Genomic DNA, 57671 nt, shown 5'->3' on the forward strand with positions numbered 1-57671 from the left:
CCTGCTCCTGCTCCTGCTCCTGCTCCTGCTCCTGCTCCTGCTCCTGCTCCTGCTCCTGCTCCTGCTCCTGCTCCTGCGGGTGGGGCCAGCGCCACGCAGGCACAAGTGCCGGTTACCACCCCTGCCCCGGCACGTCCCCTCCCTGACGCCACCATCCCCAATGCACCACCGGGCGTGCCGCAGCTTACTCCACCGCCATCCGATGTGGAGGTGCACCCTTTCCCCATTCCGCCGCAGCCTACCGTGCAGCTTCAGGCTACCGGCACCCTCACGCCCATTCCCGGTGGTATCCGGCTGACATTTGCCCCCGGCTCGGCCGACCTTAACCCCGAAACGCATCAGGCCATTCTGGCATTCGGGCAGAACCTTGCGTACAAGCCGCATGTGCGCGCGCTTGTGGATGCCTATAGTTCAGGCGCAGCGGATGATCCTTCGCTTCCACGGCGCATGGCTCTTGCCCGCGGTCTGGCCGCGCGGAGCGTACTGATGAACGGCGGAACGCCTTCGACCAGAATTTATGTACGGGTTATTGGTCAGCCCCAGAACGCCAAGCCGGATGCGCCACAGGACTATATTGATATTTATCAGTCTGACATGGAGCCATAACGCGGCATAAGCCGCAACGGCGCACTGGCCACCCCCGGCAGACCGGGGGTAATACACAAACCATCCAGATTGTCAGGTAAAGGGGACAAGCAGGCGGAATTACACGCCTGCTTTGAGCTCTTCCATGCGGATACGGGCCTGTGTGGCCAACTGGTCCACCAGTTCGTTCTCCGGCACGCCAGAGTGGCCCTTGACCCAGTGCCATGATACATCATGCGGTTTGGCCGCATCCAGCAGGCGCCGCCACAAATCCATGTTGGCAACCGGGTCCCCCGCCGCGTTGCGCCAGTTACGGCGGACCCAGCCCGTATGCCAGCGCGTAATGCCGTTCCGCACATATTCGCTATCGGTATGCAGGTTAACGGTGCAGGGCTTGGTCAGTGCTTCCAGCGCCTCGGCGGCGGCTGTCAGTTCCATGCGGTTATTGGTGGTTGCCAGTTCCCCGCCCGAGAGTTCGCGTTCAACGCCCCTGCAGCGCAGCAACACTCCCCAGCCGCCGGGGCCGGGGTTGGGCTTGCATCCGCCATCTGTCCAGATTTCAACCTGCATCCGGTTTTCCGCGGTTGGGGAAGAAAGGTCAGAGTCCATAACCACCCACCGTCTGCGTTGCCAGATGGAACCTGAGCCGCTTGAGGTAATCCAGCGGGTTTTTGGGTGTGACCAGCGCATCGGCCGGGGTGTTGATCCAGTCGTACAGCCGGGTCAGCAAAAAGCGCATGGCCGCACCCTGCGCCAGAACCGGCATGGCACGGCACTCGGCATCATCAAGCTTCCGCACCTCTTCATACCCTAGCAGCATCTGGCGGGCGAAGGTCACGTTAAACGCGCCATCGGGCTGGAAGCACCATGCGTTCAGGCAGATGGCCACGTCGTATGCAAGATAGTCCGTGCAGGCAAAATAGAAATCAATCAGTCCCGATACACCGTGGTTGAGGAAAAACACGTTATCGGGGAACAGGTCGGCATGAATTTGCCCACGCGGCAGGGTTGGGTTGCCATCGTGGCCCGGCCATGCGGGCACAATACGGGCAAGGGCCTGCTCCAGTTCCGCCTGCAAACCCGGCTGCACCGTGTTGGCCCCACCCGCGCAGCTTTGCAGCAGAGGCGCCCATGCGGTTGGCCCCAGCGCATTGGCGCGCTCAGGTGCATAGGACCGGCCTGCCGCATGCAGTTGCGCCAGCGCACGCCCGAGAGGGCGGCAATGCTCGCCCCGCACCGTACGCGGCCAGACACCGGGTAAAAACGTGGTAATGGCCGCAGGACGGCCCGCAAGGGTTTTTAGCGTTTCCCCCCTCCGGTCTGCTACCGGCTGCGGGCAGGTAACCCCTTCCCGCGCAAGGTGCTGCATCAGCCCCAGAAACCAGGGCAGTTCGCGCGCATTCACCCGCTTTTCGTACAGAGTGAGAATAAAATCCCCCTCGGTTGTACGCAGCTGGAAGTTGGTGTTTTCCACCCCCTCGGCAATGCCACGAAACGACACCAGATCCCCAATGGCAAAATCTGCCAGAAAGTCCTGTAGCGCCTCGTCGCTAACGTCCGTGTAAACGGCCATAAACCACCTTTAGCCCAAGGGTGCGGGAAGACGGAACGTTACGTTTTCTTCCTTCACGATCCGTTCTTCAATGCACAGGGTATAACGCTTGGCCATTTCTGCCAGCATTTCCTGCACCAGTGCTTCCGGTGCGGAGGCACCCGCCGTAATGCCCAGCGTACCCACGCCATCAAGCACGGACCAGTCCAGCGCATCCAGACGGGGTACCAGCAGGGCACGGGCAGCGCCGGAGCGTTCGGCCACTTCGCGCAGCCGCTGGGAGTTGGAGGAGTTGGGCGAACCAATCACAATAACCAGATCGCATTCGGGGGCTATGGTCTTGACCGCTTCCTGCCGGTTGGTGGTGGCGTAGCAGATATCCTCGCGCTTTGGCCCTTCGATCAGGGGGAAGCGCTCACGCAGGATGTCCACGATTTCTGCCGTATCATCAACCGAGAGGGTGGTCTGGGTAATAAACGCCAGCATGCTCGGGTCCGCAGGCTGCACGCTGCGGGCTTCGTCTGCATCGTTAATCAGGGTTACGGCCCCGGCGGGGAGCTGGCCCATAGTGCCCACAACCTCGGGGTGACCGGCATGACCGATCATGAGAATATGGCGGCTTTCCGGGCCACCTGCGGCATAATGGCGCTCGGCCTCGCGGTGGACCTTGGACACCAGCGGGCATGTGGCATCCAGATACAGAAGATTGCGGCGCTCGGCTTCGGCCGGTACGGTCTTGGGCACGCCATGGGCGGAAAAAACAACGTGACCATCTGCGGGAACTTCGTCCAGTTCCTCCACAAAGATGGCGCCCTGTGCCTCCAGCTCCTCTACGACGGTGCGGTTATGAACGATCTCGTGTCGGACATAGACCGGCGCGCCGTAACGGCGAATGGCTTCCTCCACCACACGGATGGCGCGGTCCACCCCGGCACAAAAGCCGCGCGGGCCAGCCAGAAGGACCTTGAGTGAGCGGCCATGCTGCGTATCCGCGGTCTGGGTGGTGGTCAGGGTGTCAGTTTGATCGGGCATGGTGTTCCCCAAAGTTGCAGCGGACTGTATAGAGAAGATAACTGGCTATGAAGACGCATACTGAAAACAGGCTACGCCCGAAACCCGGTAAAGGCCGTGGCAGTTGTGGCCTACGCAAAGGACGCATGTGATGCAACCCGTTTTGCAGCATTCAAGACGTGAAACACGCGCGCTGCCGAGCGTTGCGGGTTGGTGCGTCACCTATTTTTGTTCCTCCACCCCTTATAATGCCGGATCACTCCATGCCTTATGATCTTACCCGCCTGCGCCACCAGCTCCCCCGCGTAACCGCCTGTGGCGCACTGGCCATGGGCCTGCTGACAACTCTGGCGGCCTGCAGTGGCGGAGAAAGCGCCTCCATGGAGTTCGCGCCTGCCTGCCCCGTGACACATATCCCTTCCGAGGCCGCAGACTACTACCTGTATAACGGGAAAGGCACCGGTTTTGGTGATCTGGTGGCACGGGCCAGTATTGTCAAGCTGGAGGGCGAATGCTCCGCGGGTGGCCCCAAGGACCTGAAGACCCGAGTCGTACTGCACATTACCGTTGAACGCGGCCCAGCCTCCTCTACCGAGACACTGAACATACCGTGGTTTATTGCCGTGCTGCATGGGGACCGGATTGTGAACAAGCACATCTTCCGCCACACCGTGACGTTCCCGGCCAACCTTGCAACGTTTGACACCACCAGCAAGGTGGTCACGATCGACCTGCCGATCACCCCCCGCAATGTCGATTCCGACTACCGGTTCGAGGTGGGATTCCAGCTAAGCCCGCGCCAGCTTGAATATAACCAGACGCACCTCAAGCAGACGACCTATAAAGCGTACTGAACCCGTCAGGGTGTGCAGGGAAATATCTGCCCTTGTGCACCCCGCCCTTGTGCACCCGGCCTTTGCTACCTGTAACGCCCTGCCCGCCCGTTAGGTTGCTGGCGGCGCATCGGGGGGGAAGCGGGCCTCTTTTATGGCGGCGTTCTGCCGGTCGGTCAGGGCCTGCTCATCAAACCCTTCCACAATTTCGTGGAACAGTTCGCTCCAGTTCATTTTAACCTTGAGCCGCATGAATACCGACCCCAGCCCTATGGCCGAGCGGTCCACCAGCACAAATTCTCGCGGCAGGCGCACACCCCCTGTTTTCTGCAGCCCTTCATGCACGCGGCTCAGCACCTCGCGCCCGTGTTCAGGGGTGTTCTCCTCCTGAATGTAGCGCTCGCGGTTATCCATGAGCGGGGCATAAAGCAGGCTTGCCCATTCATTGAGCACACGCACCTTCTCGCGCGAGAGGTCCTTGAAGCCCCATGCCGCGTACGCATGGGCTGCCAGATCCTCGTCCTTCGTGCGCAGAGCGTTGTACAGGTCGATATTGCCCTTGATGAACGAAGGCCGGAAAATGCGGATAGCCCCAAAATCCAGCAGGTTCAGCCCGCCATCCTCACGCACGGTAAAGTTGCCCATATGCGGGTCGCCATGCACGACACCATACTGGTAGAGTGGCACGTACCAGCCCCGGAACAGGGCACGGGCAATTTTCTTTTTCTGCTCGTCTGAAAGCCCGGCCTTGATGGCGGCATTCAGGTTCTGGCCTGCCACCCATTCCATGGTCAGCAGGCGGCGGGTACTCAGCTCATCTACCGGCAGCGGCACGGTGACATCCGGACAGTCGCGCAAAATGGCGTGATAGAGGCGCATATTGGCAGCTTCACGCCGGTAATCCAGTTCTTCACGCAGGCGTTCGGCCAGTTCTTCCACCACATCATCCTGGCGGATGGCATTGTCGAGCTTGTGGTAAACGCCAATGGCCATGCGGAACTGCTTGAGGTCCGCCTCCACCGCCGAGTTCATGTCCGGGTACTGGAGTTTGCAGGCCACACGGCGGCCATCGGCCAGAATGGCCTGATGCACCTGCCCAAGGCTGGCCGCAGCGGCGGCCTCCTTGCCAAAGGCGCGAAAGTTTTTCTCCCACCCCGCTCCAAGTTCCGCCGTCATGCGACGACGCACAAAGTTCCAGCCCATTGGGGGCGCGTTGGACTGGAGCTGGGCCAGTTCCTCCGCATATTCTTCAGGCAATGCGCCGGGTATGGTGGCCAGAAGCTGTGCTGCCTTCATGAGCGGGCCTTTAAGCCCCCCCAGCACGGATTTAAGGTCTTCCGCGTGGGTCAGGCCCGTGGTGCGGATTCCCATTTTATGCCCGGCCATACGTGCGGCAATGCCCCCCACCGTGCCGGTGGTCTGCACCATACGCCGCAACTCCCCGAACATGCCGGAGTTATCAAGATCACGCGCCATGCTCTGCCTGCTCCAACTGGTCAATAAAGCCGGAAATCACATCCAGCCCCTTGCGCCAGAAACCGGGGTCCGAAGCATCCAGTCCGAAGGGAGCCAGCAGGTCCTTGTGGCGCAGCGTGCCACCGGCTTCCAGCATGGCGATGTATTTATCCTGAAAACCCGGAGCCCCTTCGCTGAACACCTTGTACAGCGCGTTTACCAGACAATCCCCGAACGCATAGGCATACACATAGAAGGGGGAATGGATAAAGTGCGGGATATACGCCCAGAACACATCGTAATCGGGGGTAAAGTTAAAGGCCGGACCAAGGCTTTCGGTCTGGACAGCGCGCCAGATTTCACCAATCCGTTCGGGCAGGAGTTCACCTTTTTTCCGCTCGTCATGCACGCGGGTTTCAAACTCGTAGAACGCAATCTGGCGCACCACCGTGTTCAGCATATCCTCCACCTTGCCAGCCAGCAGCAGGCGGCGGCGGGCGGGGTCCTTTTCCCCGTCCAGAAGGGACTGGAAGGTCAGCATCTCACCAAACACACTGGCGGTTTCGGCCAGCGTGAGCGGGGTGTCGGACATCAGATAACCCTGCTTTGTCGCCAGAACCTGATGCACGCCGTGCCCCAGTTCGTGCGCCAGCGTCATCACATCGCGAATGCGGCCGTGGTAGTTGAGCAGGATATACGGATGGGCCGACGGCACGGTGGGGTGGGCAAACGCGCCGGGGGACTTGCCCGGAGCGGGTGGCACATCAATCCACGGACTGGTCAGGAAGGTGTTGATCACCTTGCCCATGCGCGGGTCAAACCCGTCATACGCCTTCTGCACAATGGCTTTGGCCTCGGTCCACGGAATCTGGCGGTCCTCGCAGCCGGGCAGAGGAGCGTTGCGGTCCCAGTGCTCCAGCTTGTCCAGCCCCATCCATTTGGCCTTGAGCGCATAATAACGGTGGGACAGACGCGGATAATCCGTGCGTACGGCTGAAACCAGCGCATCCACCACGCCATCTTCCACCATATTGGACAGATTGCGCGAGGATGTGGGGCGGGCATAATGCCGCAACCCGTCGGATATGGATTTGTCCTTGGCCAGCGTGTTGGTAATGAGCGCAAACAGGCGGACATTCCCTTCAAACACGCCCCCCACGGCCTTGCCTGCGCGCTCACGCACCCCTCGGTCTGTATCGGACAGGCGGTTAAGCGCATCGCCCACCGTCATGGTCTGCCCGTCTACCGTAACCCGCAGGGCGGCTATGGTTTCATCAAACAGGCGGCACCATGCCTGCGCGCCGGTTACGGATTTTTCCAGCAGCACTTTTTCCACGTCATCGCCAAGCTGGTGGGGGCGGTACATGCGCACGTCGCGCAGGTAAGGCTGCCAGCGGGCAAGAGCGGGGTCATCCATTTTGGCCTGAAGGTCGGCCTCTTCCAGCCGGTTGAGTTCCAGCCCGAAGAACAGAAGGTCGGCGGAAATATCGGTCAGCCGTTCGTTAATGGACTGGCTGAAGCGGCTGATGGACGGGTTGGACGAATCCGCAGCAAACAGCAGCGAGGCATAGGAGCCAGCCCGGCCCAGTTTTTCCTCGATCTCTTCAAACTCGCTCATGGCCTGCGCCAGTTGCCCGCCGTCCAGGCTGTTCAGGCGACCCTGATACAGCTTGGCAAAGCTTTTGGCGGCCGCGGCAGCTCCCGCCAGATCGGCCTCCAGTTGCGGGTCGTCCATGCCCGCGTACAGGGCCGACAGGTCCCAGCGCGGCAGGGCAGCAGCGCTCTGGTCGGAGGAAGGGGCAGGTCCGGCTTCCGCCGCCATAAGCGGAAGTGACAGCGAACGGGAAAAATGCGCGGTATGTTCCATGCCCCCACTCTACCGCGCAAATCCACCAGAGGCGAGAGCCCTTGCATGCAAAGACAGGGCACCGGAACGACAAAACGGGCGGGAGCCATAAGCCCCCGCCCGTTTTGTGCCCGCATGCCCTGTAAAGGCTGGTTCAGGCCGATTTGGCCTGCTCTGCGCCCTCAACATCAAAGCCGATGATTCTGGCGTAGTCCCGGGGCACGATCTGCCAGAACTGGGGCAGAACCTCATCCCACTTATGCAGCAGCATGGAGGCATAGGCCGAGCCGGTCTCCTCCACATGGCGTTCCACCAGAGCGCGCAGGCTTTCGGCCCATCTGGGGTCGGTTACACGCGACCACAGCAGAGATTCGGGGTTGATGCGCTTGGTAAAGCCCCCGTTGCTGTCCAGCACAAAGGCCATGCCGCCGGTAAAGCCTGCGCCAAAGTTGTCGCCCACTTCACCCAGCACCACAACGGTACCGCCGGTCATGTATTCGCAGCAGTTGGAACCGCAGCCTTCAACAACCGCCGTAGCGCCAGAGTTCCGTACGGCAAAGCGTTCGCCCGCCTGCCCTGCGGCATACAGTTCGCCCGCCGTAGCCCCATACAGCACCGTGTTACCAATAATGGCGTTCTTGTTGGACACAAGCGTGGAGGACGGAGACGGACGAACCGTAATGGTCGCGCCCGAGAGGCCCTTACCCACATAGTCGTTTGCATCGCCCAGCACTTCCAGCTTGAGGCCCTGCACCGCAAACGCCCCAAGGGACTGCCCGGCCGAACCACGCAGGCGCACGGTCAGGTGGCCCGGAGCCAGCGTTTTCATGCCGAACTGGCGCACGATGAGAGAGGAAATGCGCGTGCCAATGGCGCGCTGGGTGTTCTGCACATTATAGTGCAGCTGCATTTTCTCACCATGGTCAAACAGCGGACGGGCATCGTTGATCATCTGCGCGTCCAGCGTGTCGGGCACCTCGTTACGGCCTTCAAGCGTGCAGTAACGGGCAAACGGCCCCGGATCTGCCTGCGAAAGCAGGGAGTTCAGGTCCAGATCGTCCAGATAATCCGCCCCGCGGGAAACCTGACGCAGCAGGTCCGTGCGGCCAATAATCTCGTTCAGCGTACGGAAGCCGAGAGAGGCCAGAATGTTCCGCACATCCTCCGCAATGAACGAGAACAGGTTGATCACCTTTTCCGGCGTGCCTTCAAACTTGGCGCGCATGGCCGGGTCCTGCGAGCACACGCCAACCGGGCAGGTGTTGGAGTGGCACTGGCGCACCATAATGCAGCCCATGGCCACAAGGCTGGCCGTGCCAATACCAAACTCTTCCGCACCCAGCATGGCGGCGATCACCACATCACGCCCGGTCTTGATGCCACCATCGGCACGCAGGCGCACGCGGTGGCGCAGACGGTTGAGCATGAGAACCTGATGCGTTTCCGCCAGCCCCAGCTCCCACGGCAGACCTGCGTATTTGATGGAGCTGACCGGGCTTGCCCCCGTGCCACCGGAATGGCCGGAAATAAGAATGGCGTCGGCCTTGGCCTTGGCCACACCTGCGGCAATGGTGCCAATACCCGAACGGGCTACCAGTTTAACGGTTACGCTGGCATCGGGGTTAATCTGCTTGAGGTCATAAATAAGCTGGGCCAGATCCTCGATGGAATAAATATCGTGGTGCGGCGGCGGGGAAATCAGCGTGACCCCCGGCGTTGCATGGCGCAGCTTGGCAATAAGCTCGGTCACCTTGAAGCCGGGCAACTGCCCGCCCTCACCCGGCTTGGCACCCTGAGCCACCTTGATTTCCAGTTCGCGGCAGTCGTTCAGATACTGCGCGGTCACCCCAAAGCGGCCAGACGCCACCTGTTTGATGGCGGAGGATGCGTTATCCCCATTCGGGCGTGGCCTGGCGCGTGCCGGGTCTTCCCCACCCTCACCGGAATCGGATTTCGCGCCAATCCGGTTCATGGCGATGGAGAGGGTCTCATGCGCTTCAGGGCTGAGTGCGCCGAGCGAGATGGCAGGCGAGATCAGGCGTTTACGCAGTTGCGTAATGCTTTCCACCTCTTCTACCGGAATGGGCGTACGCCCTTCGCGGAAGTCGAGCAGGTCACGCAGGGCCACGGGCGGCTGGGCACGCACGGCATCGGCATAACGCTGGTAGATGGTAAAGCTGTCTGTTGCCACGGCGGTCTGGAGCATATGGATCAGCCCGCCATCAAATGCGTGCTGCTCCCCACTGCGGCGCAGTTTGTACAGCCCGCCAACCGGCAGGGTCAGCGCGGAAGCAGACCCCCATGCCTGCTCGTGGAAGCTGAGCGCGTTGCGGGCAATACCCGACAGGCCAATACCGGAAATGCGCGAAGGCATACCGGGGAAGAACTCCGCCGTAAGCGCGCGGGACAGGCCCACGGCTTCAAAATTGCAGCCACCACGGTAGGACGCCACAATGGAAATACCCATTTTGGACATGATCTTGAGCAGACCCTTGTCCACTGCCTTGCGGTAGCGCTCCATGCATTCACGCAGGCTGCGGCTGCCAAACAGGCCACGGCGATGGCGATCAGCAATGCTTTCCTGCGCCAGATACGGGTTAACCGTTGTGGCCCCCACACCAATGGTCACGGCAATGGCATGCACATCCAGCGCTGTGGAGGTGCGCACGTTCAGCGACGTGAAGGTGCGCAGGGACGTCCGCACCAGATGCGTATGCACGGCTCCGGTGGCCAGAATCATGGGGATGGAAGCCCGGTCGGGGGACTGGCCTTCATCCGTCAGGAAGACATGGGTGCAGCCACCCCGCACGCTTTCCTCCGCTTCGCGGCGGATGCGGGCAATGGCCTCACGCAGACCGGCCTCACCATCCTTTGCGGGGAAGGTGCAGTCAATCACGCTGGCGGACGTGCCGCAGAAGCCGCGCAGGGCCTCATACTCACCCGAGGTCAGAACCGGGCTGGGCAGTTGCAGCATGTCGCACTGTTCGGCCGACTGGTCGAGAATGTTGCCAAGGTTGCCCAGACGCGTGGCAAGGCTCATCACTCCCGATTCACGCAGGCTGTCGATGGGCGGGTTGGTCACCTGACTGAACATCTGGCGGAAATAGTGCGACAGGCCGCGGTAACGGGGCGAAAGCACAGCCAGAGGTGTATCATCCCCCATGGAGCCAATGGCTTCGCTCGCGTCTTCCACCATCGGGTGGAGCAGGGTTTCCAGCTCTTCCAGCGTAGTGCCGACGGCCAGCTGGCGGCGGCGCAGCTCATCGCCCGTGTAGTAAACCGGCTCGGTCACTTCAGAGCGGACAAGATGGCCGATCTTCTGGGTGCGTTTGATCCAGTCAGAAAAATCCTGACGGGAGGACAGCACATCCAGCAGGGCGCTGTTACCGTAGAGTTTGGCGTCGTCCAGATCCACGCCAATCATCTCGCCCGGGCCAAGGCGGCCACGGCTGACAATGGCGTTTTCAGGCACGCGCACCATACCGGTTTCGGAGCCCACAATCAGCAGGTTATCCGTTGTCACCGTATAGCGCAGCGGGCGCAGGCCGGAGCGGTCCAGCCCGGCCACAACCCAGCGGCCATCGGTCGCACACAGGGCGGCGGGGCCGTCCCACGGTTCCATAACCGCGTTGCAGTAGGTGAACATGTCCCGGTGTTCGGGCTTCATGGTCGCATTGCCGCCCACGCTGGCGGGGATCATCAGCGCCTTGGCAGCGGGCGCATCCCGCCCGCCAAAGGTCAGCAGTTCAAACACGTTATCCAGCGTGGCCGTATCCGACCCACCAGCCTGCACCAGCGGCTTGATGTCCGCCATCCACGGGTCCAGATCCGGATGAGACAGCCGTGTTTCGTGGCTTTTCATCCAGTTGATGTTGCCCGAAATGGTGTTGATTTCACCATTATGGGCAAGACGGCGGAACGGCTGAGCCAGCTTCCATGTGGGGAATGTGTTGGTCGAATACCGCTGGTGGTAAATGGCAAAGCGGCTGACAAAACGCGCATCCAGCAGATCCGGGTAGAACTCGGTCAGATGCTCGGCAAGGAACATGCCCTTATAGATAAGGGAACGGCAGGAGAGCGAGCAGATATACAGGTCCACCTGCGCCGCAATGGCGGCCTTTTCTATCCGGCGGCGAATAACGTAGAGGTCGCGCTCAAACGCTTCCTCCGTTTTGCCCGGCAGGTTGCGGATAAGGATCTGCTCGATTTCGGGCCGGGTTGCATTGGCTTTTTCACCAATGCAGGAGGTGTCGATCGGCACCTGACGCCAGCCGTAAATGCCGTAGCCAAAGGCCAGAATCTGGGTTTCGATAATCTGGCGGCACTGTTCCTGCGCCACAAAATCGGTCTTGGGCAAAAACACCTGCCCCACGGCAATGGGGCCATCGCTCGGGCGGTCGCCCGTGCTGGTGATGGCGTCAGCAAAAAACTCCTGCGGGATTTCTACATGAATGCCCGCGCCGTCGCCCGTTTTGCCATCGGCATCAACCGCGCCACGGTGCCAGATGGCTTTAAGCGCGGCAATACCGGCTTCCACCACCTCACGCCGACGCTTGCCGTCCAGTGCCGCCACAAGGCCCACACCGCAGGAATCGCGCTCATCCGCCGGGTCATACAGCCCATCCAGCGCCTGCACGTTGGCGTCCCACGCCTTGAGAAACTCTTCACCGCTTTCAGCGGAAACAGTGTGCGAAAACTGTTCCATATCCATTATCCCTGCTCCGCCGTACGAGCCATTGCATCAGCCCTGATCCACTCATGGATGCTCTGGGCGGCTTCCCGCCCGTCCTTGATCGCCCACACGACCAGACTGGCCCCACGCACAATATCCCCTGCTGCAAACACACCGGGCAGCGAGGTCATGAAGCTTTTCTGGCCCACCTTGAGCGTACCCCAGCGCGATGCCGCCAGAGCGGGCTCATCCCACAACTGCGGCAGGGGTTCGGGGTCAAAGCCGAGGGCTGCGATCACCAGATCCGCTTCCAGCGTAAAGGAAGACCCTTCCAGCGGCTCCACCGACTGGCGGCCCGAGGCATCGGGCAGGCCCAGCTTCATGCGGGATGCGCGCACACCTGTTACGTGGGTGTCGCCCAGAAAAGCTTCGGGGGCGGCCAGCCATTCAAACTGCACGCCTTCTTCTTCCGCGTTCTTCACCTCACGCGTGGAGCCGGGCATGTTGGCGCGGTCGCGGCGGTAGAGGCAGCGCACCGATTTGGCACCCTGACGGATGGCCGTGCGCACGCAGTCCATGGCCGTGTCACCACCGCCCAGCACCACCACGTTTTTACCTGCGGCATCCAGCGCCTGCGCCTCATCGGGCAGGACATCCCCAAGGGAGCGACGGTTGGAGGCGGTCAGGTAATCCAGCGCCTTTTCAATCCCGGCCAGGCCCGCACCGGGGCCACCAATTGCGCGGGACTTGTACACGCCTGTTGCGATCAGCACCGCATTATGCCGCCCACGCAGTTCGGCAAAGGACAACTCGCCCGGACCGTTGCCAATACCCTGCCCCAGATGGAAGACAACACCGCCCTCCGCCAGCAGTTCATGCCTGCGGGCCACAATATGCTTTTCAAGCTTGAAGCCGGGAATACCATACACCAGCAGGCCGCCCACGCGGTCATACCGGTCATAGACATGGACCTGATAACCCTGCGCACGCAACTGGTCTGCCGCAGCCAGCCCCGCCGGGCCAGCCCCTACAATCCCTACGGATTCGGCGCGCTCACGCAGGGGGCTGACCGGCTTGACCCAGCCGTTTTCAAACGCCGTGTCCGTTACAAACCGCTCAACCGCGCCAATGGTCACGCTCTCGAACCCCGGTTCGATCACGCAGCTTCCTTCGCACAGGCGATCCTGCGGGCAGATACGGCCACAGATTTCGGGGAAGGTGTTGGTGGCGGAGGATACGCCATAAGCTTCCTCCAGCCGCCCCTGCGCCGTGAGCATCAGCCAGTCGGGAATGTTGTTCCCCAGCGGGCAGTGAACAGAGCAGAACGGAACACCACACTGCGAGCAGCGGCTAGCCTGTTCGGTGGCCTGCTCTGGCTTAAAGTCATCGTAAATTTCGTCAAAATCCGTCCGCCGCTCAGCCGCCGTGCGTTTTTGTGGCTGCTTTTGCGAAACGGAGACAAATTTCAGCATCTTGGTTGTCATACGCCATCCCCGGCTAACAAGGGCGCGGCAGACAGTCCTCGCCCCCCTAAAATCAAGCAGGAGGGAAAGTGCCTGTTATCCCTCCAGATAAAAAGACAGCATTGCTTACCTATTTTAATTTTAGGTCCGGAATAGCATTAAATGGCGTATTTTTTACAAAATAAATGGTTCCATTCCGGACCTTTATAAACCCAACCTACCGTTGTGGAACAAAAACCCCGGAACGACCGCCGCCAGCCCTGTACCGCTCCAGATAAAACGGCACACAGGCCGCCACGCTGCGCGGCACAATACCCAGAACCTCGAACCCCGATTCCGTTGGTGGCACAACATTATCCTGCGAGAGCATGAGCAACTGGTCGCGCGTGAGCAGCTTGCCGGGCAGACGCTCCAGCACCGCTGCCTGCAACCGTGCCAGCGCCAGAGGCACGCGCATAACGGGCTTGTCACGCTGCGTCTGCTGCAAGGCGAACTCGGCAATATCCTGCATGGTCATGACATCCGGCCCACCAAGCTGCCATTCCCGCCCGCCCAGTTCGGGCGTAGTCGCCAACTGCGCCACCGCCTGCGCCACGTCTCCCACGTAAACAGGCTGCACACGGGTGGTTGCACCATAGACCGGCATAAACGGCAGGTAGCGCGCCAGCATACCAAACAGATTGAAGAACCTGTCTTCCGGCCCAAAAATAACCGAAGGGCGAACAAGGGAGGCATCCGGGCGGAACTGCCTGACCAGCGCCTCCCCCGCGGCACGGCTCCGCCCGTAGGCAGAGGGCGCATCGGCCGAGGCACCAAGGGCGGACATGTGCACATAGCGCGCAACTCCGGCCTCCGCCGCAAGGCGGGCCACACGCCCCGCCCCTTCCACATTGACCGCCTGCAGGCTCTGCGCGGAGGAGGAGGACAGAACCGCTGCAAGGTTGACCACAACATCCGCCCCGCGCACGACACAGGCTACCGTGCTGTCATCCAGCACCGAGGCATAAAAGGGCGCAACCTGCCCCACCCGCCCCATGGGGCGCAGCAGGGCTCCCTGGTCCGGCCTTCGGCTGGCGACACGCACCGTATACCCGGCCTGCGCCAGACACTGCACAACATACTGGCCGACAAAGCCATTCCCGCCCAGCACGGCCGCAGTCTTGTTCCCACTCATGCCCGCATTCCCTTGCTTCAGTCTCTTGCGCTTCACGCAATCCATGCACTGTGTTGCATTCGCCCCCAACAGGCCAGAGGAGGGGCCGACACAAATTCGTCAAAAAAATCATTTTACCTGTTGACGGTAGCATATGTGCGGGGTAAATGCCTCTTCACCAGCCCGGAACACTCCGGGTTGCCATTTGAGCCCAGATGGCGGAATTGGTAGACGCGCAGGTTTCAGGTACCTGTGACCGAAAGGTTGTGGAAGTTCGAGTCTTCTTCTGGGCACCAAATTCTCCCCCGGGAATTTGTCAAGCTAAGCAGCCCCCGCAAGGGGGCTTCTGCTTTTCTGGCCTCCCGCTTTACTCTCCTCTTTTCCAAAAATACTGATGCTCCGAGCATGAGCTGCCAGCACTTTGGCCGCAGGCTCTTCCTGCCGTCCCCTGTGGCGGCACACGCCCAAAAATGCCCCTAGCCTGCCAGCCCTGCACCAGCGGAGGCAAAATACAGGTTAACGGCATGGCACATGGCCCCCGCCACCATGGCTCTGTGCCCTGCCTGCCGCAGCGCGGCCTCATCCAGCCGGTTGGACATAAAGCCCATTTCCACCAGAACCGAGGGAATCTGTGCGGATTTAAGCACCGCAAACGCGGCATGACGGTGCGGATGCGTTAAAAGCTGCACGCGGGACTGAAAAGCAGATACCACCGCCTGCGCCATATGCGAGGACCCCTTGCGGGTTTCCTCCGTCACCAGACTGGCCAGAATACGCTGCACCTCGGGCGAGGCCCCATGCACCATGGGACCACCAAACCTGTCCGCGCTGTTTTCCGTACGGGCCAGATCCGCCGTCTGGCTGTCCGATGCCCCGTGGGCGTGGGTGTACACGCTCGCCCCACGCACGCTGGCATCGTGCAGCGCATCGGCATGCATGGATACAAAGAGAGAAGCCCCATGCTGCTGGGCCATGTCCACCCGCCCGTCCAGCGGAATAAAATGGTCACTCGAGCGCGTAAGGGCCACACGGTAACGCCCCGTTGCCAGCAGCTGCCGTGCCAGTTCCTGCGCCGCGGCCTCTGCCACGTGCTTTTCGTAGGTGCCGGAAAAACCGATGGCTCCGGGGTCCTTGCCCCCATGCCCCGGGTCCAGCATGACCAGCGGTCTGGGCGGCTGGGCACGGCCGACCACGGCAGGCGCATGCACAGCAGCAGCGTGGGACGCCGTACGCGCGTACGCCGGAGCACTGAGCAGAACACCAACCACCCCGCCAGCCACATGGGTCAGGAAGGTTCTGCGTGGCACGGACAGGCTCTGGGGTGCGGGGAGCAGCAGGTGCGTGTCCGACCCAACAGGGTCCGGCCTGTGCGGTGCCATCAAGCGTGCCTTTATCCTTGAGTTGTCTGCTCAACACTGTGCCCGAAAAATGGCAAAAAAATAACCACCCATTTACACCCCAAAGCCTTTGTTACGAATAGCTTGCAGTCTTGCTGTATTTGGGTCATGCTTAATGTGCATGGCATCTGGGCATTAGTGTACCTGCCGTGCGCCCTGCCTGTAGCTTTTCGGGCGTTGTGTCTGCGCGGCATGCCCCGCCACCGCCCAACACCGGAAAGCCGAGCAAAGTGATGATTGAAGGATACACAACCATAGCTCGCCCCATTGCCCTGAGTATCTCGGCCAGACCACAGGCACCAGCATGCCTGCCGGGGACTGGCGCGCGGCTGTCAGAGGACGTTGGGGGCACCTTCGGTTTTCCATTTCACGCCTGTTTATACCCGCTGGAAGCGCCCCTGCTCCGTGCTGCGCCATGTTGGCAAAAGCACCGCTCAGGCTGGCCACCAGCGCACCGGAGTTTTTCTTTTTATGTCAAAGCGGATGCTGATCGACGCAACACACGCGGAAGAAACGCGTGTTGTTGTCATGGACGGAAACAGACTTGAAGATTACGATGTTGAATCTGCTTCAAAAAAGCAGCTTAAAGGCAATATCTACCTCGCTCGCGTAATTCGCGTAGAACCCAGCCTGCAGGCCGCCTTTGTGGAATATGGCGGCAACCGGCACGGTTTTCTCGCCTTTAGCGAAATTCACCCGGATTACTACCAGATTCCGGTTGCCGACCGTGAAAAACTTCTGGCCCTTCAGGCGGAAGAAGAAACACTGATCGACGACTCCGACTCTGATGAGGACGAAGCCACCGCCCACAACGCGGACGCCGAAGCGGATGAAACCTCCAGCACCGCCGACAACGACGGGGCTGAAGGGGATGAAGACCGGCAGGAAACGCCCGAATACGTCAGCGGTGAAACCGATACGGGTGAGGAAGCGCTTATCCAGAAGCGGATTGCCCGCTTCCTGCGCAACTACCGCATTCAGGAAGTTATCCGCCGCCGTCAGGTTCTGCTGGTGCAGGTCGTCAAGGAAGAGCGTGGCAACAAGGGTGCGGCGCTGACCACCTACGTCTCGCTCGCTGGCCGTTACTGTGTGCTCATGCCCAATGCGCTGCGTGGGGGCGGTGTTTCCCGCAAGATTACATCCGTGGCCGACCGCCGCCGCCTGCGCGATATTGTAAGCAGCCTGAACCTGCCGCGTGGCATGGCCATGATCGTCCGCACTGCTGGCGCCCAGCGCCCCGGCCCCGAAATTACGCGTGACTGCGAATACCTGCTCCATCTGTGGGACGACATTCGCGAACATACGCTCCAGTCCATGGCCCCCGCCCTGATCTATGAGGAAGCCAGTCTGGTCAAACGCGCCATCCGCGATGTGTACACGCGCGATGTCAGCGAGATTGTGGTGGACGGTGAAAGCGGATGGAAAGCCGCGCGCGACTTCATGCGCATGCTCATGCCCCAGCATGCCGAAAAAGTCCGTCTGTGGAGCAAGGAACACCAGCCGCTCTTTACCCACTATAATGTGGAAGGGCATCTGGACGCCATGTTCTCCCCCGTGGTGGCGCTACGCTCGGGTGGGTATCTGGTCATCAACCAGACCGAAGCACTCGTCGCCATTGACGTGAACTCCGGCAAGGCCACCAGCCAGCGGAACATTGAAGAAACCGCCTTCCGCACCAATCAGGAAGCCGCGGACGAAGTGGCCCGCCAGCTCCGCCTGCGCGATCTGGCCGGGTTGATTGTCATTGACTTTATTGACATGGAATCCCGCCGCCACAACGCCACCATCGAACGCCGCCTGAAGGACGCCCTGCGCCACGACCGCGCCCGTATCCAGATCGGCTCCATATCGCATTTTGGCCTGCTGGAAATGTCCCGCCAGAGGCTGCGTCCTTCTGTTGCGGAAGCCGCCTTTACGGTCTGCCCGCATTGCAACGGCACCGGCATGACCCGCAGCGTGGAAAGCTCTGCCCTGCATGTGCTGCGCTCCGTGGAAGAAGAAGGCGCACGCCGCCGCGCGGGTGCCATTACGGTACATGTGGCGGCTGAAATTGCCTTCTACATCCTCAACAACAAGCGTGACTGGCTGGCCAATATTGAGCAGCGCCACCAGATGGATGTGCTGTTCTCCCCCGACAACACACTCCCCGCGCCGGAAATCCGCATCGAACGCCGCTCCCCACCCCGTCCCATGGTGGCTGCACAGCAGCAGGCACTGCCTCCGGTCGAAAATGTGGATGTGGACGTGGATGTGGACGTTCCCACACCTGTACCAGCGGCCCTCCCCTCCAACCCCACCCCTGACACGGCAGAAACCGCCAGCGGGGATGAAGAACCACGCCGCCGTCGCCGTCGCCGTCGCCGCCGTGGCGGGAATGGCAACGCCAATGCACAGGGGCAGAATGGCACTCCCGCTTCCACCCAAGCTGACGCGGAAGACACCGATGAGCCAGCAGAGGCTGAGCACACCCCTGCTCCCGCTCCGCAGCAGGGCACGGATGGGCAGCACCTTGTTCCCGGCCGCCGCCGCACACGCCACTCCCGCGTGCAGCGTCAGGCTCCCGAATCGGGTGCAGAACAGCGCGTGACCATAGAGGAAGGCCCAGCCCCACGCCCGCAGCGTGCGGTCTGGACCGGGCCAACCCCTGCCAACCCGTTTGGTGATGGGCCGGATATTTTTGAACTGCTGGAAAACAGTGCGCAGGCCCGCCCTGCTCCCGCCGCCAAAGAACCCGGCCGTAAGGATATGGTAGTCGAAGCCGCACCTGCCCCGCAGGCAGATGCGCAGGGTGATGAGCAGGAAGCGTCCGGAAAACCAGGCCGCCGCCGGCCTACGCGCAAACCAGCCGGAGCCAGGGCCAACGCGCCGGGCGCGGACACAGCGGACGCATCGGCAGAACCCAAAGCGCCAGCCGCAGCGGCGGATGCGGGTGAAGCCATCGAAGCCGCGCCTAAAAAACCGGCCCGCCGCCGCGCAGCACGCGGCAGAACCGCTACCGCAGGCACGGAAGCCGAAACGGTGCAGGATACCCCTGCCGCACAGGGCGCGGAGGAAGAGGGCCCAAAAAAGCCGACCCGCCGCCGCACTACGCGCAAAACCAGCGCAGACGCCGCACCGCAGGCTGACACCACAACCGCCCCTGTAGCAGAGGAAAAAGCCGAACCTCTGGTGCAGCCGATCGTGATTGAGGACAGCCCACCCGCTACCCGCCGCCGTACCGGGTGGTGGAAGCGCTAAAACCCGCACTGTCTTTTCCGGGTGGGAGAACGTCTTCCACCCGGAATACAGGCTGCCGGTTTTTCTTCCCGGCCACCTTGTGCTAGGAGAGCAGGCCGCATTTTATTGCCTTGCCTGCCGGAGTTTGCATGAACCAGCCCTTTCCAGACCCCCAGACCGCCCACGCGCTCGGTGCGGGCCATGACGGGCAGATGGTTCTGGCCCTGCCCAAGGGCCGTATTCTCAAGGCCGTAACCCCCCTTATGGCGGGTACTGGCATGGCCCCTTCGGCCGACTGCCTTGGCGACAGCAGCCGTAAGCTGCGTTTTTCCACCGAAGACCCCGGCGTGGACATCGTGCGCGTCCGCTCGTTTGACGTAGCCACCTTTGTTGCCGCAGGCGGCGCGCAGGTTGGCATTTGCGGCTCTGACGTGCTGATGGAGTTTGACTACCCCGAAATTTATGCACCGCTGGACCTTGGCATAGGGGCGTGCCGCATTGCCGTGGCCCAGCCAGCCCACCTGCCGCATGACCCGCAGGAATGGGCGCGCTGGTCGGAAGTCCGGGTGGCTACCAAATACCCCGCCATTACCCGCCGCTTTTTTGCCGCGCGCGGTATTAACGCCACGATTGTACACCTGCACGGCGCGATGGAACTGGCCCCCATGCTTGGCCTGTCCCGCCTGATTGTGGATCTGGTGGACACTGGCTCCACATTACGGGCAAACGGGCTGAAAGAGGTCGAGACCATAGCGCAGGTTTCCAGCCGCCTGATTATCAACCGCACGGCGCTCAAAACCCGCCCCGACCAGATTGACTGCATTCTCTCCCGCTTCCGCACGGCGCTTGCGGGCACCACAACCGCTGCAAAATAATGTGTAAGGCAGATCGGATTCCATGAAACGGCTTAATACGCGTGATGCCGGTTTTGAGAGCGCCTTCAACGCGCTGCTGACCAACCGGGAAGAACAGGGGCAGGAAGTTACAACCCCCGTGGCCAATATTCTGGCCTCCGTGCGCAAGGAGGGTGATGCCGCCCTGTGCGCCCTGACCGAACGCTTTGACCGCCTGCCCGTAACCCCGGCCACGCTGGCCTTTACAGCGCAGGAAATTGCCGAAGCCACGGCACAGGTCAGCCCGGAACTGCTTGAAGCGCTGGACGTGGCGGCCCGGCGGATTGAAAGCTTCCACCAAAAGCAGCTTCCATCCGACATGCGCTACACGGACGCCGAGGGCATGACTTTGGGCATGCGCTGGATTCCACTGGATGCGGCGGGGCTGTATGTGCCCGGTGGCAAGGCGGCTTACCCCTCCTCCGTGCTGATGAACGCCATTCCCGCCAAGGTGGCGGGGGTCAGTCGGCTGGCCATGTGCGTGCCAACGCCCGACGGGGTGATCAACCCGCTGGTGCTCGCCGCAGCCGCACGCGCAGGCGTGACCGAAATCTACCGTGTAGGTGGCGCACAGGCCGTTGGAGCCATGGCTTATGGCACCCAGACCATCCGCCCCGTAGACCGCATTGTTGGCCCCGGCAACGCCTATGTGGCCGAAGCCAAGCGGCAGGTCTTTGGCCATGTGGGGATTGATAGCATTGCAGGACCGTCCGATGTGGTGGTCATTGCCGATTCGGGGTCCGACCCGCGAGTGATCGCACTCGACCTGCTGGCGCAGGCCGAGCATGACGAGCTTGCACAGGCCACCCTGATTACCCCCGATGCGGCTTTTGCTGACAGGGTCATTGCGGCTGTGGATGCAGAGCTTAAGGTTCTCTCCCGCACGGCCATTGCCAGTGCAAGCTGGGCCCGTAACGGGGCGGTGCTGATCACCCGCGACCTGCTGGAAGCCGTGGAACTGGCCAACCGTCTGGCCCCCGAACATCTGGAGCTGATGGTGGATGACCCCGAGGCTCTTTTTGTCCATGTCCGGCACGCGGGAGCCGCATTCCTTGGCCGTTTCTGCCCAGAAGCGGTCGGCGACTACGTGGGCGGGCCAAACCATGTTCTGCCCACATCACGCACCGCGCGCTTTGCCTCCGGCCTGTCGATTTACGACTTCATGAAGCGCACCACTTTCCTTTCCGGCGGGCCGGATGCCCTGCGCCGGATTGGCCCTTCCGCCGTGGCTCTGGCCCATGCCGAAGGGCTGCAAGCCCACGCCCTCAGCGTTTCTGCCCGGCTGGATGCCCTGGCAGAGCACACACCTAATGCTTGACCGCCAAGCGCCCCTCAACCATATCTGCTGACCAGACTCCCGTCAGTTTCAACATACACGAAGGATGCAATGTCTAAAGAAGACATGATCGAATTTAGCGGCACAGTTACCGAACTGCTGCCTAATGCCATGTTCCGCGTAAAGCTGGACAACGAACACGTTATTCTCGCCCATACCAGCGGCAAGATGCGCAAGAACCGTATTCGCGTTCTGGCGGGTGACCGGGTGAATGTGGAAATGACCCCTTATGACCTGTCCAAAGGTCGTATCACCTTCCGCTTCAAGTAAGCATGACGTCCTCTGGGCAGACACAGGCGGGGCAGGCTATAGCCCCTCTGCTGGTTCTCGCGTCCGCCCCCCCCCGCCGTATTGCGTTGCTGGAACAGATCGGGCTTGTGCCCGACCGCGTTCTGCCTGCCAATATTGACGAAACACCCGCAAAGGGTGAAACGCCAAGAGCCTATGCCCAGCGCGTGGCTACCGAAAAAGCCAGATGCGTTGCCACAACGCTGGATGAACCTGCTCTGGTACTGGCAGCCGATACGGTGGTGGCTCTTGGCCGACGTATTCTGCCCAAAGCCGAAGACCGGGAGAGTGCACGCTTCTGTCTGGAGCGTCTCTCTGGCAGGCGGCACACCGTGCTGACCTGCGTTGTGGTTGCCCCCACAGCCAGCTGGCCCCTTGGGCGGCATGGCACACGGCTGGTGGAAACCGCCGTAACATTCTCGCGCCTGACACCCTACCAGATTGATGCCCTGCTGGATGCGGGGGACTGGTCTGGCAAAGCGGGCGGGTATGCCCTGCAAGGCCATGCGGCTGGTTTTATCCGGGCGCTATCTGGGAGTGCCTCGGGCGTTATTGGCCTCCCCTTGTTTGAAACAGGCCAACTCCTGCGCGGGCAGCCCGGTGGCTGGCTAGCGTGAGCCTGTTCCTGCGCATTGCCACATTCCCCGGTGAAATGCGCATTGCCGTTACCAAAAACGACACGTTACTGGATTTTGCGCTCTGGCGCCCCGCTGCTCCGGACATGGTGGGCAGCGTGTACCACGCCCGAATAGAAGCCCTAACCCCAGCCATGGGGGGCGCTTTTGCTGCACTTGGTGGTAACCAGAGCGGCTTTTTACCCTTGCAGAACAACGCCCCCAAACTGACGGAGGGGCAGGCCGTTACGGTGGAGGTCAGCCGTGCCGCACAGGGCGGCAAGGGTTTGCGCCTGCGCCTGCTGGCTGCTGATGTGGCCTCGGAGCAAAAGGGGCTTATAACCCCGGGCCCCACACCACTGGCCCGGCTGGCAGCCTTGTGGCCTACCGCTGCTGTAGTGGTGGACAGCCCGGCAGCAGCAGCCCTTATTCCACCAGCACTCCGTGACCGGCGTGAACCGGGTTTTGCCCCCTACCCCGACTCCATCGCCGCAGCCTGTGACGCGCTGGAGGAGCCGCTTGTTACCCTACCTGGTGGCATGGAAGCCACCATAACCCCCACCCCTGCCCTGATCGCGATTGATATGGACGCGCCCCCTGCACAAACGGGCCATACCAAACAGACCGCGCAGTTTGCTGCCAACCGCGACGCCCTGCCCGCACTTATGCGCCAGATCCGGCTACGCAACCTGTCTGGCGCCATTCTGATCGACCCGGCAGGCCTTGCCACCCGCAAGCGCCAGGCCCTGCTGGAGCCGGTTAATGCCGCGCTCAAGCCAGACCCGCTTAACCCGCGCTGTCTGGGCATTACCGCTCTTGGGCTGATAGAAATTGTGCGCGCCCGTATTTACCCTTCCCTACCCGAGCTGCTGAACAGCCCGCATGGCCGCGCGCTGCGGGTGCTCCGGCATATTCTGGTGCATGCCCCCCAGACCACGCAGATAACGGGTGGAGCAGGCATTATCCGCGCACTGGAGCGCGACCCCGAAGCCGTGGCCGACTGCGCACGCCAGCTTGGCCACACACTGCACCTGCACACGAACCACGCCCTGCCCGATTTGACATGGACTGTTCAGAAATCCTGATGAGCAAAGCCGCCAAATGCCCGATCTGCGGGCAACCCAGCACCCCTGACTACCGCCCCTTCTGCTCCCGTCGCTGTGCGGATGTGGACCTTGGCCGCTGGTTTGGCGGCAACTACCGCATCCCCGGCGAACCAGTTCAGGAAACGGATGGTGAAAAACCTGAAATAAATGATGAAACATGACTTGATCTCAACAGCGAGCTGAGATAAATCCTCTCTCACGCCGCAAGGCTGCGGTGCCCAAGTAGCTCAGTTGGTAGAGCATGCGACTGAAAATCGCAGTGTCACTGGTTCGATCCCGGTCTTGGGCACCATTATAACGCACTCAGCTGCACCTCCCGTGACAATTTGATGTAATTTGCGCTCATCGCTCTTTGCAAGTGTTCGCATTTGTACGCCCGCCTACAATGGCGCTGTGACAGTTGGCGCAACACTGGCACCTGTTGCCATCTCATCACGACTTCCAAAGCAATCGAGGCCGCCTCAACAGCAAGAAGTCCGAGTGTTCGTTCAATAGTGGACGCCCTTCCCGCCCTGTTGAGAATAGCATCTGCCTGACTTCTACTAAGTAATGCCCCCAATGCGGAAGCTGCATCCGTAAGACTTGCTTCTCATTGCACCAACCAAGCCTGCGGGTTCGGGCCACTGCGCTGCAGGGCAGTCCACAGGCAACAGCCTGCGCCGCAGCCACTGTGGTTTCCCACGCGATCGCTGCACTCATACCAGAAGCGACTATATTCCCGTGTCCATGGGCCTCGACACCAGTGCTTCCGGTCCCCCCAGGCACAGTGCGTCCGTACTTGTTCTTCCTGTTGGTTTCATCAAATATTGCGGACGAACTCTGATATCAGATGCTTTAATCAATAGTTTTTCGAAGTTTCTATTGAATTGTTATTCTTGGATTTTATTTATTTTATCTTTAAAATTAATAAATGACTGTATGTCGGTTTCCCATGTTGATATTTTTTGATTATCTTCATTGGTAAACCTTAAATCTCCCAAATCAACCTCATTAGAAATTATTTTATTCAATGGATACTGATCATCCAATATCATCCGGTTTTGTAAATAAACAATATCACCTTGCAAATAACACGGCCAAGACATAAAGAAATTAGATGTATTCGGATCGCCAACATTAACAAGAAAATAAGATTTTTTCTCCTTTAAAAGTAACTCTGCTGCATGCCGCCATTGCTTCTGATACGAATATTTATCAAAGAAAGTCGTATTCGAAAAAAATACTTCGTTGAAATCATCGACAATGATTTTTCCCCAGTATCCGTCTTCATCATAGTAATTACCACTTTTTTCAAAAAACAGGTCAAACATGATGCGCCCTTTATCGGGTTGGGTGAAAAATCGAATGCACCTGATTCTTTGCATCTTCTGTCAGGCATTGTCCATCCGCTCTCCACGTTACGGGCATCAATATTTCTTGTAATATATTGTCTTCCATTTCAAAATTCTGTCTGCATGGCCAGAAATCGCATCGTGCGTATGGTCCGCTTTCCTGTGGAATATTTCCACTGATTGTCCTCCACCATACCAACCAGAGAATTCGCACAGAAGCATGCCATCATTGCTTAAAACAACAACGGCACGTTCCATTTTTCTTCCAGAAAACTGTGCTCCGTTTGAGTAATCCAGCCCAGCCCCTGCATGTCATCAAGCATCCACGCCACGTTCCCTGCCTCTGTGTAACCATGGATGTAATGTGTTTTTTCCGTAAAGCCTTCGCCACTCAAGGTCTTAAGTGTTGCAGCCTCGGGCAGGTTTAACCCTTTTTCTTCCAGCGGTGCGGCAAGGTCATGTGCAATAGTCTGTCTGTTTTCTGCATTGCGTAAAAAAATCATGGCATCGTTCAGCGCATTGATAATTGCTGTGCAGACCTCCTGATTTTGAGACGTGCCCTGTGGCACAACAAACTGCTTTTCAATATGGCGCGGCATAACCGTTTGAGAACTACCAGCCAGAAAAGCAAGGTTTTGCAGGCATGCTTCTGTCCCCCATGGCGGGCCTACACACCCGCCATCTATGGAGCCATTCATCAGGGCGCTGATAATATCCGGCGGGGGCATGACCTGAATTTCAATATCCTGCTCCATGTTCACCCCTATGGATAACAGGAACCGCTTGAGGATAAGAAAATGGGTCGAATACATATGCACAACAGAAAGCCTTGGACGGCGACCGATTGTGGTGCGCCATGTCTCAAAGGCCTCACGGCCCTTATCCCCCGTGGGCCACTGGCCCATCAGCGGGTTGGTGCCACGCAGTATAACGGTGTTACCCCCATAGCTTAACGTCGCAAGGGGCTTGAGTGCAGGCATATGCCCACGCCTGCCCAAAGAGGTCATCATGGCCAGTGGCGCAAACATAATGGCTGCATCCAGTGTTTTCCAGACCAGACCATCTGCGATATTGGCCCATGAGGGAGAAACCACAACTTCCGTCCTAAGCCCGTATTGTGCAAACAGGCCCGCATTATGGGCAAGCATAACGGGCGCACTATCAGACAGGCGCAGCAACCCGATACGGAGAGGTCTGGTCATGGTGTGTCGCTTTTCTGCTGAGCAGCAAGATACTGGGTGGCCACGGTGACAATACGCTGGGACGTTTGCATCGCCCGCCCTCTGAACCAGCGATATGCCTGTGTTTCATTTGTTTTTTCATTTTTCATGAATAGCTTTTTTGCCTGATCAATAATCCTGCGCTCTTCAATTTCCTGCTGCGCGGCACTGAGTTTCGCCCGTGTGCGCTGAAAACGCTCATAGAGCGCAATGGCTGCACGGAGCAGCGGCTTAACATCATCCGGAGGGGCATCCAGAACATTGTAGGAGCATACCCCTGTATCAAACGCGGTTTCCATAAGGTCCACATCGTCCTCGTCCACAAACAGGGCAATGGGCCGTTCCAGCGCTGGAACAGACAGCGCACGCACGCTATCCAGCGCATCACGGTCTGCGCGGGCCATGTCCACAAGCACAACATCGGGGTAGAACTGGTGCACGGCTTCTATCAGGCTCATGCCAACAGGAACGGACTGTACATCAAGCGACGGGTCCGCTCGCAACGTATCGGACAAGGCCTTTGCCCGTCCGGGGTTTTCATCGGCAACCAGCACCTTGATGGGGGTGCGCATGAGGGATGGGACAGGATATTTATCCATTAATAAATATCTCGCAGGTAGCGACCCCCTCTGGTCAGCCCGGCAACATAATCATCCGCCTGACTTGCTGGCATGGCCCCATGCCGTGCCACAATACGGCGCAATGCGGCATCCACATCACGCGCCATACGCGCCGCATCTCCACAGATATAAAGGAAAGCCCCGGCCTGCAACCAGTTCCATAGTTCTGCCCCGGCTTCCTCCATCCTGTCCTGCACATAGATCCGTCTGGGTTGATCGCGCGAAAATGCGGTATCAAGCCGTGTCAGGCACCCGGTATGGGCAAAGCGGGCCAGTTCCTCCTGATAGTAAAACCCTTCCTGAGCGTGCCGTTCGCCAAAAAACAGCCAGTTGCGCCCTGTTGCGCCAAGGGCTTCACGCTCCTGCAAAAACCCGCGGAATGGCGCAATACCAGTGCCGGGGCCGATCATGATCACATCTGTCCCGCCATCTGCGGGAAGATGGAAATGCGTTGTGGGTTGGACAAAAACCGGCACATCGGCACCTGCTGGCAACCCGGCAAGCCAGTTTGTGCACACACCGGGCCACGGGTCGTTATTAACGCCAACAGTCAGTTCCACCACCCGCCCCGACACGAGCGGGGAAGAGGCTGTGGAATAAAGCCGCGGCTGCATCCTGCGGAACAGGGCGGGCACATCCTGCGCCGCAACATCAAGGCGGGCCGCCTGCAACAGTTCGGGCAGGTAACCGCTTTCGGTCCGGCCTAGTGCGTGCAGCATTGCAGGGTTGGGGCGTGCCAGATCAAAATGGCGCAACAGGGCATCGTGCAGCCCAACGGTGCCTGCGCCTTTTAGGGTCACGGGAGTATCCGCTGGCAGGCCCAGTGCCGCAAGAGTGGTTTTGACAACCTCCACGGCGTTGCATGGCCAGATCCCCAGCGCATCTCCGGGCTTCCAGTCCAGACCGCTCTTGCCCAGGTCCAGACCAATACGGCGTGTATCCTTGCTGGCAGCGCCCTGACACAAGCGTTCATTCAGCGCAAGGCGGGCAATAACCGGCGCATCCCTTGTGCCAACTCTGGGCTCGGGCAGCGGGGGGACAGGTGCGGCCTCCCCTCCGGTGGGTGGGGCCACTGGGGGTGTTGTGCTGTCCAGCACGGCCAGAAGCTGGCCACGCCAGACTTCTACCGTGTCTTCAAAATCCGGTTCGCAATCCACGCGGTCCATGATCATACAGGCACCAAGCTCCCGCAGGCGGCCGTCCAGCGCACAGCCAAACCCGCAGAAACTGGCATAGGAGGAATCCCCAAGAGCCAGAACCGCGCAGGATAGGCCAGTCAGTGCCTCCTTGCGGGCGCGCAGGGTGTCCCAAAATGGCGTTGCACAATCGGGGGGGTCTCCATCCCCAAAAGTGGAAACAACAAAAATTGCCGTCCCCTGCCCGAGGTCCGCATCCTTGCAGTGATCCAGACAGGCGAGTTCCACCGTATATCCGGCCTCCCGCAGCCAGACAGCCACTGTCGCGGCCAGAGCCTCCGCCCGACCAGTCTGCGATGCCCACCAAACCCGGATGGTCTGCCGCACGCCAAGAACAGTCTGGGAAAGAGGCTGGGCACACGCCTCCCCCACACGGCTGAACAGGCCCGCCAGCAGGCCGTTTACATAACTCCGCGCCGCCACAGGCAAGGGGGCGGATGCGGGTACATCGGGCACCAGACCGGGTTGTGGGGGCACCATACGCAACCCTTCCAGAAAGCCTTTCAGCCATATTCTGGCCTGTTCCGACAAATCTGGCTGAAGGGCTGGATCATCAAGGGAGAAATGGCGCATCAGGGTATCAAGCGGCATAGGGGCACTTCCTTCTTCCTGACGGGGGGCTGGGAGCGGCAACACATCTGGCGCAACCCGCTCCAGCTTAACGGCACAAAGCTTGAAGCCGGGTTGGAGGGAGAGCGGGTCCACATCATCCGACGTAACCGCATTTACGGCCATGTCCGGGCCAAAGCGGTCATTCCAGTGGAATGGTGCAAAGCACTGCCCCGCCCCCACGCGCTGGCTGATTTGAACAGGCAGAACAATGTGCCCACGGCGGGACGTCACCCTGACACGATCATCCGCCTGCAACCCAAGTGATTGGACATCCTGAACCGAAACCTCCACAAATGGGCCGGGGTTCAGGCGGTTCAGGCTGGCAACACGGCCTGTTTTGGTCAGGGTATGCCACTGGTGTTGCAGTCGGCCACTGTTGAGCACAAAGGGGAACTGCTCATCTGGCCATTCCTGCGGGCGCATCCACGGGCGCGCGTAAAAAATCGCACGCCCATCGGGGGTGGGAAAAACCGGCAGCACCTGCCCGGCCGGTACGTAGCGCACCGGGTGGCGGGCCTGCGTATCCCCCACAGGGGCTGGCCACTGTACCGGACCCTGACGCAGGCGCTCATAGCTCACTCCAGCGCAGTCATAGCCGGTTTTGGGGTTTGTAAAACGGCTGAGTTCAGCAAACACGTCGGCGGCGGAGGTAAAGGAAAAACCCTGCTCAAACCCCATGGCGCACGCTACGCGGGCAATAAGCTCCCAGTCGGCCAGCGCCTCCCCCGGTGGAGCAACCGCCTTTTGCGCCAAGGTCATGGTCCGGTCGGAATTCACCTGCACGCCATCCGCTTCCGCCCAGAGGGCGGCTGGAAGCAGACTATCGGCAAATCCTGTGGTTTCACTATCTGCAAAAGCATCCTGCACAACCACGTAATCCGCTTTTTCCAATGCCCGGATGACATGGCCGCGATTGGCAACAGTTGCCACAGGGTTAGTGCAGATAATCCAGCAGGCTTTTATGCGGCCTTCTTCCATGGCTTCAAACATGGCAATGGCGCCATTGCCCCCTACATCACGCAGGGTGCCGGGAGGGAGCTTCCACTGCGCCTCCACAAACGCGCGGTCTTCCGCCACAAGTGCGCTACGCTGCCCCGGCAGCCCCGGCCCCATATAGCCCATTTCGCGCCCACCCATGGCATTGGGCTGGCCGGTCAGGGAAAACGGGCCGCAACCAGGTCTGCACAACGTGCCTGTGGCAAGGTGCAGGTTGCATAGCGCATTGGTATTCCATGTTCCCGCAACACTCTGGTTCAGCCCCATGGTCCACAGGCTCATCCACTCCCCGGCCTGAGCAATCCAGCGGGCGGCGGTCTTAATATCCGCAACAGGCAGGCCTGTTATTTCGGCAACAGTGTCAGGCGCATACTCTGCCAGAAAAGCAGGCATGGCGTCCCACCCACGGGTTGCCTGTGCGATAAACTGTTTGTCGATGTCTCCATTTTCAACAAGAATATGCAAAAGACCGTTCAGCAAGGCCAGGTCTGTTCCCGGGCGGATGGGCAGGTACAGGTCAGCCTTTTCCGCCGTTGCCGTTTTGCGTGGGTCCACCACAATCAGCTTTGCCCCGGCTCTTTTCCGCTCCATCAGACGCAGGAACAGGATCGGGTGGCAATCGGCCATGTTGGACCCGATTACAAAAAACAGGTTGGTGCAGTCCATATCCTCATAACTGCCCGGTGGTGCATCTGCCCCGAGCGAGAGCTTGTAGCCCGTACCTGCCGCTGCCATGCACAGGCGGGAATTGGATTCCATATACTGGCTTCCAACATACCCCTTTGCCAGTTTGTTAATGAGGTACTGTGCCTCCAGAGACATCTGGCCGGACACATAAAACGCAAGTGCGTCCGGCCCATATGTATCCAGAATACTGCGTAACCTTGCTGCCGTTGTACCGATAGCCTGTTCAAGCGCAACCGGCACTGCATCCGCCCCACGCTGCGGACGCACCAAAGCCGTTTTTAAACGTTCCTGCGCATATAAAGGCTTATCGCAGGAAGCTCCTTTGGTGCATAAACGACCGGCATTGGCAGGGTGCGCGGTATCACCCCGCACCTTTGCAATTTTCCCATCCTTGACATCCAGAATAATCCCGCACCCAACGCCACAGTATGGGCAGGCAGAACGGAATGCAGAGTCAGGCATGGCCACGTCAGGCAGTTGTCAGTTCAGGCGTGCCCTGTCCGGCGCGCACCCTGATCTGCACCTTGCCATCCATCAGCCGTGCATCCCATGTGCGCAGCCGGACAGACGCATCCTCCAGACACTGGCCATCTTCCAGACGAAAGTGCTGCTTGTAGAGGGGGGAGGCCACAACCCGCTGCCCCCTGATCTCCCCTATCAGCCCGCGGCCAATAATATTGGCATGCGAAAACGGGTCATGGTTATCCAGCGCATACACACATGCGGGCTCGGCCTGCGTGGCCGGAACATAGAACAGGGCAATCTGATTACCCTCACACCATGCGACCACACCGGATTTTTCCACAAGGTCCGTTTGCGCGCACAGTTCCGTCCATGCCTGTGGGCCTGCAAGGCTCCCTGCTTCGGGCATGTTGGCGGCAGGCCTGACCTGATCGCGCTCGGCCACGGTGCGAATATTAGGGTCGGGGCGGGCATCATTTACAAAGGTGCGGAACCGCTTGAGTTTATCCTTGTCACTCAGTGCGTCCCGCCATTCGCAATGGTAACGGTCCACCACCAGTTGCATCTGGCGTTCCAGCTCTTCGGCAATACCAAGACTGTCGTTGATGATCACGTCCTTGAGGTAATCCAGCCCGCCTTCCAGATTTTCACGCCAGACAGAGGTCCGCTGGAGTTTATCGGCCGTGCGGATATAGAACATGAGAAAACGATCTATATATTTTATCAGAGTTTCTGAATCGATGTCGGTTGCAAACAGTTCCGCATGGCGCGGCCGCATGCCGCCATTACCGCAGACATAAAGGTTCCAGCCGTTTTCAGTGGCTATAACCCCCACATCCTTGCTCTGTGCCTCCGCACATTCACGCGTGCAGCCAGAAACCGCAAACTTGAGTTTATGGGGCGAGCGTAACCCCTTGTAGCGGTTTTCCAGATCAAGGGCCTTGCCCACACTGTCCTGCACGCCGTAACGGCACCATGTGCTCCCCACGCATGATTTTACGGTGCGGGTGGATTTGCCGTAAGCCTGCCCCGTTTCAAACCCTGCATCAAGCAGTTCGGTCCAGATTTCTGGCAACTGGTGCAGTTGCGCGCCAAACAGGTCGATCCTCTGCCCACCGGTAATTTTGGTGTAGAGATCATATTTTTTTGCAACCTGACCAAGTACGATCAGCTTATCCGGGGTAATTTCCCCCCCGGCTATGCGTGGCACAACCGAGTAGGTGCCGTTCTTTTGCATATTGGCCATGAACGTGTCGTTCGTGTCCTGCAGGGGAATATACAGCGGGTCCGTTATGGGCTTGTTCCAGGCAGAAGCAAGAATGGACCCAACCGCAGGTTTGCAGATGTCGCACCCCAGACCGCCATGACCATACTGCTGCATCAGTTCTTCAAATGTCTGGATACCATGCACCCTGACCAGAGAATACAGCTCCTGCCGGGTATGAGAAAAATGCTCGCACAGGCTGCGATCAACCGTAATACCACGGCTCTCCAGCTCCGTTTCAAAAACACTTTTCAAAAGGGCGGCACACCCGCCGCACCCTGTGCTGGCTTTTGTGGTCTGCTTGAGTTCCCCCAGATCGGTGCACCCGGCATCTATTGTTGCGCAGATCGCCCCTTTGGTCACGTTATGGCATGAGCAGACCATGGCCGTATCGGGCAGGGCATCGGCCCCAAGCAGTTCCGCTCCTTCCCCACGCGGGAGAATCAGTACCGCCGGGTCGGCCGGGGGTTTGATCGCGTTTTGCACGTACTGGAGAATGGTGTCGTAGTACGAATTATCTCCCACCAGTACGGCACCCAGAACACGGGTGCCATCACCAGACAGCACGAGCCGCCTGTAGGTGCCATCTGCCTCGCCGATAAAGCGGTAGCTCCGGCTCCCCGGCGTTGCCCCGTAGGCATCGCCAATAGAGCCTACATCCACGCCCTGCAATTTGAGCTTGGTGGACATGTCCGCCCCGGTAAACGCGGCTTCCTCGCCTGCCAGAATGGACGCAACGGTGCGGGCCATGGCATAACCGGGCGCAACCAGACCAAAAACCTGCCCCTGCCAGGAGGCACATTCCCCAATGGCAAAAATGGCCGGGTCTGACGTACGGCAGCTCTGGTCAATAATAATACCGCCGCGCGCCTCCACCTCCAGCCCGCACTCACGCCCAAGCTGGTCCTGTGCGCAAATACCAGCGGAAAACACCACCATATCGGTTTCCAGGAACGTACCGTCTGCAAAAATCAGGCGGTGTCGGCTGGTCTGGCCCGGTACAATCTGCTTTGTAGCGTGGGATGTGCGCACGTCTATCCCCAATGCCTCAATCCGGCATTTGAGCGCATCCCCACCTTCCTTATCCAGCTGAGCGGGCATAAGATGCCCCCCGAGCTGGATAACACTTGTATGCAGGCCCAGTATTCTCAAGGCATTGGCGGCTTCCAGCCCAAGCAGACCACCCCCGATCACCGTACCGTGCCGTGCCCCCTGTGCTGCTGCGCGGATAAGGTCCAGATCTTCCAGATTACGGTAAACAAGCCCCGCCGTACCGGTGTTACCGGGTACCGGGGGCACAAAGGGGGTGGAACCGGTTGCCAGAATCAGGGTTGTGTACTGCAAAGCGCCTTCTGCGCTGTGTACGGTCTGCGCCTGCCGGTCGATGCGGCTCACGCGCACCCCACGGTGCAGGGTAATTCCGTGTGCCGCGTGAAAATCTTCCGCGTGCAGGCGCAGGGCCAGCGCATCCTGCCCGGTCATGTATTCGGTCAGGTGCACGCGGTCATATGCATCGTGCAGTTCCTCGCCAAATACATGGATGGCGCAATTTTCATTCAGGCCGTGCATGACCAGCTGTTCCGCACAGTAGTGCCCCACCATGCCATTGCCGATGATAACGATAGTGCCGGGAATGGCCATGCTCAGTAACTCCTCGCAATTTGGGAACAGGGGGTGGCAACGCGGGTGCGCCTATGCACGCATGACGGCCCAAAAGCGTGCAAGCGCCCCTGCAGAAGACTTGCACACAGGGGAAAACAATGCACGTTACAGAAAACAGAATGGGAAAAACGCTGCACCATTATGGAACGGTTCCTGTGTTTGCACTGTGTGCAAACACGCCTTGCTCAGGCCAAGGAGCCGCCGTTGACCCCTGAACAACTCGCCGTTAACCCGTTACCACCGCCGCTGACGGTAACTGTTATGGGATGCTTCCAATTAGTTCCATACACGAAATAAAATCAATAGGGAACCACATATCACAACAGGGCAGACCCTCACCCACGTCGTTCCTGCACATGGCCCTAGAACTTGAACTCCATGGTCTGCATGTAAAACATGCCGCTTTTTGCTCCAGCCTCACGCATGCCGTGGGATGAGGCAAAGCCTGCGATATCATGTGTCCAGGTAAAATGCGGGGCAAAGCTCCATGCAACCTGCACCTGAGGAGAAACGCCAACAAAGCCCCCATGCAGGTTATTCCGCCAGGCATAGGTCTTGCCTGTTCCATACACGGCATCCTGCGTGCTCTCACGCCAGAAGGCGGGAACATGGAGCCTCAGGCGCAGATTTGGCTTTGGTGCGGCTGTAATCACTGGACCAACCCCCACAAGGTTCTGGGAGGTCAGGGCGAGTGTGACGTCGTTATAATAAGGCAGTGCGACATAAGGTGTTACAAAAGTCCCGACTGCGCCGTTTTTACTGTTATAATTACCACCGGAAAACACATCCCCCTGAATCCCGAAAGAAGGTTTACCCAGAAGGTTTTTTGCATTCCAGCTAATACTGCCATTAACCGCGAACGCCCGGACAGGGCGGGTTTGCGCGCTCTCCTGCGCGGGACGAAACTGCCCTCCCTGAAAAACCCCGGTCAGATTGACATCAAACGGACCTGCATTCCCCCACAGACGCCCGCCTATATTATCCCTGCGGGTAGAGCCTGCTTCCGTCTTGCCCGCCTGGGCAAGCGGCAGAGCCGCATTGGCCCCGTTAAACAGGTACCCAATAAAAAACACATCGGCAAAAAGCTGGCTTTTCTGCTTCATAAAGGAAAATGATGGCAGTGCCGTGGAAGTATAGGCCCCATACATGCGGGCATTATAACTTGTGCCATCCGCAAACACATCAACAGGCGTTTTATTGGTCTGCATGAAGTCAAACAGGTCAACACGGAAGGACTTCCATACCGCGTAGCCACGCACGCCGTCCCATGTCTGCTGCACGTTGGGCAGGTCACGGGCTGACTGCATGGAAACCGGCGCATCCACAAACACCTGCCGCCCGCCGATAACCCCCATGCGGGCCCCCAGCAACCGCCCCTTTACCTCCAGAATCCCTTGCTGAAGGTCCAGTCGCTCGCGCTGTGTGCCTGCCTGATACCCGTAGTAATTGGAACCCCCGGCCACACCCCATAAAAATTCGGCATAGGCGCGCACATGTTCACCAAGATGCAGGTCTGCACCATACATGTTGCGCAACAGCACGCGGCTGGAATCGGTTTTGCCTGCTGTACCCATCATGGGCTGGTTTTCAAATATATAGCGCAGCCGCTCCTCCCCGCTCAGGGAGAGCCAGATACTACCTGTGTTATTCAGGCGTATGTATTTAAGACGATTGAACCAGTCCTTGTTTCTTTTTGCCAACGGCACATTCGCAAGATCGCTCCAGTCCTCCGCCCAGCGGACCTGCCCGAAGCCCGCCATTGTTCCAAAGCCGCTGGCTGCCTGCTTGCCTGCGTTGAACACCCCCCAATCCTGTGTATGCGGGATGTGCTCCGCCGCTTTTGCGGGTTTGGGCGTGTTTTTTTTCTCTACCGCCACAATGATCTGGCGCGCACTTGGGGCGGTATCCTGTGCTGGCGCACTGACTGTCTGCGCCAATGCGGGGTGTATCCCCACAGTGCCCAGCAGCACAGCCGCATGAACCGAGATTGGCCAGCTCTGAAAAATGGCGCACCTGAGGCGCGTGCAATTCTTGTTCATGGTCACGTCTTATAATCCATAGCTAAAAGGGAAATCAGGAAATTGCGGAAAAGCCGGTCGTGTCAGTACCCTGTGCGCCCGCTGGTTTACTCCAGCTTCTGCGGCAGATGGATACACAGACAAGCGCCACCAGAGCAATACCGGCAAAAGCCAGAAACCCCAGACTATAAGACCCCGTGGCCTGCCGTGCGGCACCCAGCGAGGATGCCAGGTAAAACCCGCCAACCCCACCGCTCATGCCTACCAGCCCGGTCAATATGCCCACCTGTTGCGCAAAACGTGTGGGAACCAGCTGGAAAACGGCGCCACTCCCCAGACCCAGCACCAGCATGCCCACAAAAAAAGCGGGAAACGCCAGCCAGATCGTAGGCAGCCCAAAACCGATCAGGCCAAAAATAACGGTTGCTGCCCCGTAGAGTATGCACAGCGCGCGCTCGCCCCCAATACGGTCTGCCAGCGCGCCACCCAGCGGGCGGATAAAAGAGCCTGCAAACACAACCAGCGCGGTGCAGCTCCCCGCCACTGCGGGGGAAAGGCCATACTGGTCATTAAAATAGATGGTCAGGAAGGAGGCCAGCCCGACAAAGCCGCCAAATGTTACGCCGTAAAAGAACATCAGTGCCCAGCAATCGGCTTTTTTCAAAACCGGAAGCCATGCCACAAGGCCGGCACTCGGGTGGCGGGGGGGTTCTTTGGCAAGATAGATAAAAGCACACAGCACAAGAACAAGCGGCAGCGTGGCCAGCCCGAACACGTTGGTCCAGCCATAAAGGGCCGCAAGCCCCGGCGCGAACAGGGAGGCAAGCGCCGTGCCGGAATTACCAGCCCCGGCAATACCCAGCGCTGTGCCCTGATACTGCGCAGGGTACCAGCCCGACGCCAGCGGCAGCGCCACCGCAAAGGAAGCCCCGGCCACACCCAGAACAAAAGCCACCGGAAACAGGCCGATATAGCTGTGTGGTGCCAGCATCCATGTTGCCGCAAGACCGGCAATAACAAAGGACTGCATGCCTATGGCAACGCGGCGCGGGCCGTAATGGTCAACCAGTGCGCCAGCAACAACCCGCAACAAGGCCCCTGCGAGCACTGGCATGGCCACCAGCAACCCTTTCTGGGCGGAATTCAGGTGCAGATCATGCGATATGGCTATGCCCAGTGGTCCAAGCAGCACCCAGACCATGAACGACACATCAAAATATAGAAAAGCGGCAAGAAGAGTGCGGGGATTACCAGCTTTGAGGAAACCTCTATCCATAATACCTATACCTAGTGCCGGACTGAAAGTCAGACACGCCCACCATGGGCAAGAAGGCCATCATTGGCCCCCAATGTAGATATCATCATGACCTTATGGATCGAATGCCTGCGTTGACATCTACCCTATCTGTTCCAAGGATGACCTCATGTTATTCCGATGTCAAAATGTTTTTATGCGCAGACCGTCCTTCGCTGGCCATTGTTCGATTTTTGCCACACCGAAGGCGCATATCTGATAAAACTGCAACTCTTCCGCATAACCCGGAAGGGCCATGGAAGAGTCTGGGAACAATGCGTGCGCTGCACTCCATTTTTCTACGAGAGTTCACCCTGTGCAATGCTGCGCAACCTGTTTGCATCACGCACAGCCAGCATCTGGCGTGAGCGGGCAAGGAGCCCCGCTTTCTCCCACGCGGCCAGCATGCGGCTGGCGGTATGGAGTGTTGTGCCGGCCAGTTCCGCCACATCCCTGCGACGTAGAGGCACACAGATCACACCGGTCTCAGCCTGCACGGCACCACTTTGCTCAACCAGCATGAGCAGGGCATGGGCAATGCGCTGTTCTGCGCTCTGGGTTGCCATTTCACGCAGGCGGTTTTGAACATTGGCAAGCCGCTGCCCGACCATGCCGATAATGTTGATCGCAATTTGCGGGTGGTTCACGGTCAGCGCCAGAAAATCCGCTTTTGACCAGCTTGCAATATGCGAGGGCATCGCTGTTTCAGCATCCGCCGGGTAATACCCTTCGGTAAACAGCGCGACGGTGCCAAACATCTCCCCCGGTGCAATCATGCGCATCAGCGCCTGCGCGCCATCGCTCCCGATCTGGCGGATACGCACAGCCCCCACAAGCACCGCATAGGCGCGCTGCGCCTGCCCCCCCTGCGTGAGAACACTGACCCCACCCGGTAAAACATCAACCCGCGCCAAAGAGACAACATGCGCCTTAACCCCGGACGGCAGTCCCTTCACCAGATCAAGTGCGCAAATGGCCTTGGCCGTATCCTCTGGACGTGTTTTTTGCTCAGACATGCCATGACCTTTACACCCCTTATGCCGCGCAGGGTATTCCTGCCATGCGCACGATCAGAACAGTGACCAGCCATGACTGCCTGCCACGGCACCAAAAATGGTCACAAGGCCCAGCACCAGCAGTACAGCATGCGCGCGTTGCAGGGCGGCAAAAGCGGCATCCGGGTCGCGCTTTGCCCAGACATCAAAACGCCGGTGGAGAACAAGAGGCTCCGCAACAAACAGAACAAGGGCAAAAACCAGCCACAGCCCCACCATGGCGTGCATCCACCAGAAACCGGGTTCAGAAAAACGGGCCCAGAGGTCCATTTTCATGACCATAAAAAGCCCGCTCAGCCCGACAAGCACCACAGCACTGCGCGCCTGCCACACAAAACGGCGCTCAAAAGCCTGAAAAGCCGCAAGTCTGTCAGGCCCGAACACACCATGGCGCAGGGCTGGCAAAGCCGCGGTGGTGGCCATTGAGACCCCGCCAATCCAGATCACGACCCCAATCACGTGCAGTGCTCGGGCGATTGCCAGTTCGTCCATCCATTCCTCCTTGGGAAAGTTGCCATTTTTATCTGTCAGACTGCATTTCTAGTGCATTCTTGCCCTGCCGGGTTTGCGCTGGCGCAACCTTTCTGCCAGTCGCATCAGATAGAATGTGCTCAACACCCAGTTAAGGAGGTTCATGTCATGAGCAGACTGCTACTGAACGAAGACTGGCTGACGATGCTCGTCGAAGCCTTTTACACACGTGTCCGGGCCGATCCTGACCTCGGCCCCATTTTTGAAGATGTCGTGACCGACTGGCCGGAGCACCTGCAAACGCTAACGGCTTTCTGGTCTTCCGTCATGCTGGGTACCGGACGCTACAAAGGCCAGCCAGTACCGGCGCATATGCAGTTCCGTGACAGGATTACGCCAGAACTGTTCGATCGGTGGCTGGCCCTGTGGCGCGAGACCACATCCACACACATGCCAGCAGATGTTGCCGCCACTCTTCAGGACAAGGCCGCCAACATTGCCAGAAGTCTGCAATTGGCCCTCTCTTTTTACGCCAGACGTGCTGTACCCCAACACAACACAGCGCCCTGAAACAGAACACTTCTGAAAAGTCACGCTCATGACCGAAGTCGAGCCATATCGTTCCACACCCGTGTTCGATCAGGACACGCTGCCTGCCGCCTTGCGCACGCGCCATAACACCAGAGCGGGGGTGTGGGGGGTGATCCGGGTGCTTGAAGGCACCTTGAAGCTCACTTACCTCGACCCGCCATCCGAACTCCTGCTGACACCAGCCACCCCCGGCCTGATCCTGCCGCAGCAGCCACATTTTGTGACACCCGTCGGCACCATGACGATGAGAGTGGATTTTTACGATCAGTCACCACCCGATGCTCTTTTTTCCCGCCCTGTCCACATCTGAGCAACTCCGCTCATACGCGTCATGCTCCACCCGCTCTGCACGGCTCTGGCCACCGGCTGCCCTACGGCGCACCCACTCTACAGAATTGCTTTTTCCCTCAGCATCTTTCAGGTTTCATTCCTAAAGATGCAGGCGCATATGGGTGCGCAGGTCATTACACCGCTTGGCATACTGGGACGCCTTGGATGCCGTGAAATAATTGATCAGAAACGCACCCAGCAGGGAGCCGAACGAAATGACGGTCAGCAGTTCCCCTGTAAACAGGATGGGGACATCATAATGCAGGGCGGAATACCACAGCAGCCCTATGCTCAGCACCGCGCCACAAAACCCGAGTACGCCGGTTGATTTGAGCAAGGAGTCCTCAACACTTTCAAACGCCGATGTCTCCCGCCACAGGTCGAACAGCTTGCGGTCCACATCATCCACAGCGGCGGTGTGTTCCTTGATTTCGGCTTCTGTACGTTTGTTGGGATTTTTGCGGTGAATATCGAGTTCCTGCCGCGCCTTGGCAAACACGCGCCGCCGCTCCTTGATGGCGGGCAGGCTGATGTCCACAAAGCTGAGAATAGCCACGTTAAGACCAGCCGATAACTGCACAACGGCCTGAAAATCGCCCCATGTCACACTCATTTTCTGGCACCTCACCCCTGACTCACCTGCTGATCGGGCTTCTTTCTATAAAGCAGGGTGAGGGAAATAAAGGGGGCGTGCTGGCATGTCCGTCATGCCCACCCCCTACCACACCATCCCCTATGGCAACGGTGCGGTCTGGTACAATGAAACACGCAGTCCCCCATGGGGCACGGGGGCTTCGGGCGGCAAAAATGGCAGGCCGGTCCCGTGGGCAAGTTTTGCCTCGGTCGTGACAAGAGCCACACGCCAACCCGGAAAATGCGCCAGCATGGTCTGCCCAAACGCACTGTAAAGGGGGAGCAGGCTCTGCTTGTCCCCGATGCGGGTGCCATAGGGTGGGTTGGCAATGACCAGCCCCGCAGGCCCCGGTGGTGGCCGCAGGGCACTGATTGGGGTCTGTGCAAAGGTTATGTAGTCCTGCACGCCTGCGCGTTCGGCGTTGGCGCGGCTCATGGTTATGGCGCCCGCATCCCGGTCGCTCCCATAAAAATGGACCTGAGGCGTGCGTTCGCTTTTAACCGCGCGCATCTGCTGCCACGCCTGCGCGTCAAATGTCGCCAGCAGTTCAAACGCAAAGTGGCGCGCCCGGCCGGGGTTAAGACGGGCGGCAATTTCAGCGGCCTCAATCACAAACGTACCCGAACCACACATGGGGTCCAGCACCGGTTCCTGCCCGTTGTAGCCACACTGGCGCAGAAACAGGGCCGCCATTGTCTCCCGCAGGGGGGCGCGGTTAATCGCCTGTTTGTAACCACGCCTGTGCAGCAGATCGCCCGATGTATCCACGCTTATGGTGCAGATATTCTGCTCAATACGCGCACGCACCAGCACCGGCGCGTCATCCGCCTGCGTGGCACCCAGCGTCTGGGCAATGGCTTTGCCTATGCGCTCGGCCGCAGCACCGGCATGGTACACGCGTGAGCCCGCACAGCTTGCCTCCACCCGGAAGGGCACATCCGGGCGCAGAACGTCCTGCCACGCAACCTGCCGCGCGCGCCGGTCGAGCTGGGACAGATGCACAGCAGGAAAAGACGCTATACGCGCCAGAACCCGGCTGCTCCCACGCACCCACAGGTTTGCGCGCCAGACCTCCGGCCACCCGCCGCGGATAACAACCCCGCCGGGCACGGCCACGGGCTGCCTGAACCCTTTAAGCCGCACCTCCGCGCATAACACGGATTCCAGCCCCGGCACGGTGGCCAAAAAGATCTCAAAGTCCTTGTCTTTCGTCATGACGCCTGAATGACAGGAAGCCAGCCCAACGGCAACTTTATCCTTGCTCCATCCGTATGCGGGTCTGTGCGCAAGGGGAGTTGAGATACGGTCAAACCCGTGTATAATTGTTGCGCAACCGAACGATTGAGCAGGAGTTTTTCATGAAAAAAACCATTCTGGCTGTGCTGGCAGCGACTGCGGGCCTGTCTGGCCTTGCAGGGAACGCACACGCCGCAGCCGATGGTGCGCAACTGTTCGCAACACACTGCGCTATGTGCCACCAGAGCACCGGCAGCGGCGTGCCCGGGCAGTTCCCTCCGCTTAAAGGCCGCATCAACCAGATTGCAGCCACGCCCGAGGGCAAAACCTACGTCATGCACGTCATGCTCAACGGTCTGGCAGGCAGCCTGAAGGCTGCCGGCATGTCCTATATGGGTTACATGCCCTCCATGGCCGCCATGTCGGATGATGATATTGCAGCACTGCTGAGCTATGTTTCCGCCCTGTCGGGCGATGCCTCCGCCCCGGCCTTTACTGCGGACGAAATCAAGAACGCGCGCGCAACCCCGCTCCAGCCCGGCCAGATTCTGGAAGAACGCAACACGCTTAACGCAGCCCACCCGCTGCCATAAGCCGCTGCCCCATTACGGCAGCCCACAAAAAAGCCTCCCGCATAGTATTGCGGGAGGCTTTTTTATTGCCCACGGCCCGTTCAGGCACCGGGGGTACAAAATGGCTTACTGGGCTGTGTAGCCACCATCAATCACCAGTTCGCTCCCGGTCATGAACTTGGATTCGTCAGACGCCAGATACAGAATACCGTAAGCAATATCGTCCGGTTCACCCAGATGACCAAGCGGGTGCAGGTCCACCAGCTTCTGGCGTGCGTCTGCTGCATCCTTGGTCAACCCCTGCACCATGGGGGTCCAGATATAGCCCGGATGCACGGAATTGACCCGGATCCTGTAGCCCGACTTGGCACAGTGCAATGCGGCGGATTTGGTAAACAGACGTACACCGCCCTTGCTGGCGTTATAAGCTGCAAGGGTGGGGTCCCCCACCAGCCCTTCAATGGAGGACAGATTGATAATGGACCCACCCCCCGCTTTTTTCATGGCTTCAACGGCATATTTGGTACCAAGGAACACACCGTTGAGGTTGATGGACTGCACACGCTGCCAGTCTTCCAGACTCGTGCTTTCCACCGTGCCACTATAGGCGATACCGGCATTGTTGACCGCAATATCCAGCCTGCCAAAGGTCTGCTCGGCCAGATTTACGGCATTCTGCCAGTCTGCTTCCTGCGTGACGTTGAGTTTGACAAACAGGGCCTGCCCCCCGGCGGCCTTGATTTCGGCTACCGTGTTGTGCCCGGCTTCTTCCTGCAGATCGGCGACGACAACCCTGGCACCTTCCTTGGCCAGCAGAATTGCGGTGGCTTTGCCAATACCGTTGGCGGCCCCTGTCACAATGGCAACTTTTCCTGCTACGCGGGTCATGTATCTGCTCCATGTTTTGTTCTGTCCTGTCATGACAAACGCAAACCGGGGCCTTTGGCCTTGATGCCCGTCAAAAAAATTATTGTCTTCACCGTATTTTCAAAAAAATCAGGCTTTTACGCCTCACTCCCCGGGTAAGCCACGCACAAGACCCGTGCGGACCTTGTTCATGTCCCGTTTTTTTGCGCGTTCCATGCCGCCAGTGCCCGCGCGCGCGCCACGCCATGGTCCACAATGGGGCTGGGGTAGCCCGTCGGCTGCAACAGGGTTGCCTGCCATGGGGTATGAATATCCGGGCCACGCAGCCCCGCCAGTTCGGGCACCCATGTCCGGATATACACACCATCGGGGTCGAATTTCTGCGATTGCAGGATAGGGTTCATAATCCGGAAAAAAGGTGCCGATTCCACCCCGGTCCCGGCATTCCATTGCCAGTTCATAGGGTTGCTTGCTGGGTCATGATCCACCAGCGTATGGGCAAACCAGCGTTCGCCCTCGCGCCAGTCAATCAGCAGGTGTTTGACCAGAAAGGACGCCACAACCATACGCACCCGGTTGTGCATAAGACCTGTCTGCCAGAGCTGACGCATGCCCGCATCAACCAGCGGGTAACCCGTGCACCCCTTTTGCCAGCATTCCAGCCCCTTAGGGTCTACCCGCCATGGCATTGTATCAAACTCGGGTCTGAGATTGCGCGTGCTCATATCCGGGTGTTCCCACAGCAAGGACCACGCAAATTCCCGCCACCCGATTTCGGAGAGAAATTTAGCCCCTCCATCCTGCACACCTGCCGCCGCCACGGCGTGCCAGATCTGTGCGGGTGTTATCTGGCCCGTACGCAAAAAGGGAGAAAGCCCGGACGTTGCATCCCTGCTGGGGAAATCCCTGTCCTGTGCATAGTTTTGCAGGGCATGGGCCATAAAGTCATGCAGTTGTGCCTGCGCGTCCTGCTCGGCAAAAGCGTGGTAGGGCCGCATGGCCTCCGCCCATCCCGGCAGGTTCTGCACCGCGGCGTCGGGCAATCTCTGTGCGTCTGGCAAAGCCGTGCATGATGCAAACACCATACCGGGGGGAACCGGCAAAGGTGCCGGGTAATGGGCCGCGGCACTGGCCGCACGCCAGAATGCGCCAAAAACCTGAAAAGGCTGCCCCGCCCGGCTCCGCACGGTCCATGGCTCATGCAGCAGGCTGCCCGGCGTGCTGTGCACCGCCACACCCATCTGTTTAAGCTGGGCCTTGAGCCGGGTATCCGTCGCTTTACCCGCCGGGTCGTAACGGCGGTTCCAGAACACCTGCTTACACCCGCCTTCACGCACCAGTTCAGGCAGGATCTGCTCCGCCTGCCCCACAAACAGATGCAGGCGGCCACCATATGCGCGCAAGGCGTGGTCCAGCGCCTGCACACTCCGGGTCTGCCACCAGTCCAGACCTGTTGTGCAGGCCGGGCCAGCAGGGTGCACATATACACACCACAGGGGCTGCCCACTCCGCACGGCGCTGGTCAGGGCAAGGTTGTCGGCCAGTCGCAGGTCATCGCGGAACCAGACCACAACGGGGGATAGGCTGGCCTTACCCACACCGGCACCTGTTGCGTGCATGGTGGCCGCGTTAGTTCACCGGACCATCGGACAGACGCACAAGCACCTTGACCGGGTTGCCGTTATCATCTGGTCCTACGTAAAAATCACGCCATGTATTGCGTGTAAAGATCCATGTTTTGGCAAGGTTAACCCCAAGGGCGCTGCTTTTGCACGGCGGGCTGCCATCCCCCGGCTGACTGTTGCCGCACTGGCCACCTCCCCCGTTGGTAGGCAGGTACACATTGGTCTCCAGCGTTGCCGTGCGACCATTCAGGCGGATTGTGCCTTCCACCCCGACTTTTTTACTGACTTCCAGTGGCACCCCACCCTGCGGCGGTGCGCCCTGCACCACAACATCGGAAAAATTGGCCGGATTGACCGAGCACACTTCAGACGCCGCAGTGCTGATTGTGTGTTCCACATCATTCACGGTCACCACCACATGCACATCAATAATGTAAACCGGGCCGGACACGCATAAGGTGCTCTCGCCATCATTGGCGGCATAGGGTGACCGGGGCACAGAGGCCGCCTGTGCGCTGACGGCAGGCAGGAAGGCAGCGACTGATGCAATAAACAGGCAGGATGCCACAACAAAAAGTTTCCGCTTCATCACCACTGCCGCGCCCTTTATCCACCGTTTGTAAAAAAGCTGTCCTGAATACCTCGCGCAATCTGGCATGAATGGCCAAAAATAAACAGTCTGTGCGCACGCGAGAAGCACTTACCCGCAGCATAAACAGGGGAGAACAGCCCGGACGGGTCTAACCCAAAACGGGAAAGTGTCTAACCCGGCCTATAAACCGCAGTTTCTGGCTATTTTTACAGGGAAATGGTGGACCCGACGCGATTCGAACGCGTGACCTTTGCCTTCGGAGGGCAACGCTCTATCCAGCTGAGCTACGGGTCCGTTGGCCCATCTCCTAACCTAAAGCGGGGGGCGTTGCCAAGCCTTTATCTTTCATATGCGCCCGAACAGGCCAGCACCAGCAGAAGAACTTCTGCGAAGGCGCCACCACAGAACTTAGGGAGGAACAACACCATCCAGTCTGGCAGGCAGGAACCATGCCGGGCTGCGCCCACCCAGCCCACTGGCTCCCTGCTCCTGCGCCAGCCATACGGCGGCGGTTATATCGCCCCCTGATGGCAAAAAACGTTCTGGCTGGTTGATCCAGCTGGCAATATCCCCCTGCGCCAGCGCGCCGCGCCGGTCACGCAGCAGCAGGTGGTGCCCCCCGGTTATCAGGTCCAGCCGGGCTGACGGCGGCAGTTCCCCCCATGCCTGCGCCATGGCCTGCGGGGGCACAAGCTGGTCCTGATCTCCATACAGGCACAGGACGGGGCCATGCACCCCTGGCGCCGCACGCGCTGCGCTGCGCATGAGTGCGACCAGCCCACGCAGGGCTTCCAGCCGGGTCTGGCGCAGGGTGAGCGGGTCATAATACAGGCGGATAAGGGCTGCGGGGTTGTCGCTGGCCACAACATGCACTGGCAGTTCGCGCCCCGTTACAAAACGCCTGGGAAAAAGTGTGGCCAGCACATCAAGCGGAATATCCGCCCCCACTCCAAGGTCCCACACAGCAGGGGCCAGCAATATGGTCCCCGCGACCTTGGGGGCATCCGGGCCGGACATGAGCAGCATAAGCACAGCGCCCCCCATGCTCTCCCCCATGAGGTAAAGCGACACGTTGGGGTGGTTCTGGCGGGTCTGTGCTTCCTCCTCACGCGCGTCGGCAACCAGTTGGGCACTTCCTGCCCAGCCACCACGCAGGGGGGCGGCCCCAAAGCCGCGTATGTCGGGGGCGACAAGCGTAATCCCCTGCGCTGCCAGAGCCGGGGCAGAAGACTCCCATGCGTCCCTGCTGTCATTAAACCCGTGCAGGGCCAGCACAACCGCGCGTTCACGCCCATGGGCCTGCCACACCCGTACGGGTATGGCCGCACCATCCCGCAGGGTCATCACCCCATCAGGCGGAACAAGGCGGGCGGCGGCGGCATACCGGGGGGGAGGAACAGGTGCTGGGGGTGGCACGCTGGCGCAGCCTCCAAGCAGAGCCAGCCCACATACGAACAGAGGCAAAGCCCTGCTCCAGCGCCGGAGTAAGCCTTTGCTCACGCGTATGGGAAAAGATGCCTGCTGCACAACCACGGCTACAATGCGTATCATCCCCCCAGACTTTGCGCCACACCCGTACCTGCCAACCTGATACGAGGCTTTTTGAACCCATGCTTATCCAACCGGCAAACCCCGTTCCCCACCCCCGTCTGGGGCATGTGGAAACCATTCTGGTCGATCAGCGTAAAATTGCCTGCGATGGCGGACTGGGCCAGTTGGGCCACCCGCGCGTCTGGCTCAGGATCGGTGGGCACCAGACGGTATGCCCCTATTGTTCGCGCCTGTTTGTGCTCCAGCCTGGTGCAGCAGCCGACTCCGGGCATTAATCCAGCGGCGGGCACACGATCCATTTCCCACACAGTCAGGCTTTGCGTATGCTGACCCTATAGCCCCATACCCGTGCTGAAAGCTGACGTTGATGCGCCGCCCCGCCTGCTCCGCCGCCCAACTCCCTGCCCCCAAGGTTGCGTGCTCCGCACCAGCGGCTGCCAGCACGCGCACACCCCGCCGCCTGTTTTTGCGGGATTCTGAACGGGTGGCACGGCTGGCGGGAGGACTGGAGGGAGGACTGGCAACGGGGCTGGCGGGACTACTGGGGATAGCACTGGCCTGCACCAGCAGCCTGCCCTCTGCCGCACAGGCTGCGCAGAGTGCCCCTGTGGTCAGTGCCCACAGCACCGCTACCCTGATTACGGACGCCAGCACCGCCAGCGCCAATGCCCCGCTACATGTTGCCCTGCGCCTGCAACTCCAGCCCGGATGGCACACATACTGGCTCAACCCCGGAGATGCGGGGGACCCTGCCAGCCTGAGTGTCACCGCATCGGGCGCATTACAGGGCACCGCCCGGACCATTATCTGGCCCACCCCCCAGCGCATAAGGGATGCCTCCCTTATGTCCTACGCCTATACGGGGGATGTTGTACTGCCGGTTACGCTGCACCTCCAACCCGGCACGGCAGACGCGCACGGCTGGACAAGCCTGAACGCGCAGGCAAGCTGGCTTGTATGCGAGCAGTCCTGCATTCCCGAAGACGGTACATTTACCCTGACCCTGCCCACAGGGGCTCCGCTGGCCTCTGCTCAGGCATCTCTTTTTGTGCAGGCGGCCCAGCATACGCCTGTGCCTTCTCCCTACCCGGTCACAGTCAGCCCTGCCGGTGTGCTGCATGTGCAGGCACCGGGCCTGAACCGGCAGTCCGTGGGGAATGCGTGGTTCATGCCCCAAGAACGCGGGCAGATTGCCGAAGCCGCACCACAGACCCTGACATTTGATGCCAATGGGCTGTCCCTCCGCCTTGAACCCACAACAGGTTTTGCCAGCAACAGACCTCTGGCGGGTATTCTGGTCCTGCAGGCACCAGACGGAGCCGAACGCGCCCTGAGCGTACAGGCCATCCCACAGCTGGAGACACCAGCCCCGGTACAGACCACTGCCTTGGGTGAAATGCCACGCCAGATACCGGCGGCAACTCCACCAGCAGGCGCACCCCAACCCGCTCCCACACAGCCCGAAGAGCAAGGTGCTGCCAGTCAGGCCAGCTCCACATCCAACACAGCCGCCCCTACAGGTAGCGTACCGGCAGAGGGTAGCAACACAACAGGCGACCTGCTCCGCTTTATCGTACTGGGGTTACTGGGCGGGCTGGTGCTGAACCTGATGCCCTGTGTTTTTCCCATTCTGGCCATGAAGGCGCTGGCCGTGGCCCGTATGGGCCAAAGCGAGCGCAAGCACCAAAAACAGAGTGCCATAGCTTACGCCGCCGGGGTTATTGCAGGTTTTACAGCCCTTGGCGCACTGGTCATGGCGCTAAGGGTTGGGGGGAGTGCTACGGGCTGGGGGTTCCAGTTCCAGTCCACCGTATTTGTGGGTATGATCACCTGGCTGCTGTTTGCCATGGCGCTCAACCTGCTGGATGTATTTGCCTTTCTCCCCCCCGCTCTGGGCAATGCCTCCTCCCGTAAACACGGGCTTGCGCATGATGTGCTGACCGGCCTGCTGGCTGTGGTTGTGGCCTCCCCCTGTACGGCTCCGTTCATGGGGGTTGCCATTGCTGGCGCCCTTGCAGGCCCGCCGCTGACCGGGCTCGTGGTGTTTGCGGCCCTTGGCGTTGGGCTGGCAGCCCCTTACGTGCTGCTGGCCTTTAGCCCCGCACTGGCTAGCCACCTGCCGCGCCCCGGTGCATGGATGGACTATTTACGCCAGTTTCTGGCGTTCCCCCTGCTTGGGACCTGTGTATGGCTGCTCTGGGTTGCCACGGTGGAAGGGGGCGCCACAACAGTATTGCTGCTGTGTTCAGGCATGGTGTGTCTGGCGTTTGCCGCATGGGTGTATGGCATTGCCCAAAAGCGCCAGCGCCACATGGGCCACAGCCGGAGTTGCACGGCCCTGTATGGTGTTGCCCTGCTGGGGCTGCTGGGGGCCATGGCGCTGCTCCCTGCCCTGCAACAGCAGGCGGCACAACAGCCCGGTACGGCTACGCCTTTACCCGACGGGACCGAAGTTTTTTCGCAAAAACGGCTGGATACCCTGCATGCAGCCGGTAAACCCGTGTTTGTGGATATGACGGCGGCATGGTGCATTACCTGCCTTGTAAACGAGCGCGTGGCCCTGAACACCGATGCCACAAAAGCAGCCATGGCCCGCTACGGCGTAACGGTCCTGCGCGGGGACTGGACCCGGCGTGACCCGGCCATAACGGCTTTTCTGCATGCGCATGGGCGCGACGGTGTGCCGTTTTATCTGTTTGTGCCCACACAGGGTGATGCCGTGGTGCTCCCCCAGATTCTGACACAGGGGCTGGTGCTCCGCACCATAACCCCCATACACTGAGAGCGACGGCACGGCTCCAGCCTGCACCACGCCCCTGCCAGCAGGGCTGCGGAGGGCTTAATGCGTGGTGGTGGAAAACAGGTTGATGACCACCACACCGGCCAGAATAAGGGCGATGCCAGCAATGGCCGGGGCATCGAGCGTCTGTTTTAAAAACACCGCGCCAATAACCGAGATCAGCACAATGCCAACGCCCGACCACAAGGCGTACACAACGCCTGCGGGCAGGGTTTTGAGCGGGATGGACAGGAAGTAAAACGCACACCCATAAGCCAGCAGGCTGATGGTCGCAGGCAGCCAGCGTGCAAACCCCTGCGACGCCGCAAGGCAGGCCGTACCAATCACTTCCGCCACAATAGCAATGCCCAGCAGCAGCAGCGGTTTGTGAGTCACGCCCACAAACCCGAAACAGGCGTGACGCGCCAGACGTTACGCAATGCGCTCAAGACCCCCCATATAGGGGCGCAGAACCTCCGGTATGGTTATGGACCCATCCTCGTTCTGGTAGTTTTCCATCACGGCAATCAGGGTACGTCCGACAGCCAGCCCGGAACCATTGAGGGTATGCACAAAGGCCGGGGCACCACCGGCCTGTGCACGATAGCGTGCATTCATGCGCCGGGCCTGAAAGTCGCGCGTGTTCGAGCACGACGAAATCTCGCGCCAGGCGTCCTGCCCCGGCAGCCAGGCTTCAAGGTCAAACGTCTTGGCGGCGCCAAACCCCGTATCCCCCGCACACAGCAGCATGCGGCGGTAGGAAATGTTCAGTTTTTCCAGCACAACTTCTGCACAGCGGGTCATGCGCTCGTGTTCGGCGTCACTCTCCTCCGGTGTAGTCACGCTGACCATTTCCACTTTTTCAAACTGGTGCTGGCGCAGCATACCGCGTACGTCCCGCCCGGAGGCCCCGGCCTCGCTACGGAAGCACTGGCTGAGTGCGGTCAGGCGCATGGGCAGGGCGGAGCCATCCACAATATCCCCCGCGACCGAAGCACTCAGCGGCACCTCGGCTGTGGGGATAAGCCAGCGGCCATCCTCCGTTCTAAAGGACTGGTCTGCAAACTTGGGCAGCTTGTCGGTACCGTACATGGCATCATCATTCACCAGAACGGGCACCTGTGTTTCCGTGTAGCCATGCTCCGTGGTGTGCAGGTCAAGCATAAACTGGCCCAGAGCGCGCTCCAGCCGTGCCAGTGCGCCCCGCAAAACCACAAAGCGCGACCCCGAAAGCTTGGCCGCCGTGGCAAAATCCATCTGGCCCAGAGCCTCACCCAGCTCAAAATGCTGTTTGGGGGCAAAGGCAAAGTCAGGTCTGGTGCCCCATGTCTGCACCACCACATTTGCGGTTTCGTCCGGGCCATCGGGCACGCCCGGGTCCAGCCGGTTAGGCAGGGTGGCCAGCAGGCTGGTGGTCTGGTTGCCCAGCGTGTCCACCTTCTCCTTCAGCACTTCCATATCCGTGCGCAGGCAGGCACCTTCGGCTTCCAGCCCGGCTGTATCTCCCCCTGTGCGTTTGAGGGTGCCTATCTCACGCGCAAGAGTTTTGCTGCGGGTCTGCTTGTCCTGCAAAAGGGTCTGGGCCTGCCGTTTTTGCTCATCCCATGCAAGAAGCTGCGCAGCGACGGGAGCCATGCCCCGGCGCGCCAGATCTGCATCAAACGCCGTGGGGTCGGCTCTTAGGGCGCGGATGTCATGCATGGATCAGGGAACCTCCTGCTCGGGGTTGGTCGTATCCGCCAGCGGCCGTTTAGGCTCGATCAGACGGGCACACAGAATGGAAATTTCGTAAAGCAACACCAGCGGCACAGCCAGACCGAACTGGGTAATGGGGTCGGGCGGCATAAAAATGGCCCCAAGCACAAACGCGCCCACAATGGCGTAGCGACGGAACTTGCGCAGCATGGTGGAGGTCACAATACCCACACGGGCAAGCAGACTGAGCACCACTGGCAGTTCGAATGCAATGCCAAACGCCATGATCATCTTCATGACCAGAGACAGATATTCCGACACCTTGGCCTGAAGTTCGATCTGCACCTGATCGCCCCCCGCACCCGGTGTCTGGAACGACACGAAAAACCGCCATGCCACCGGGAAAATAAAGTAATACGCCAGCGCCGCCCCTGCCACGAACAGCACGGGCGTTGCGATAAGGAACGGCGCAAAAGCCCGTTTTTCCGAGCGGTAGAGCCCCGGCGCAATAAACATCCACGCCTGTATGGCCACGATGGGAAAGGACAAAAACGCCGCCCCGAACAGGGCCACCCGGATATAGGTAAAAAACGCCTCGTACAGTGCGGTATAAATCAGGTGGGGCTGTTCCCCACGCTGGCGCATGATCTCGCCCAACGGGCGGGCCAGAAACAGGTAAATATCACCCGCGTAATGGTAGCACAGGGCAAAGCACACAATAAAAGCCGCCCCCGACCACAGCAGGCGGCGGCGCAGCTCCAGCAGATGCTCCAGCAGAGGCATGGGCTGGTCGTGGATCGGGTCTTCCTGATGGGGGGCGTTATCGCTCATGCCTGCGGGTCCGTTGTCGTGCTGGCGGGTCCATGTACTGCCGTAACGGCCTGCGTTCTATTCTCTGCCTCTTCCCCCGCTGGTTCCGCATCCGCTGGTGCGGGCTGCTCTGGCATGGAGGGGAATGCAACGGCCTGTCCCGTACCCTGCTGGTCCACCAGCCCGGCAATAACGCCGGGGGCCACGCTATGGCCCGCATGCATAAGCCGCACAGGGGGGAGAATGGCAGGCGGATGCAGCCGGTCCTGCTCACGCAGGATGCGGCGCACGATAATGGGGGGCAACTCGGGGGGGGCACTGTCCACCTGCCGGTCCTGCACACTCTCCTGCCATGCCGGGGTGGAGCCGTAATGCTCATGGCCCATAGGCGTGGTGGCGTAGTCCGCTGTTGCGGGTGCGGAGCTTGCCGAGCGGGGTATGGCATCCAGCGCTCTGGGGCCGGAGGGGACAAAACGCTCGGTTACCGGCGGGGCGGATACAGCCCTGTTCAGGCTGCCATCGCCATCCAGCGCCTTCATGATCCGGCCGCGCACGTTCAGGTTTTTCAGGTCCCGCACATGCTCGCTCACCTCGGACAGGTCAGCCTCACGCACCACCTCATCAAACTGGGACTGGAACTCGCTGGCCAGCGCACGGGCTTTTTTAATGCCTTTTGCAAGCCCGCGAATAGCAACCGGCAGGTCCTTGGGGCCAATAACAACCAGAGCCACCGCGCCGATCAGGGCGAATTCCGACCATGCAAAATCAAACATACCAAGCCCCGTTCACGCCCACCCCATGCACCCCACAACATAGTCCTGCAACACAGTCAGGGCGTGCATCTCTATCACGGACCATCGGGGGCGGGAACCGCAACCTGTGCAACCTGCTCATCTGCCGTGCCGGTTGCAGGCGAAGCCTCTGACTCTTCCCCCGCCTGCTCCAGAGTATCACCCGGGGGGTACGCGCCCCCATCGGGCTCCTGCCCCGCAGTCCGGAACGCCATGGCCGACTGGGGCAGCCCGCCCTCCCCCGGATTTTGAGGCACATCCACCATAAGCTCCTCACGCCGTGGCATGTCGGAGAGTGCGCGCAGGCCAAAATGGCGCAGAAAATCAGCCGTGGTGCCCCACAGGACCGGCCTGCCCGGCACCTCCTTGCGACCACGCGGGGCAATCAGCTCCGCTTCGATCAGGGTATCGAGTACATTCTGCCCAAGGCTTACGCCACGAATTTCTTCTATTTCCACACGGGTGCAGGGCTGGTGGTAGGCAATAATGGCCAGTGTTTCCATCACCGCGCGGGGCAGCCGCCTTGGCCGCTCCAGCACGCGGGTTAACAGCGGCGCCAGATCGGGGGCGGTACGGAACTGCCAGCCACCAGCCACCTCCACGGGAAACACGCCCCTGCCCTCGTAACGGCGGCACAGTTCGGCCAGAACGCCCGCCACAAAAGCCCCCAGATCTTCCTCCTCCGTGGGCATGATCTGCCTGCCTTCCAGCAGGTCTGCCAGACGGCGGGCACTCACGGGTTCGGTCGAAGCAAAAATAAGGGCTTCGGCCAGCCTTACGGCCTCATCTGGCACAGTCAGGGGGGCGAGGGGGCTGGTCATGCGTCCTGCTTCTTTTCTCTCATGTGCCTTGGCGTGACGTCCTCCGCAGGGACAGGACTTTCCTCCGGTTCGGGCTGCGGGTCGGTGGTCTCGGCCTGCTCATGCGGGCGGAGCATGATCTGGCCAAAAATTTCATCCTGCCGCAGTTCAAGCCGCCCGGTCTTGGCCAGTTCCAACCCTGCGATCAGGGTGCCAGCCATGGCGGCGCGGCGCTGGCGCTGGGCATCCTCCCCCTCCACCTGACCGGGCAGGCTGTCGGGCAGAAAAGCGTCCAGCGTGCTCCAGCCCGGCGGGGTTTCGCCCAGCAGGCGGGTCAGCCTGCTCAGCGCATCCTGCACAGTCCAGAAACGGATCGTGCGGGGGGCGTAAATCCGCCTGCGTGCGGTGCGCCTGACACAGGCAAGGTAAGCCCGCATAAGCTGGGGCATATCCAGCGCCAGACCGGAACGGTCCACCTCCACCAGATTTTCGGGCAGGCCACGGGCAAACACATCACGCCCAAGGCGGGGCCGCACATCCAGCCAGCGGGCCAGTTCGCCCATGCAGGCCAGTTCTATCAACCGTTCCTGCAACAGTTCGGCGGCTTCCTCCCCCTCCATAGCCAGTTCATCATCGGCAGGGAGCAGCAGGCGGGATTTGAGCCATGCCAGCCACGCGGCCATAACCAGCCAGTCCGCCGCCAGTTCCAGCCGGACACGGCGGGCATTTTCCACCACGGCCAGATACTGTTCGACCAGTTGCAGGATGGAAATCCGGGCGAGGTCCACCTTTTGCGCCCGTGCCAGGTCGAGCAGAAGGTCCATTGGCCCTTCAAACCCCTCCAGCCGCAAAAGCGGTACACGCGGCACGTGGTCCTGCGCCGCGTCATGCGGCGCAGGGGTTTGCGGGTCTGCCGGTTGGTGGGCAGGCGGGGGCTGCGTACCCTCCCCTGCCGGATGCACGGTTTGGGATTCCATCAGGCGTTCCACAGGTGGCGTCAGGGACGCACCACCATGCATGCCATACCACGCTCACGCACCGAGGAGCAGAAATCCTTTGCATCCGCCACGGCGCCAAAGCCCAGCACGCGCAGGCGGTAGAAGGTGGCGTTATTCTGCTCGGTGCGGACAAAGGCGGGGGTCACACCGCCGAACAGGGTCGGGTAACGGGTTTTAAGCCGTGCCCATTCCTTCTGGGCGTCTGCCTCGGTTTGCAGGGCTGCCAGCTGAACCTGATATTTACCCCCTGCCGAGCCGCGTGGAGCGGTTGCGGCTTTTCTGGCAGCAGGCTTGGCGACAGGAGCGGCCTCCTCCCCATCGGAAGCGTCATCCGTGGGGACGGGCGCTTCCTTGAGCGTGTCGGATGCTGCGGCCTCGGCTACGGGAGCTGCCGCTCCCTGCGCGGGCAAGGTGGCGGACGGTACAGGTTTAAGGGCCGCGCCATCGGCCTGCGCGGCACCCTGCGCCACGGGTCCGGGCGCAGGGGCAGCAGGGGCAGAGGCGGAGGCAGCCGGGGCTGTAGCACCCGCTGCCGGAGTGGTCCCCGCACTATCCCCCGTTATGGGGGCAGTCGCCCCGGCGGGGGAAGCAGGGGCAGGCTGACCACCATACTGGGCGGCAAGCGCTGCGGGGTTAGGCTGCTCCGGTGCTGGCACGGGATGCCCCTGCGGGTTTGCCTCCGCATCGGGCAGGGCCAGCGTATCAAGCTGCATACCGCCCGGATCAACCGGCTTGGTGCGCATGGCAACCGGGGGGGGACCCATAACGGGAATACCACTCTGGTGGTGGCCCAGCACCGCCCAGCCACCAATACCCAGCACCAGCAGCCCACCCAGCCCGGCAGCGCCGTAGGCCAGCCGCCGTGTACCGGACTCACTGCCCAAAAAGCTGGTGAACAGATCCATCAGCCTGCTGCCTGTTGCCGAGCGCGTGGCGGGTGTATCGTCATAATCCATGCTCATGCGCTCACGCGCACGGCTGATCCGTTCTTCCACCGTAGAGCTGGGGCGGTCATCCTCACTCATCAGCGCATTTCCTCCACCGGGTCCACACCCATCACCGCAAGGCCGGAGCGGATAACCGCCGCCGTGGCCGCCACAAGAGCCAGACGCGCACGTGTGGCGTCCACCGCACCGGCCTGCAGGAACCTCAGGGACGCATCATCGCGCCCACGGTTCCACAACGCATGAAAATCACCCGCCAGTTCGGCCAGATAGAACGCAATACGGTGCGGCTCCCGCGCAAAGGCCGCGGATTCCACCATACGCGGCCATTCAGCCAGACGGCGCACCAGAGCCATTTCCGCATCCGAGGTCAGGCTGTCCAGCGTGGCGGTGGCAAGAGCTGCGTTGTCCACTGCGCCATAAACCCCTTCTTCTGCGGCACTGCGCAGCACGGAGCGGCAGCGGGCATGGGCATACTGCACATAGAACACGGGGTTATCACGCTGCTGGGCCACCACAAGGTCCAGATCAAACTCCATCTGGGCATCGCTCTTGCGGGTGAGCATGGTAAAGCGCACGGCGTCACGCCCGACTTCGTCAATCAGGTCCCGCAGGGTAACGAACGTGCCTGCGCGCTTGGACATTTTGACCGGCTGGCCATCACGCAGAATATGCACAATCTGGCACAGCAGCACTTCCAGCGGTACGGTATCCCCCGTAAGGGCCTTTACGGCGGCCTTCATGCGTTTGACGTAACCGCCATGGTCTGCACCCCACACGTCAATCATGACCTGTGCGCCACGGGCGACCTTGTCCATGTGGTAGCCAATATCGTTGGCAAAGTAGGTGTTGGTACCATCCGACTTGCGCAGCGGGCGGTCCACATCATCCCCAAACCCGGTGGAGCGGAACAGAAGCTGTTCGCGTTCCTCCCAGTCTTCTGGCAGCTTGCCTTTCGGGGGTTCCAGCACGCCGTTATACAGCAGGTCGGCCTTGGCCAGCTGGTCTATGGCTGCATCGGTTACGCCACGGGCCAGCACATCGGCCTCGGACGAAAACACATCGTGGTGCACGCCAAGGGCGGCCAGATCTTCCTTGATCGCGCCCAGCATATGGGTCACGGCAAAACCGCGCACGGTTTCCAGCCATGTTGCGGCAGGGGCTGGCAGGGGCGCTCCGTCCACGTCCAGTTCGGCCAGCTTGTTGCCAAACTCCGCTGCCAGTGCCTCACCTACAGGAATAAGGTACTCGCCCTGATATTGCAGGCCACCGGGGGCAAGGGCAGAAAAATCATCCTGCGTCATTCTGGTGCCCAGCACCTGCAGGTAACGCCAGTACGCCGCCCATGCCAGCGCCTTGACCTGATTACCCGCATCGTTGATGTAGAATTCCTTGGTAACGTCAAACCCGGCCTTGGCCATAAGGTTGGCCAGTGCATCGCCCACCACGGCACCACGGCAATGGCCGACATGCATGGGGCCGGTGGGGTTGGCGGATACGTATTCCACATTCACCCGCACGCCCTTGCCTGCTATGGACTGGCCATAGGCCTCACCCACATTCAGCACCACTGGCAGCACTGCCCGCAGCACGGCGGGTTGTAAGGTAATGTTGACAAAACCCGGCCCGGCAGCAGCCACGGCGGCAATGCCTTCCACCTTTTGCAGGGCGCTGACCAGATCAGCCGCAATATCGGCCGGTTTACGGCGCGCAGCCTTGGCCAGCAGCAGGGCGGCGTTTGTTGCCATGTCCCCATGGGCGGGGTCACGCGTGGGGGTCAGTTCCACGCGGGCCAGCGTTTCCTCCGCCACGTCGGGCAACAGTTCACGCACAACGGCCAGAACATGGTGACGGTAACGCTGGAAAACACACTCGGACATAGACGACTCAACCCCGTAACTGGTGCAGTAAACGCGTTTATCAGCCTGCAACGGCCAGGTCCGTCAACCGCCTATGTTCTTCCATGGCGTATCGATCGGTCATGGAAGCCACGTAATCCGCCACGGTGCGGTGCACGGCTGCCTTATCTTTACCCCCCACACGCTGCTGCCATTCGGCCGGCAACAGGTTGGGCGACTCCGTAAGGGTGGAAAACAGCTCCCCCGTTACGTGGCGGGCCTTGTGGGTCATGCGGTTGACCCGCCAGTGCCTGTACAGCCGGGCGAACAGGAACTTGCGGATCCCCTTATTGGCCTCATCCATGGCCGGGCCAAAGGCCACAACGGGCGCGCTGGCGGCACGAATATCCTCAACACTGCGCGGGGCCAGATCAGCCAGCCGCGCACGTGTGCACACCAGCACATCGGTCACCAGAGCATGAATGACACGGCGCACCATTTCGTGCCGGATACGCTGGTGGGTGCGGGTATCGGTTTTGGGCAGGTCCGCCGCCAGTGCGCGGGCTTCGGCCAGAGCCTGCCCGACCAGTGGCACGTCCACCAGATCATCCAGCGACAGCAGGCCGGACTTTACGCCGTCATCCAGATCGTGCCCGTGGTAGGCAATGTCATCCGCCAGAGCGGCTACCTGTGCCTCGGCCGAGGCATAA

The 57671-nt window shown here is 60.3% G+C and carries 47 protein-coding genes and 3 tRNA genes (1 of these 50 only partly in view); 16 read left to right on the forward strand and 34 right to left on the reverse strand.

Annotated features, from left to right (window positions below; genetic code table 11):
* A partial coding sequence (locus AB2L51_RS04875; RefSeq protein ID WP_400920946.1) for an OmpA family protein occupies window positions 1-606 on the forward strand: 606 nt, incomplete at its 5' end.
* A gap of 99 nt (window positions 607-705) precedes the next feature.
* Here the strand turns inward: AB2L51_RS04875 and rnhA are convergent.
* The 3 genes from rnhA to ispH are packed head-to-tail and all read right to left on the reverse strand — an operon-like array spanning window position 706 to window position 3169.
* Window positions 706-1194, reverse strand: coding sequence for a ribonuclease HI (gene rnhA / locus AB2L51_RS04880; RefSeq protein WP_395581557.1), 489 nt, complete (start codon window positions 1192-1194; stop codon window positions 706-708).
* Window positions 1184-2158, reverse strand: a complete 975-nt coding sequence (locus AB2L51_RS04885; RefSeq protein ID WP_395581556.1) for a homoserine kinase — start codon at window positions 2156-2158, stop codon at window positions 1184-1186. The genes rnhA and AB2L51_RS04885 overlap by 11 nt, the downstream gene beginning before the upstream one ends.
* Before the next feature lie 9 nt (window positions 2159-2167).
* A complete protein-coding gene (ispH, locus tag AB2L51_RS04890; protein ID WP_086645653.1) occupies window positions 2168-3169 on the reverse strand; it encodes a 4-hydroxy-3-methylbut-2-enyl diphosphate reductase in 1002 nt (333 codons plus the stop codon).
* A 242-nt stretch (window positions 3170-3411) separates the two neighbouring features.
* On the opposite strand from ispH, the gene AB2L51_RS04895 reads away from it, so the two are divergent.
* Window positions 3412-4002 carry a hypothetical protein gene (locus tag AB2L51_RS04895; RefSeq protein WP_395581555.1) on the forward strand — a complete coding sequence of 197 codons (591 nt, stop codon included), beginning with the start codon at window positions 3412-3414 and terminating at the stop codon, window positions 4000-4002.
* A 90-nt stretch (window positions 4003-4092) separates the two neighbouring features.
* Here the strand turns inward: AB2L51_RS04895 and AB2L51_RS04900 are convergent, their stop codons facing one another.
* The 5 genes from AB2L51_RS04900 to AB2L51_RS04920 form a co-directional block, all read right to left on the reverse strand.
* The gene (locus AB2L51_RS04900; RefSeq protein ID WP_395581554.1) at window positions 4093-5457 is read right to left on the reverse strand and encodes an ABC1 kinase family protein; all 1365 of its coding nucleotides are present in this window, start codon (window positions 5455-5457) and stop codon (window positions 4093-4095) included.
* Complete coding sequence (locus AB2L51_RS04905) at window positions 5447-7303, reverse strand: M3 family oligoendopeptidase (protein ID WP_395581553.1); 1857 nt, start codon at window positions 7301-7303, stop codon at window positions 5447-5449. Before AB2L51_RS04905 ends, AB2L51_RS04900 begins: the two co-directional genes overlap by 11 nt.
* A 133-nt stretch (window positions 7304-7436) precedes the next feature.
* The gene (gene gltB / locus AB2L51_RS04910) at window positions 7437-11993 is read right to left on the reverse strand and encodes a glutamate synthase large subunit (RefSeq protein ID WP_395581552.1); all 4557 of its coding nucleotides are present in this window, start codon (window positions 11991-11993) and stop codon (window positions 7437-7439) included.
* Window positions 11993-13438: an NAD(P)-dependent oxidoreductase gene (locus AB2L51_RS04915; RefSeq protein ID WP_395581551.1), complete on the reverse strand. Its 1446-nt coding sequence runs from the start codon at window positions 13436-13438 to the stop codon at window positions 11993-11995. Before AB2L51_RS04915 ends, gltB begins: the two co-directional genes overlap by 1 nt.
* 196 nt (window positions 13439-13634) lie before the next feature.
* Entirely contained in the window at window positions 13635-14591 is a 957-nt protein-coding gene (locus AB2L51_RS04920; protein ID WP_395581550.1) for a complex I NDUFA9 subunit family protein, read from the reverse strand.
* 188 nt (window positions 14592-14779) lie between these two features.
* Between AB2L51_RS04920 and AB2L51_RS04925 the strand changes: the two genes are divergently transcribed.
* Window positions 14780-14866, forward strand: a tRNA-Leu gene (locus AB2L51_RS04925).
* 180 nt (window positions 14867-15046) lie between these two features.
* On the opposite strand, the gene AB2L51_RS04930 is transcribed toward AB2L51_RS04925, so the two are convergent.
* Window positions 15047-15949 carry an N-acetylmuramoyl-L-alanine amidase family protein gene (locus AB2L51_RS04930; protein ID WP_395581614.1) on the reverse strand — a complete coding sequence of 301 codons (903 nt, stop codon included), beginning with the start codon at window positions 15947-15949 and terminating at the stop codon, window positions 15047-15049.
* A 489-nt stretch (window positions 15950-16438) separates the two neighbouring features.
* Between AB2L51_RS04930 and AB2L51_RS04935 the strand changes: the two genes are divergently transcribed.
* The 8 genes from AB2L51_RS04935 to AB2L51_RS04970 all read left to right on the forward strand — a co-directional run bounded on the left by AB2L51_RS04935 (window position 16439) and on the right by AB2L51_RS04970 (window position 23712).
* Entirely contained in the window at window positions 16439-19204 is a 2766-nt protein-coding gene (locus AB2L51_RS04935; protein WP_395581549.1) for an Rne/Rng family ribonuclease, read from the forward strand.
* Between the two features lie 128 nt (window positions 19205-19332).
* Complete coding sequence (gene hisG, locus AB2L51_RS04940; RefSeq protein ID WP_395581548.1) at window positions 19333-20058, forward strand: ATP phosphoribosyltransferase; 726 nt, start codon at window positions 19333-19335, stop codon at window positions 20056-20058.
* A gap of 22 nt (window positions 20059-20080) precedes the next feature.
* Window positions 20081-21394, forward strand: a complete 1314-nt coding sequence (gene hisD, locus AB2L51_RS04945; RefSeq protein ID WP_395581547.1) for a histidinol dehydrogenase — start codon at window positions 20081-20083, stop codon at window positions 21392-21394.
* Between the two features lie 69 nt (window positions 21395-21463).
* Window positions 21464-21682: a translation initiation factor IF-1 gene (infA, locus tag AB2L51_RS04950; protein ID WP_003623225.1), complete on the forward strand. Its 219-nt coding sequence runs from the start codon at window positions 21464-21466 to the stop codon at window positions 21680-21682.
* Window positions 21683-21684: 2 nt separating this feature from the next.
* A complete protein-coding gene (locus tag AB2L51_RS04955) occupies window positions 21685-22317 on the forward strand; it encodes a Maf family protein (RefSeq protein ID WP_395581546.1) in 633 nt (210 codons plus the stop codon).
* Window positions 22314-23399, forward strand: coding sequence for a ribonuclease E/G (locus tag AB2L51_RS04960; protein ID WP_395581545.1), 1086 nt, complete (start codon window positions 22314-22316; stop codon window positions 23397-23399). Before AB2L51_RS04955 ends, AB2L51_RS04960 begins: the two co-directional genes overlap by 4 nt.
* Window positions 23396-23581: a DNA gyrase inhibitor YacG gene (locus AB2L51_RS04965; RefSeq protein WP_373318175.1), complete on the forward strand. Its 186-nt coding sequence runs from the start codon at window positions 23396-23398 to the stop codon at window positions 23579-23581. Before AB2L51_RS04960 ends, AB2L51_RS04965 begins: the two co-directional genes overlap by 4 nt.
* 55 nt (window positions 23582-23636) lie before the next feature.
* Window positions 23637-23712, forward strand: a tRNA-Phe gene (locus AB2L51_RS04970).
* 577 nt (window positions 23713-24289) lie between these two features.
* On the opposite strand, the gene AB2L51_RS04975 is transcribed toward AB2L51_RS04970, so the two are convergent.
* The 9 genes from AB2L51_RS04975 to AB2L51_RS05015 form a co-directional block, all read right to left on the reverse strand.
* Window positions 24290-24730 carry a hypothetical protein gene (locus AB2L51_RS04975; protein WP_395581544.1) on the reverse strand — a complete coding sequence of 147 codons (441 nt, stop codon included), beginning with the start codon at window positions 24728-24730 and terminating at the stop codon, window positions 24290-24292.
* A gap of 254 nt (window positions 24731-24984) precedes the next feature.
* Window positions 24985-25953, reverse strand: a complete 969-nt coding sequence (locus AB2L51_RS04980) for an ABC transporter substrate-binding protein (protein WP_395581543.1) — start codon at window positions 25951-25953, stop codon at window positions 24985-24987.
* Window positions 25950-26570 (reverse strand): ANTAR domain-containing response regulator, encoded by a 621-nt coding sequence (locus AB2L51_RS04985; RefSeq protein ID WP_395581542.1) that lies wholly within the window; start codon window positions 26568-26570, stop codon window positions 25950-25952. The genes AB2L51_RS04980 and AB2L51_RS04985 overlap by 4 nt, the downstream gene beginning before the upstream one ends.
* Entirely contained in the window at window positions 26570-30544 is a 3975-nt protein-coding gene (locus tag AB2L51_RS04990) for a bifunctional nitrate reductase/sulfite reductase flavoprotein subunit alpha (protein ID WP_395581541.1), read from the reverse strand. The genes AB2L51_RS04985 and AB2L51_RS04990 overlap by 1 nt, the downstream gene beginning before the upstream one ends.
* Window positions 30545-30551: 7 nt before the next feature.
* Window positions 30552-33449 (reverse strand): nitrite reductase large subunit NirB, encoded by a 2898-nt coding sequence (nirB, locus tag AB2L51_RS04995; protein WP_395581540.1) that lies wholly within the window; start codon window positions 33447-33449, stop codon window positions 30552-30554.
* Window positions 33450-33832: 383 nt separating this feature from the next.
* Window positions 33833-35509: an alginate export family protein gene (locus tag AB2L51_RS05000; RefSeq protein WP_395581539.1), complete on the reverse strand. Its 1677-nt coding sequence runs from the start codon at window positions 35507-35509 to the stop codon at window positions 33833-33835.
* A gap of 34 nt (window positions 35510-35543) precedes the next feature.
* Window positions 35544-36764, reverse strand: a complete 1221-nt coding sequence (locus AB2L51_RS05005) for a nitrate/nitrite transporter (protein ID WP_395581538.1) — start codon at window positions 36762-36764, stop codon at window positions 35544-35546.
* Window positions 36765-37081: 317 nt separating this feature from the next.
* A complete protein-coding gene (locus tag AB2L51_RS05010; RefSeq protein ID WP_395581537.1) occupies window positions 37082-37798 on the reverse strand; it encodes a Crp/Fnr family transcriptional regulator in 717 nt (238 codons plus the stop codon).
* 54 nt (window positions 37799-37852) lie between these two features.
* Window positions 37853-38329 carry a hypothetical protein gene (locus tag AB2L51_RS05015; RefSeq protein ID WP_395581536.1) on the reverse strand — a complete coding sequence of 159 codons (477 nt, stop codon included), beginning with the start codon at window positions 38327-38329 and terminating at the stop codon, window positions 37853-37855.
* A gap of 147 nt (window positions 38330-38476) precedes the next feature.
* On the opposite strand from AB2L51_RS05015, the gene AB2L51_RS05020 reads away from it, so the two are divergent.
* Together AB2L51_RS05020 and AB2L51_RS05025 are read left to right on the forward strand one after the other, a co-directional pair.
* Window positions 38477-38878 (forward strand): group III truncated hemoglobin, encoded by a 402-nt coding sequence (locus AB2L51_RS05020; RefSeq protein WP_395581535.1) that lies wholly within the window; start codon window positions 38477-38479, stop codon window positions 38876-38878.
* A gap of 28 nt (window positions 38879-38906) precedes the next feature.
* Entirely contained in the window at window positions 38907-39209 is a 303-nt protein-coding gene (locus AB2L51_RS05025) for a TehB family protein (RefSeq protein WP_395581534.1), read from the forward strand.
* Window positions 39210-39329: 120 nt separating this feature from the next.
* On the opposite strand, the gene AB2L51_RS05030 is transcribed toward AB2L51_RS05025, so the two are convergent.
* A complete protein-coding gene (locus AB2L51_RS05030; RefSeq protein ID WP_395581533.1) occupies window positions 39330-39842 on the reverse strand; it encodes a hypothetical protein in 513 nt (170 codons plus the stop codon).
* A gap of 120 nt (window positions 39843-39962) precedes the next feature.
* Complete coding sequence (locus tag AB2L51_RS05035) at window positions 39963-41078, reverse strand: THUMP domain-containing class I SAM-dependent RNA methyltransferase (protein ID WP_395581532.1); 1116 nt, start codon at window positions 41076-41078, stop codon at window positions 39963-39965.
* A 143-nt stretch (window positions 41079-41221) separates the two neighbouring features.
* Here AB2L51_RS05035 and AB2L51_RS05040 point away from each other — a divergent pair, with 143 nt between their 5' ends.
* Window positions 41222-41692 carry a c-type cytochrome gene (locus tag AB2L51_RS05040; protein ID WP_395581531.1) on the forward strand — a complete coding sequence of 157 codons (471 nt, stop codon included), beginning with the start codon at window positions 41222-41224 and terminating at the stop codon, window positions 41690-41692.
* A 105-nt stretch (window positions 41693-41797) separates the two neighbouring features.
* Here AB2L51_RS05040 and AB2L51_RS05045 read toward each other — a convergent pair whose 3' ends face one another.
* From AB2L51_RS05045 to AB2L51_RS05065, 5 genes are all read right to left on the reverse strand, one after another.
* Complete coding sequence (locus AB2L51_RS05045) at window positions 41798-42559, reverse strand: SDR family oxidoreductase (RefSeq protein WP_395581530.1); 762 nt, start codon at window positions 42557-42559, stop codon at window positions 41798-41800.
* Between the two features lie 167 nt (window positions 42560-42726).
* Entirely contained in the window at window positions 42727-44157 is a 1431-nt protein-coding gene (locus tag AB2L51_RS05050; protein ID WP_395581529.1) for a cryptochrome/photolyase family protein, read from the reverse strand.
* A gap of 10 nt (window positions 44158-44167) precedes the next feature.
* Complete coding sequence (locus tag AB2L51_RS05055) at window positions 44168-44752, reverse strand: hypothetical protein (RefSeq protein ID WP_395581528.1); 585 nt, start codon at window positions 44750-44752, stop codon at window positions 44168-44170.
* A 220-nt stretch (window positions 44753-44972) separates the two neighbouring features.
* Window positions 44973-45049 (reverse strand) — tRNA-Arg (locus tag AB2L51_RS05060).
* A 114-nt stretch (window positions 45050-45163) separates the two neighbouring features.
* Window positions 45164-46306, reverse strand: a complete 1143-nt coding sequence (locus AB2L51_RS05065) for an alpha/beta fold hydrolase (RefSeq protein ID WP_395581527.1) — start codon at window positions 46304-46306, stop codon at window positions 45164-45166.
* Between the two features lie 59 nt (window positions 46307-46365).
* On the opposite strand from AB2L51_RS05065, the gene AB2L51_RS05070 reads away from it, so the two are divergent.
* Together AB2L51_RS05070 and AB2L51_RS05075 are read left to right on the forward strand one after the other, a co-directional pair.
* Window positions 46366-46581: a zinc-finger domain-containing protein gene (locus AB2L51_RS05070; protein WP_395581526.1), complete on the forward strand. Its 216-nt coding sequence runs from the start codon at window positions 46366-46368 to the stop codon at window positions 46579-46581.
* Window positions 46582-46673: 92 nt separating this feature from the next.
* Window positions 46674-49088, forward strand: coding sequence for a protein-disulfide reductase DsbD family protein (locus AB2L51_RS05075; RefSeq protein WP_395581525.1), 2415 nt, complete (start codon window positions 46674-46676; stop codon window positions 49086-49088).
* A 57-nt stretch (window positions 49089-49145) separates the two neighbouring features.
* Here AB2L51_RS05075 and AB2L51_RS05080 read toward each other — a convergent pair whose 3' ends face one another.
* The 9 genes from AB2L51_RS05080 to AB2L51_RS05120 all read right to left on the reverse strand — a co-directional run.
* Window positions 49146-49481, reverse strand: a complete 336-nt coding sequence (locus AB2L51_RS05080) for a DMT family transporter (RefSeq protein ID WP_086646638.1) — start codon at window positions 49479-49481, stop codon at window positions 49146-49148.
* A gap of 36 nt (window positions 49482-49517) precedes the next feature.
* Entirely contained in the window at window positions 49518-50786 is a 1269-nt protein-coding gene (gene serS, locus AB2L51_RS05085; RefSeq protein ID WP_395581524.1) for a serine--tRNA ligase, read from the reverse strand.
* Window positions 50787-50789: 3 nt separating this feature from the next.
* Window positions 50790-51611: a twin-arginine translocase subunit TatC gene (gene tatC, locus AB2L51_RS05090; RefSeq protein WP_395581523.1), complete on the reverse strand. Its 822-nt coding sequence runs from the start codon at window positions 51609-51611 to the stop codon at window positions 50790-50792.
* Window positions 51608-52363 carry a Sec-independent protein translocase protein TatB gene (tatB, locus tag AB2L51_RS05095; RefSeq protein WP_395581522.1) on the reverse strand — a complete coding sequence of 252 codons (756 nt, stop codon included), beginning with the start codon at window positions 52361-52363 and terminating at the stop codon, window positions 51608-51610. Before tatB ends, tatC begins: the two co-directional genes overlap by 4 nt.
* Before the next feature lie 74 nt (window positions 52364-52437).
* A complete protein-coding gene (gene scpB, locus AB2L51_RS05100; protein WP_395581521.1) occupies window positions 52438-53202 on the reverse strand; it encodes an SMC-Scp complex subunit ScpB in 765 nt (254 codons plus the stop codon).
* Window positions 53199-54200: a segregation and condensation protein A gene (locus tag AB2L51_RS05105; protein WP_400920983.1), complete on the reverse strand. Its 1002-nt coding sequence runs from the start codon at window positions 54198-54200 to the stop codon at window positions 53199-53201. The genes scpB and AB2L51_RS05105 overlap by 4 nt, the downstream gene beginning before the upstream one ends.
* Window positions 54179-55204, reverse strand: coding sequence for an SPOR domain-containing protein (locus AB2L51_RS05110; protein WP_395581519.1), 1026 nt, complete (start codon window positions 55202-55204; stop codon window positions 54179-54181). The genes AB2L51_RS05105 and AB2L51_RS05110 overlap by 22 nt, the downstream gene beginning before the upstream one ends.
* The gene (gene argS, locus AB2L51_RS05115; RefSeq protein WP_395581518.1) at window positions 55204-57003 is read right to left on the reverse strand and encodes an arginine--tRNA ligase; all 1800 of its coding nucleotides are present in this window, start codon (window positions 57001-57003) and stop codon (window positions 55204-55206) included. Before argS ends, AB2L51_RS05110 begins: the two co-directional genes overlap by 1 nt.
* Before the next feature lie 40 nt (window positions 57004-57043).
* Window positions 57044-57671 carry the 3' portion of a deoxyguanosinetriphosphate triphosphohydrolase gene (locus AB2L51_RS05120; protein WP_395581517.1) on the reverse strand. The gene runs 563 nt beyond the window's last position, so the window shows 628 of its 1191 coding nt (coding positions 564-1191); the start codon falls outside the window, past its right edge; it ends in the stop codon at window positions 57044-57046.

The sequence above is a fragment of the Acetobacter fabarum genome, assembly GCF_040702925.2.
GTDB classification, from domain to species: domain Bacteria; phylum Pseudomonadota; class Alphaproteobacteria; order Acetobacterales; family Acetobacteraceae; genus Acetobacter; species Acetobacter fabarum_B.

Excerpts from the sequence above, each read along its gene's own strand:
- rnhA (WP_395581557.1), bottom strand. The coding sequence starts at position 1,194 with ATGGACTCTGACCTTTCTTCCCCAACCGCGGAAAACCGGATGCAGGTT.
- AB2L51_RS04885 (WP_395581556.1), bottom strand. The coding sequence starts at position 2,158 with ATGGCCGTTTACACGGACGTTAGCGACGAGGCGCTACAGGACTTTCTG.
- ispH (WP_086645653.1), bottom strand. The coding sequence starts at position 3,169 with ATGCCCGATCAAACTGACACCCTGACCACCACCCAGACCGCGGATACG.
- AB2L51_RS04895 (WP_395581555.1), top strand. The coding sequence starts at position 3,412 with ATGCCTTATGATCTTACCCGCCTGCGCCACCAGCTCCCCCGCGTAACC.
- AB2L51_RS04900 (WP_395581554.1), bottom strand. The coding sequence starts at position 5,457 with ATGGCGCGTGATCTTGATAACTCCGGCATGTTCGGGGAGTTGCGGCGT.
- AB2L51_RS04905 (WP_395581553.1), bottom strand. The coding sequence starts at position 7,303 with ATGGAACATACCGCGCATTTTTCCCGTTCGCTGTCACTTCCGCTTATG.
- gltB (WP_395581552.1), bottom strand. The coding sequence starts at position 11,993 with ATGGATATGGAACAGTTTTCGCACACTGTTTCCGCTGAAAGCGGTGAA.
- AB2L51_RS04915 (WP_395581551.1), bottom strand. The coding sequence starts at position 13,438 with ATGACAACCAAGATGCTGAAATTTGTCTCCGTTTCGCAAAAGCAGCCA.
- AB2L51_RS04920 (WP_395581550.1), bottom strand. The coding sequence starts at position 14,591 with ATGAGTGGGAACAAGACTGCGGCCGTGCTGGGCGGGAATGGCTTTGTC.
- AB2L51_RS04930 (WP_395581614.1), bottom strand. The coding sequence starts at position 15,949 with ATGGCACCGCACAGGCCGGACCCTGTTGGGTCGGACACGCACCTGCTG.
- AB2L51_RS04935 (WP_395581549.1), top strand. The coding sequence starts at position 16,439 with ATGTCAAAGCGGATGCTGATCGACGCAACACACGCGGAAGAAACGCGT.
- hisG (WP_395581548.1), top strand. The coding sequence starts at position 19,333 with ATGAACCAGCCCTTTCCAGACCCCCAGACCGCCCACGCGCTCGGTGCG.
- hisD (WP_395581547.1), top strand. The coding sequence starts at position 20,081 with ATGAAACGGCTTAATACGCGTGATGCCGGTTTTGAGAGCGCCTTCAAC.
- infA (WP_003623225.1), top strand. The coding sequence starts at position 21,464 with ATGTCTAAAGAAGACATGATCGAATTTAGCGGCACAGTTACCGAACTG.
- AB2L51_RS04955 (WP_395581546.1), top strand. The coding sequence starts at position 21,685 with ATGACGTCCTCTGGGCAGACACAGGCGGGGCAGGCTATAGCCCCTCTG.
- AB2L51_RS04975 (WP_395581544.1), bottom strand. The coding sequence starts at position 24,730 with ATGTTTGACCTGTTTTTTGAAAAAAGTGGTAATTACTATGATGAAGAC.
- AB2L51_RS04980 (WP_395581543.1), bottom strand. The coding sequence starts at position 25,953 with ATGACCAGACCTCTCCGTATCGGGTTGCTGCGCCTGTCTGATAGTGCG.
- AB2L51_RS04985 (WP_395581542.1), bottom strand. The coding sequence starts at position 26,570 with ATGGATAAATATCCTGTCCCATCCCTCATGCGCACCCCCATCAAGGTG.
- AB2L51_RS04990 (WP_395581541.1), bottom strand. The coding sequence starts at position 30,544 with ATGCCTGACTCTGCATTCCGTTCTGCCTGCCCATACTGTGGCGTTGGG.
- nirB (WP_395581540.1), bottom strand. The coding sequence starts at position 33,449 with ATGGCCATTCCCGGCACTATCGTTATCATCGGCAATGGCATGGTGGGG.
- AB2L51_RS05000 (WP_395581539.1), bottom strand. The coding sequence starts at position 35,509 with ATGAACAAGAATTGCACGCGCCTCAGGTGCGCCATTTTTCAGAGCTGG.
- AB2L51_RS05005 (WP_395581538.1), bottom strand. The coding sequence starts at position 36,764 with ATGGATAGAGGTTTCCTCAAAGCTGGTAATCCCCGCACTCTTCTTGCC.
- AB2L51_RS05010 (WP_395581537.1), bottom strand. The coding sequence starts at position 37,798 with ATGTCTGAGCAAAAAACACGTCCAGAGGATACGGCCAAGGCCATTTGC.
- AB2L51_RS05015 (WP_395581536.1), bottom strand. The coding sequence starts at position 38,329 with ATGGACGAACTGGCAATCGCCCGAGCACTGCACGTGATTGGGGTCGTG.
- AB2L51_RS05020 (WP_395581535.1), top strand. The coding sequence starts at position 38,477 with ATGAGCAGACTGCTACTGAACGAAGACTGGCTGACGATGCTCGTCGAA.
- AB2L51_RS05025 (WP_395581534.1), top strand. The coding sequence starts at position 38,907 with ATGACCGAAGTCGAGCCATATCGTTCCACACCCGTGTTCGATCAGGAC.
- AB2L51_RS05030 (WP_395581533.1), bottom strand. The coding sequence starts at position 39,842 with ATGAGTGTGACATGGGGCGATTTTCAGGCCGTTGTGCAGTTATCGGCT.
- AB2L51_RS05035 (WP_395581532.1), bottom strand. The coding sequence starts at position 41,078 with ATGACGAAAGACAAGGACTTTGAGATCTTTTTGGCCACCGTGCCGGGG.
- AB2L51_RS05040 (WP_395581531.1), top strand. The coding sequence starts at position 41,222 with ATGAAAAAAACCATTCTGGCTGTGCTGGCAGCGACTGCGGGCCTGTCT.
- AB2L51_RS05045 (WP_395581530.1), bottom strand. The coding sequence starts at position 42,559 with ATGACCCGCGTAGCAGGAAAAGTTGCCATTGTGACAGGGGCCGCCAAC.
- AB2L51_RS05050 (WP_395581529.1), bottom strand. The coding sequence starts at position 44,157 with ATGCACGCAACAGGTGCCGGTGTGGGTAAGGCCAGCCTATCCCCCGTT.
- AB2L51_RS05055 (WP_395581528.1), bottom strand. The coding sequence starts at position 44,752 with ATGAAGCGGAAACTTTTTGTTGTGGCATCCTGCCTGTTTATTGCATCA.
- AB2L51_RS05065 (WP_395581527.1), bottom strand. The coding sequence starts at position 46,306 with ATGATACGCATTGTAGCCGTGGTTGTGCAGCAGGCATCTTTTCCCATA.
- AB2L51_RS05070 (WP_395581526.1), top strand. The coding sequence starts at position 46,366 with ATGCTTATCCAACCGGCAAACCCCGTTCCCCACCCCCGTCTGGGGCAT.
- AB2L51_RS05075 (WP_395581525.1), top strand. The coding sequence starts at position 46,674 with ATGCGCCGCCCCGCCTGCTCCGCCGCCCAACTCCCTGCCCCCAAGGTT.
- serS (WP_395581524.1), bottom strand. The coding sequence starts at position 50,786 with ATGCATGACATCCGCGCCCTAAGAGCCGACCCCACGGCGTTTGATGCA.
- tatC (WP_395581523.1), bottom strand. The coding sequence starts at position 51,611 with ATGAGCGATAACGCCCCCCATCAGGAAGACCCGATCCACGACCAGCCC.
- tatB (WP_395581522.1), bottom strand. The coding sequence starts at position 52,363 with ATGTTTGATTTTGCATGGTCGGAATTCGCCCTGATCGGCGCGGTGGCT.
- scpB (WP_395581521.1), bottom strand. The coding sequence starts at position 53,202 with ATGACCAGCCCCCTCGCCCCCCTGACTGTGCCAGATGAGGCCGTAAGG.
- AB2L51_RS05105 (WP_400920983.1), bottom strand. The coding sequence starts at position 54,200 with ATGCATGGTGGTGCGTCCCTGACGCCACCTGTGGAACGCCTGATGGAA.
- AB2L51_RS05110 (WP_395581519.1), bottom strand. The coding sequence starts at position 55,204 with ATGAGTGAGGATGACCGCCCCAGCTCTACGGTGGAAGAACGGATCAGC.
- argS (WP_395581518.1), bottom strand. The coding sequence starts at position 57,003 with ATGTCCGAGTGTGTTTTCCAGCGTTACCGTCACCATGTTCTGGCCGTT.